General features: G+C 30.0%; 37 protein-coding genes (1 of these 37 running past the window's edge). 25 read left to right on the top strand and 12 right to left on the bottom strand.

The window, feature by feature from the left end; all coding sequences use genetic code 11:
• Positions 1–178: 178 nt before the first annotated feature.
• From BTO16_RS02910 to BTO16_RS02885, 6 genes are all read right to left on the bottom strand, one after another.
• Positions 179–370: a cold-shock protein gene (locus BTO16_RS02910; protein ID WP_018943662.1), complete on the bottom strand. Its 192-nt coding sequence runs from the start codon at positions 368–370 to the stop codon at positions 179–181.
• Positions 371–567: 197 nt separating this feature from the next.
• Positions 568–759, bottom strand: a complete 192-nt coding sequence (locus BTO16_RS02905; protein WP_104808780.1) for a cold-shock protein — start codon at positions 757–759, stop codon at positions 568–570.
• Between the two features lie 117 nt (positions 760–876).
• Positions 877–1,818 (bottom strand): NAD(P)H-dependent flavin oxidoreductase, encoded by a 942-nt coding sequence (locus tag BTO16_RS02900; protein ID WP_105020150.1) that lies wholly within the window; start codon positions 1,816–1,818, stop codon positions 877–879.
• A complete protein-coding gene (locus BTO16_RS02895) occupies positions 1,818–3,470 on the bottom strand; it encodes a S8 family serine peptidase (RefSeq protein ID WP_245891950.1) in 1,653 nt (550 codons plus the stop codon). The genes BTO16_RS02900 and BTO16_RS02895 overlap by 1 nt, the downstream gene beginning before the upstream one ends.
• 41 nt (positions 3,471–3,511) lie before the next feature.
• Entirely contained in the window at positions 3,512–4,699 is a 1,188-nt protein-coding gene (gene mnmA / locus BTO16_RS02890) for a tRNA 2-thiouridine(34) synthase MnmA (protein ID WP_105020149.1), read from the bottom strand.
• A 182-nt stretch (positions 4,700–4,881) separates the two neighbouring features.
• Positions 4,882–5,589: a toxin-antitoxin system YwqK family antitoxin gene (locus tag BTO16_RS02885; protein WP_105020148.1), complete on the bottom strand. Its 708-nt coding sequence runs from the start codon at positions 5,587–5,589 to the stop codon at positions 4,882–4,884.
• Positions 5,590–5,629: 40 nt separating this feature from the next.
• Here BTO16_RS02885 and BTO16_RS02880 point away from each other — a divergent pair, with 40 nt between their 5' ends.
• The 9 genes from BTO16_RS02880 (at position 5,630) to BTO16_RS02845 (ending at position 13,374) form a co-directional block, all read left to right on the top strand.
• A complete protein-coding gene (locus BTO16_RS02880; RefSeq protein ID WP_105020147.1) occupies positions 5,630–5,884 on the top strand; it encodes a hypothetical protein in 255 nt (84 codons plus the stop codon).
• Between the two features lie 156 nt (positions 5,885–6,040).
• The gene (locus BTO16_RS17335) at positions 6,041–6,223 is read left to right on the top strand and encodes a hypothetical protein (protein ID WP_146105332.1); all 183 of its coding nucleotides are present in this window, start codon (positions 6,041–6,043) and stop codon (positions 6,221–6,223) included.
• 223 nt (positions 6,224–6,446) lie between these two features.
• On the top strand, positions 6,447–7,790 hold the full coding sequence (gene purB, locus BTO16_RS02875) for an adenylosuccinate lyase (protein ID WP_105020146.1): 1,344 nt from the start codon (positions 6,447–6,449) through the stop codon (positions 7,788–7,790).
• A 6-nt stretch (positions 7,791–7,796) separates the two neighbouring features.
• Positions 7,797–8,204, top strand: a complete 408-nt coding sequence (locus BTO16_RS02870; RefSeq protein WP_245891948.1) for a hypothetical protein — start codon at positions 7,797–7,799, stop codon at positions 8,202–8,204.
• 1 nt (position 8,205) lies between these two features.
• Positions 8,206–8,976, top strand: coding sequence for a TerC family protein (locus BTO16_RS02865; protein ID WP_105020145.1), 771 nt, complete (start codon positions 8,206–8,208; stop codon positions 8,974–8,976).
• Positions 8,977–9,025: 49 nt separating this feature from the next.
• Positions 9,026–9,289 (top strand): hypothetical protein, encoded by a 264-nt coding sequence (locus BTO16_RS02860; protein WP_105020144.1) that lies wholly within the window; start codon positions 9,026–9,028, stop codon positions 9,287–9,289.
• Between the two features lie 115 nt (positions 9,290–9,404).
• Positions 9,405–11,807, top strand: a complete 2,403-nt coding sequence (locus tag BTO16_RS02855) for a TonB-dependent receptor (protein ID WP_105020143.1) — start codon at positions 9,405–9,407, stop codon at positions 11,805–11,807.
• Between the two features lie 17 nt (positions 11,808–11,824).
• Positions 11,825–12,388, top strand: a complete 564-nt coding sequence (locus BTO16_RS02850) for a type 1 periplasmic binding fold superfamily protein (protein WP_105020142.1) — start codon at positions 11,825–11,827, stop codon at positions 12,386–12,388.
• Positions 12,389–12,609: 221 nt separating this feature from the next.
• Entirely contained in the window at positions 12,610–13,374 is a 765-nt protein-coding gene (locus BTO16_RS02845; protein ID WP_105021491.1) for a CDP-alcohol phosphatidyltransferase family protein, read from the top strand.
• On the opposite strand, the gene BTO16_RS02840 is transcribed toward BTO16_RS02845, so the two are convergent.
• Both BTO16_RS02840 and BTO16_RS02835 read right to left on the bottom strand, forming a co-directional pair.
• Complete coding sequence (locus tag BTO16_RS02840; RefSeq protein WP_105020141.1) at positions 13,371–14,747, bottom strand: MFS transporter; 1,377 nt, start codon at positions 14,745–14,747, stop codon at positions 13,371–13,373. The two genes, BTO16_RS02845 and BTO16_RS02840, sit on opposite strands and share 4 nt — an antisense overlap.
• Positions 14,748–14,819: 72 nt before the next feature.
• Positions 14,820–15,644: a M48 family metallopeptidase gene (locus BTO16_RS02835; RefSeq protein ID WP_105020140.1), complete on the bottom strand. Its 825-nt coding sequence runs from the start codon at positions 15,642–15,644 to the stop codon at positions 14,820–14,822.
• A 278-nt stretch (positions 15,645–15,922) separates the two neighbouring features.
• Here BTO16_RS02835 and msrB point away from each other — a divergent pair, with 278 nt between their 5' ends.
• From msrB to BTO16_RS02760, 13 genes are all read left to right on the top strand, one after another.
• The gene (gene msrB, locus BTO16_RS02830) at positions 15,923–16,402 is read left to right on the top strand and encodes a peptide-methionine (R)-S-oxide reductase MsrB (RefSeq protein WP_105020139.1); all 480 of its coding nucleotides are present in this window, start codon (positions 15,923–15,925) and stop codon (positions 16,400–16,402) included.
• 60 nt (positions 16,403–16,462) lie between these two features.
• Positions 16,463–17,959, top strand: a complete 1,497-nt coding sequence (locus tag BTO16_RS02825) for a YfcC family protein (RefSeq protein WP_105020138.1) — start codon at positions 16,463–16,465, stop codon at positions 17,957–17,959.
• A gap of 236 nt (positions 17,960–18,195) precedes the next feature.
• Entirely contained in the window at positions 18,196–18,720 is a 525-nt protein-coding gene (locus BTO16_RS02820; RefSeq protein ID WP_170064404.1) for a T9SS type A sorting domain-containing protein, read from the top strand.
• A gap of 8 nt (positions 18,721–18,728) precedes the next feature.
• Positions 18,729–19,412, top strand: coding sequence for an outer membrane beta-barrel protein (locus BTO16_RS02815; RefSeq protein WP_105020136.1), 684 nt, complete (start codon positions 18,729–18,731; stop codon positions 19,410–19,412).
• Between the two features lie 13 nt (positions 19,413–19,425).
• Positions 19,426–20,568 carry a hypothetical protein gene (locus BTO16_RS02810; protein ID WP_146105331.1) on the top strand — a complete coding sequence of 381 codons (1,143 nt, stop codon included), beginning with the start codon at positions 19,426–19,428 and terminating at the stop codon, positions 20,566–20,568.
• A gap of 116 nt (positions 20,569–20,684) precedes the next feature.
• A complete protein-coding gene (locus tag BTO16_RS02805) occupies positions 20,685–21,410 on the top strand; it encodes a hypothetical protein (protein WP_105020134.1) in 726 nt (241 codons plus the stop codon).
• A gap of 134 nt (positions 21,411–21,544) precedes the next feature.
• On the top strand, positions 21,545–22,327 hold the full coding sequence (locus BTO16_RS02800) for a hypothetical protein (RefSeq protein ID WP_146105330.1): 783 nt from the start codon (positions 21,545–21,547) through the stop codon (positions 22,325–22,327).
• A 13-nt stretch (positions 22,328–22,340) separates the two neighbouring features.
• On the top strand, positions 22,341–24,353 hold the full coding sequence (locus tag BTO16_RS02795) for a hypothetical protein (protein ID WP_105020132.1): 2,013 nt from the start codon (positions 22,341–22,343) through the stop codon (positions 24,351–24,353).
• A gap of 112 nt (positions 24,354–24,465) precedes the next feature.
• Positions 24,466–24,990, top strand: coding sequence for a DinB family protein (locus BTO16_RS02790; RefSeq protein WP_105020131.1), 525 nt, complete (start codon positions 24,466–24,468; stop codon positions 24,988–24,990).
• A gap of 976 nt (positions 24,991–25,966) precedes the next feature.
• Positions 25,967–27,295 (top strand): signal recognition particle protein, encoded by a 1,329-nt coding sequence (ffh, locus tag BTO16_RS02775; RefSeq protein WP_105020128.1) that lies wholly within the window; start codon positions 25,967–25,969, stop codon positions 27,293–27,295.
• A 36-nt stretch (positions 27,296–27,331) separates the two neighbouring features.
• A complete protein-coding gene (locus BTO16_RS02770) occupies positions 27,332–28,762 on the top strand; it encodes a hypothetical protein (RefSeq protein WP_105020127.1) in 1,431 nt (476 codons plus the stop codon).
• Positions 28,759–29,640, top strand: a complete 882-nt coding sequence (gene folD / locus BTO16_RS02765; RefSeq protein ID WP_105020126.1) for a bifunctional methylenetetrahydrofolate dehydrogenase/methenyltetrahydrofolate cyclohydrolase FolD — start codon at positions 28,759–28,761, stop codon at positions 29,638–29,640. The genes BTO16_RS02770 and folD overlap by 4 nt, the downstream gene beginning before the upstream one ends.
• Before the next feature lie 3 nt (positions 29,641–29,643).
• Positions 29,644–30,558 carry a YitT family protein gene (locus BTO16_RS02760; RefSeq protein ID WP_105020125.1) on the top strand — a complete coding sequence of 305 codons (915 nt, stop codon included), beginning with the start codon at positions 29,644–29,646 and terminating at the stop codon, positions 30,556–30,558.
• Positions 30,559–30,685: 127 nt separating this feature from the next.
• Here BTO16_RS02760 and BTO16_RS02755 read toward each other — a convergent pair whose 3' ends face one another.
• The 3 genes from BTO16_RS02755 to BTO16_RS02745 form a co-directional block, all read right to left on the bottom strand.
• Positions 30,686–31,048 carry a cupin domain-containing protein gene (locus tag BTO16_RS02755; RefSeq protein ID WP_105020124.1) on the bottom strand — a complete coding sequence of 121 codons (363 nt, stop codon included), beginning with the start codon at positions 31,046–31,048 and terminating at the stop codon, positions 30,686–30,688.
• Between the two features lie 99 nt (positions 31,049–31,147).
• Entirely contained in the window at positions 31,148–31,711 is a 564-nt protein-coding gene (locus BTO16_RS02750; RefSeq protein WP_105020123.1) for a hypothetical protein, read from the bottom strand.
• A 46-nt stretch (positions 31,712–31,757) separates the two neighbouring features.
• Positions 31,758–33,296 (bottom strand): helicase HerA-like domain-containing protein, encoded by a 1,539-nt coding sequence (locus BTO16_RS02745; RefSeq protein ID WP_105020122.1) that lies wholly within the window; start codon positions 33,294–33,296, stop codon positions 31,758–31,760.
• A 181-nt stretch (positions 33,297–33,477) separates the two neighbouring features.
• Between BTO16_RS02745 and BTO16_RS02740 the strand changes: the two genes are divergently transcribed.
• The 3 genes from BTO16_RS02740 (at position 33,478) to BTO16_RS02730 (ending at position 38,933) form a co-directional block, all read left to right on the top strand.
• The gene (locus BTO16_RS02740) at positions 33,478–36,741 is read left to right on the top strand and encodes a WD40/YVTN/BNR-like repeat-containing protein (RefSeq protein WP_105020121.1); all 3,264 of its coding nucleotides are present in this window, start codon (positions 33,478–33,480) and stop codon (positions 36,739–36,741) included.
• Between the two features lie 139 nt (positions 36,742–36,880).
• Positions 36,881–38,188, top strand: coding sequence for a DUF819 family protein (locus tag BTO16_RS02735; RefSeq protein WP_211298193.1), 1,308 nt, complete (start codon positions 36,881–36,883; stop codon positions 38,186–38,188).
• Positions 38,189–38,228: 40 nt separating this feature from the next.
• Entirely contained in the window at positions 38,229–38,933 is a 705-nt protein-coding gene (locus tag BTO16_RS02730) for a DUF4369 domain-containing protein (protein WP_105020120.1), read from the top strand.
• A 386-nt stretch (positions 38,934–39,319) separates the two neighbouring features.
• Here the strand turns inward: BTO16_RS02730 and BTO16_RS02725 are convergent, their stop codons facing one another.
• On the bottom strand, positions 39,320–40,811 hold the 3' portion of the coding sequence (locus BTO16_RS02725; RefSeq protein WP_245891947.1) for a thioredoxin domain-containing protein. Its footprint extends 623 nt past the window's final position; only the last 1,492 of its 2,115 coding nucleotides appear in the window; its start codon lies beyond the right edge, outside the window — the gene reads right to left on this strand; the stop codon is at positions 39,320–39,322.

The following is a 40,811-nucleotide window of genomic DNA, read 5'->3' as shown; positions in this document are numbered from 1 at the left end:
TTAGTTCTCCTGTTCGTTGATGTGGTTTTAATACTATTTCCACAAAAATTCCAAGACTAATATTTACTCTTTTTCTAGCATCAATAATCATAACATATTGTTTTTATAAAATTAAAAAAGCCTATCAACATTTGTTGATAGGCTTTTAAATAAAAAATTAACTAGTAATAGATATATATTATAATACTCTTACGTTTACTGCGTTTAATCCTTTTTTACCATCTTGTAAGTCGAATTCAACTTCATCGTTTTCACGAATCTCGTCAATTAATCCTGACACATGTACAAAATGTTCTTTGTTTGATCCTTCTTCAGTGATAAATCCAAATCCTTTAGATTCGTTGAAAAATTTTACGGTACCTTTATTCATTATAAAAATTATTGTGTTGTTAACTTAATTACTAACAACGTTTATTAGTTGCAAATATAACACCAATAAATCAATTACAAAATAAAATATTGTTTTTTTTATATAAAAATCTTATATTATTTTGTAAAACTAAAAAAGCCTATCAAATTATTGATAGGCTTTTAGATAAAAAATTAACTAGTAATAGATATAATATATTATAATACTCTTACGTTTACTGCGTTTAATCCTTTTTTACCATCTTGTAAGTCAAATTCAACTTCATCGTTTTCACGAATTTCATCGATTAATCCTGACACATGTACAAAATGTTCTTTGTTGTTTCCTTCCTCAGTGATGAATCCAAATCCTTTAGATTCATTGAAAAATTTTACGATACCTTTATTCATTATAAAAAAATTTATTGCGTTGCTAGATTAATTCCTATCAACATTATATTAAGTTGCAAAGATAATGCCAAAAAATCATTGAGTACATGAAATATTAAAATTATTTTAAAAAAACTTTTAAAGCCCACCCACAAAGGATTTAACTAAGTTAAATTCAGTAATAATGTCTTCTAAAACATCTTTTGCAGGTTTTATTTCATGAATTAATCCTGCAATTTGACCAATTTCTAGCTCTCCATTCTCTAAATCGCCTTCAAACATTCCTTTTTTTGCTCTTGCTCTGCCTAATAATTCTTTTAATTTTTCTTTGGATGGATTTTGTAAATATAATTCTTGAATTTCATCATAAAATTTATTTTTCACCAAACGTACAGGAGCTAATTCCTTTAATGTTAATTGCGTACCGCCATCTTTTACATCAATTATTGTGTTTTTAAAATTTTGATGCGCAGAAGATTCTACTGTTGCCGCAAACCTACTACCTATTTGAACTCCATCGGCACCCAAAACCATCGCAGCTAACATTCCTCTTCCTGATGCAATTCCTCCCGCAGCAATTACAGGAATTTTTAACAATTCTTTCACCATCGGTATTAACGCAAAAGTTGTGGTTTCTTCACGGCCATTATGTCCACCAGCTTCGAAACCTTCACAAACAACGGCATCAACACCTGCTGCTTCGGCTTTTAAAGCAAACTTTACAGAACTTACAACATGTACTACTGTGATTCCTTTATCCTTTAAAAAAGAGGTCCATGTTTTAGGGTTTCCTGCAGAGGTAAAAACAATCTTCACGCCTTCATCCACAATAATGTCCATAATTTTTTCAATATCTGGGTACAACATTGGTACATTTACACCAAAAGGTTTATTTGTTGCCTTTTTACATTTTTGAATGTGTGCTCTTAAAATTTCTGGATACATTGACCCTGCTCCTATTAAACCCAAACCGCCAGCATTTGAAACTGCCGAAGCTAATTTATAACCAGAAACCCAAATCATTCCTCCCTGTACTACTGGATATTTTATATTAAAAAGTTCTGTTATTTTATTTGTCATTATTTTTTTATCAGTTTAACTGTTTTTTGCTGATTTTCGTATTGAATTTTTAAAATGTAAATTCCGTTTTTTAAATCATTACTATCAATGGTTTTTGATGTCAATCTAGATTTTTCAAAAACCAATTGTCCTAAGGTATTAAATATTTTTATTGACAGACTTTCTGCAGCATACTCATCAACAGAAATAGAAAATATGTCTTTTATAGGATTAGGGAAAATTTTGATTGATGAATCCTTAAAATTATCTAGCATCAATACTTGATGATATGCAGCTTCAAAATCAGGAATTCCGTATCCATATTGATCCGTTGGTGTATTAAATCTATCAGCAGATTTACGAATCACATCCATAATTTCAAAATTCGTTTTATTAGGAAAAGCTTGCCAAAAACAAGCGATAACACCAGCCATTATCGGCGATGAAAAAGAGGTTCCGTTTGATGTTGAAACGTTTCCAGATAAATAATTAATAATTGCAGAACTTTGCCCTTGTGCTAAAACATCTGGTTTTATTCTAGTATCGGCCGTTGGCCCAAAAGAACTAAAAGACGCTATATTTTCTGAAGAGTTTACCGCTCCTATTGAAAAAACAGCCACAGCATCTGCAGGCGCACTAATATATTTCCAAGAATCATTCCCCTCATTTCCGACAGCATTTACCAAAATCATTCCTCTAGACGCACCAATTTCTGCTCCTCTAGAGATAAAAGTTGTTTTTCCGTCCATATCTGCATAGGTGTAACTGTAATTTGGATTGTCAAAAGTGGTGTATCCTAAAGAAGTATTAATCACATTTACGCCTAAACTATCTGCTTTTTCCGCAGCTTCTACCCAAAGCGTTTCTTCTAAAATAGTTTCTGTTTCTGCAATTTCAGAAATAAATAAATAAAACTTTGCATCTGGCGCTGTACCCATAAATTGATTTTCTAAATAACCAGCAATTGTTGATAAAACATGGGTTCCATGATTATTTCTAGTATATAAATCGGTATTTCTGTCCGCGAAATTATAACCTCCTAAAATTTGATTGTTATCTCTTATTCTTTGAAAAGCATCCAGAGAATTTACATTTGGGAAACCCGCATCTATAATAGCAATTATCATTCCTTTGCCTGTAAAATTTTGTTGATGTAAAAAATCTCCTTTCAACATTTTAATCTGACTTTCGGCACTTCCGTACTTAAAGTCGGTTTTAGTTTCAGCGAATTTATTTTTGTGTGAAGCATTTTTTTTCTTGCTCTTATTATTAGCAAGTCCATTTAAACTTTTCTTTTTAGCATTTGCATTTAAACTTTTATCGGCAAAATCGATTGATTCAATAAAAGAATAGGTATTTAAAAGTGCATTAATATTCGTTTCTGTACCCTGAATATGAATGGCATTTAACCATTTAGACTTCCCTAAAACAGTAATATTTACGTCGTTTTTTAATTGATTGTAATAAATAACATCAACAGGAACATCTTTTAAATCTAATGGAATATTTTGTATTGTTCTTCTATCTAAAGAACGTTGCGAAAGCATCTGCAAAGGGTTTTGCAAGAAAGTTGCTGCATTTGGTTTGTCTTTTAAATAAACCCAAGCATCTTCTGCTTGAGAAAAAGAACTCAAAAAGCTAGCAATACCTAAAAAAAGCAGTAATTTCTTCACTTTTCGAAATTACTACTTTTTTACGATTTTAAATATTTTTATTAGGATATTACACCAGAACCTAACAATTCTTCGTTTTGATACCAAGCAACAAATTGACCTTCTTGTATTGCAGATTGTTTATTGATAAACGCTACATACAATCCCTTTTCAACCTTGTGTAAAGTAGCTTTTTCTAAAACTTGTCTATATCTTATTCTTGCATCCACATTCATTGTTTCCCCAACTTTTAAAGCTAAATCTTCACGAATCCAATGCAATTCTTTGTTAGAAACAAACAACACATTTCTATATAAACCTTTATGGCTTTTGCCTTCGCCTGCGTAAATTACATTTTCTATAACATCCGTTTCTATAACGTACAAACCTTCTTTTGTACCGCCAACATTTAATCCTTTACGTTGTCCTTTTGTAAAATAATGTGCTCCTTGGTGTTTACCAACTACTTTTCCGTCTTCTTTTTTGTAGGAGAATTTTGTTGAAAAATAAGCGAGTTCTGCTTCCTTGTTTTCAAACTCAGGATGCGTTTTTGTATACTGCTCAAAATCCGAAGGTATTGTAACAATTATGCCTTCTTTTGGTTGTAATTTTTGCTGTAAAAATTCTGGCAAACGTACTTTACCTATAAAGCATAAACCTTGAGAATCTTTCTTTTCTGCTGTAATTAAATCAGCATTTTTGGCAATTTCTCTAACTTCTGGTTTTGTAAGTTCACCAATCGGGAACAACGCTTTTGTTAATTGTGCTTGCGAAAGTTGACATAAAAAATACGATTGATCCTTATTGTTGTCTTTACCTGCTAATAATTTATAAACCGGTTTTCCATCAATAATTTCCTCTCCTTTTCTGCAATAATGGCCCGTTGCAACATAATCTGCTCCTAATTTTAGAGCAATATCCATAAAGACATCAAACTTTATTTCGCGGTTACAAAGAATATCAGGATTTGGAGTTCTTCCTTTTTCATATTCATTAAACATATAGTCTACAATACGCTCTTTATATTGTTCGCTTAAATCTACCACTTGAAAAGGAATTCCTAATTTTTCGGCAACAATCATTGCATCGTTACTATCTTCTAACCAAGGACATTCGTTTGATATTGTGACAGAATCATCATGCCAATTTTTCATAAAAAGACCAATCACTTCAAAACCTTGTTCTTTTAATAAAAGTGCTGTAACACTAGAGTCTACACCACCAGAAAGACCAACAACTACTCGTTTCATTTTTTAATTTTGAGGTTGCAAAGTTACAAATTTGATTAGGATTTATTGATTGAAAGAATTGATGCAATTATTAGATTCAATTATGAGGTAATTTTTTAAAAAAACTAACCATTTAAAATCATAAAAAAATATAACTTTATACTACTAAAACACTTAAAATCTAGAACGCCACTAGCTTAAACCTAATTCTCTTTTTTCTTAGTGTACGTAGCTTTTTTATTCTTTAGGTTTTCATCGGATGATGTTTCTCCATCAATATAATAGTCCCACTCACCTACTCTTTTTCCGTCTTTATAAAAACCGGCTTCTTTAAGCTTTCCATTTAATTCGAAATACTTTGCAGGTCCATTTGGTTTGTCCTTTTTGTAGGTAATTTCTTCAATTAAAACTCCGTCGCTAGCGTATTTTTGCGAAAGCCCGTCTTTTAATCCTTCTTTATAAAAAGTAATTTCTGTCGCTTTTCCGTTTGGATAATAATTAACCAATTTACCTTCTAATTTTCCTGCTTTATAAACTTCTTCAGACATTGTTTTACCATCCTTAAAATAGTAAACCCAGTTTCCAACTCTATTTTTACCTACAAAAAAACCTTTGCTTTGCAGTTTACCTTTAATCGTATAAAATTCAACTAAAATAGTATCATTATTAGAATAAGTTTTAATAATTATAGGAACAGCAGAATTTGAAATATCATAAAATTTAAAGACGCCAGTTTCTTTTCCGTTTTCAAACTGACCCGTATATCGTATTTTATCATCCGAATAATATTTTACCCAAGTGCCTGTTCGTTGTTTTTTGTCGTTAAATTGATTGATTTTCTGAGCATTTATAGCATTACTTGTAAAAAAACAAGCAATAAATGCAAAAACAAGTTTTTTTATATTTAGCATTATAAAAATTTTAAAGTAAATATACATAAATCAGAATAAAATGAGCATTCTTTATTTAACAGAACAACTCAACAATATAGAAAACCCAACAAGGGAAAACCGAAAAAGAGTCTCAAATATTGTGATAGAAAATCGAATTTTATTTAAAGATTTAGTTTTTATTACTTTTGATATTGACAGTATAACTTCTAATAAAGCTGCCTGGATTTTAGAATGGATTTGCAATCAGCATCAATTAAATTGGATTTTACCTCATTTAGATATTTTTCAAGTAAAATTCGACTCTAAAATTTGACAACGCTATTAAATCTTGTGCCAAAATTTGCGAACTTTTAGCCATTGCTTTTTGTACTAAAAAAATAATGAAGTTCGTAAAAAATTAACAAAAACCTATATTGATAGAATTATTGAAACAGGTTTTGATTGGTTAATTACCCCTCAAAAAATTACTGTGAGCACCTATAAAATGACAACTTTATATCAATTAGGATTAGAAAGAGATTGGGTTCATTCTGAGTTAAGACATCTTATTTTAACTATAATTATTCATCAAAATAAAGGCACAAAAGCCAGAGCAAATCATATTTTAAAATTGATAGAAAAACAGAAATTGCAAAATTTAAGAAATAAATAATACACATTTAAAAGTATAAGAATAGAAAACTAATTTAGGTTTTTGTAGGATTAAAATTTTAAAAATTTTATGAAATATTTTTGTTTTATTAAAATCATAATCTTAAATAAACTATCTACTTTTATTTCTGTTAATTCGTAAAATTCGTCTTTAAAAAACATCAGAAATCTACTTTATAAATCTGTTGAATTCACTATTTTTGTACTTCACAACATAATAAAAGATGAAATTAACACAACTAAATGCAATCTCACCTATTGACGGGCGTTACAGAGGTAAAATATCAAAATTAGCCGATTATTTTTCTGAAGAAGCTTTAATAAAATACAGAGTTCGTGTAGAAATTGAATACTTTATTGCGTTGTGCGAAATTCCGCTGCCACAATTAGCTGATTTTAATAACAACTTATTTACTGATTTGCGTAAAATTTATACTGATTTTACAACTGAAGATGCTCAGAAAATTAAGGATATTGAAAAAATTACCAATCATGATGTTAAGGCGGTTGAGTATTTTATCAAAGAAAAATTTGATGCTTTAGGTTTGCAAAAACATAAAGAATTTATCCACTTTGGATTAACTTCTCAAGACATTAATAATACTGCAATTCCGCTTTCTATTAAAGAAGCGATGAACGACGTTTTTGTGCCTCATTATTTTGAAGTGGTAGCGCGTTTAGAAGAATTAGTGATTGAATGGAAAGATATTTCGATGTTGGCAAGAACGCACGGTCAACCAGCGTCGCCAACCAGATTAGGTAAAGAAATTGACGTTTTTGTAGTTCGTTTAAAAGAGCAATTTAAATTATTAAACGATATACCAAGTGCTGCTAAATTTGGCGGTGCAACTGGTAATTACAACGCACATAAAGTTGCATATCCAACAATTAATTGGAAAGCTTTTGGTGGCGAATTTGTGCAAGAACGTTTAGGTTTACAGCATTCTTTTCCTACTACACAAATAGAACATTATGATCATTTAGCTGCTTTATTTGACAATTTAAAACGAATCAATACAATCATCATAGATTTAGACAGAGATTTCTGGACTTATGTTTCTATGGATTATTTTAAGCAAAAAATTAAGGCTGGTGAAGTAGGAAGTTCTGCAATGCCGCACAAAGTAAATCCCATTGATTTTGAAAACTCTGAAGGAAATTTAGGAATTGCCAATGCAATTTTTGAACATTTATCAGCAAAATTACCAATATCAAGATTACAAAGAGATTTAACAGATAGTACTGTTTTACGTAATGTTGGCGTTCCTTTTGGACATACAATTATTGGTTTTACATCCACCCTAAAGGGATTGAATAAATTGTTGCTAAACAAACAAAAATTTGAGCAAGATTTAGAAAATAATTGGGCTGTTGTTGCAGAAGCTATTCAGACTATTTTAAGACGTGAAGCATATCCAAATCCTTATGAAGCATTAAAAGGCTTGACAAGAACAAACGAGAAAATCAATCAAAAATCTATTGCAGATTTTATTGACACTTTAGAGGTTTCATCAGAAATTAAAAAAGAATTAAAAGCCATTACACCATCAAATTATACAGGAATATAGATAATTATGAACTTAAAATTACAACTTAAAAATTATAGGCTGTTTACTTACTGGGCATTGCTTACTACCTACTGCTTTCTTTTTACCTCTTGTAAATCAGAGTTTAAAGATGAGTCAAACAAATTTAAAATAGGTGTTTTTGAAATTCCTGCTGGTAAAGATTTTGTAAAAGAAACAATTATTAGAAAAGATAGTATACAAATTAGTAAACACGGATTGCATGTAGATACTTTGTCTATTAAATGGAAAAATAATTTCTTTTACACTTTAAAATACATCAATCCAAAAACGGATTTACAAAAAGATCCAATGTTTGTTCAGATTAATGAAATTCATGAGGATTCTTATGATTTTACGGTAAAAATTGGCTTTTCAAACTTCACGAAAAAAGGTACTATTTACAAAACGAAATAATATGGAAATATTTGCGCATGCAGATACTTGGGTTGCATTATTGACACTAACTTTTTTAGAAATTATTTTAGGTATAGATAATATTATTTTTATTTCTATAACTGCCAATAAACTACCAAAAAATCAAATAAGAAAAGCCACACTTTTAGGTTTGGCTTTGGCAATGATTACTAGAATTTTGTTGCTTTTTAGCATTTCGTATTTGATTGCAATGAAAGACCCTTTTTGGGAAGTTGATTTAGGTTGGTTTAAAACTGCATTAACTGGCCAAAGTATTATTCTATTTTTAGGAGGCTTATTTCTATTATATAAAAGTACAAAAGAAATTCGTCAAAAAGTAGAAAACAGTAATGAAGAGCAAGTAATAAAAATACCCAAAGTAATTTCGTTTAAAAGCGTTATTTTTCAAATTATTTTAATAGATATTGTGTTCTCATTTGATAGTATTTTAACAGCTGTTGGAATGACAAATGGTATAGATGGTGCTTTACTTATTATGGTAATTGCTGTTATTGTATCCATCATTATTATGATGATTTTCTCTAACCCTATTAGTGATTTTGTAAATAATAATCCTACAATTCAGATGTTGGCATTGTCGTTTTTAATTTTAATTGGTTTTATGTTAATTACAGAAGGTGCTCATTTATCACACACAGAATTTTTTAACAAAAATGTAGGTGTTATTCCTAAAGGATATTTGTACTTTGCCATTGCATTTTCGCTAGGAGTTGAAATGTTAAATTTAAAATTAAGAAAGAAAAAAAACTAACATCAAACAGTTTAAAAAACATATCGTACTTTTTTTATTGTTTCTATTGATGATTCCTACATCAATAGAAATTTTACATGCTTTAGAAAACCATACTCATTCTGTATGTCATTCTAAAACAGAAAATCATGTGCATGAAAAAATACTAGATTGTAATTTCCATTTTTTAAAAATTAACCAAGGTTATCTAACAAACAACACGTATAAATTAATAATACCCGTTGAAGAAACAATTATTGTTAATATTCCATATAATTTCTTATTAGATTATCAGCCACTATCTTACCAACTTCGTGGTCCACCTGCTTTATAGTAATCACTTTAAACTCTCTTTTTAACGAGAGTATTTCCCTAAACTTTGGGATAAAGAAGACCTCAAGGTAAAGCCTACAGGTAGTCTTTTAGATTATTAATATCAAAGCATTAAAATGACTCAAAAAATCTTTTTATGTGCACTGTTTTGTATTCTCTTTTTTACGGGATACGCACAAAATTGTTCATATACATTTAAAGGCACTGTTACCGACTATCATGACGGAACGTCTATCTTTGGAGCAACCGTATATCTAAAAAATTTAGATAGATATACGACTACAGATTATCAAGGAAAGTTCGAAATTAAAAACTTGTGTAAAGGAGAACTTCAAGTGATTTTCTCTCATGTATCTTGCGAAACAAAAGAGGTTTTAATCAACTTAACAGAAGATACTTTTAAAGAGTTTAATCTAGAACATCATATAGAAGACCTTAAAGAAGTTAGGATTACTTCTGCAACAGGATTAAAAAATAAAACAGCGCAAACTACTGTTTTAAAAACTGATATTATTGATAAATACAGTAGTCAAAATTTAGGTGATGCACTAAAAAACATTTCGGGAGTTTCGTCTGTAAATACTGGTAATACAATTGTAAAACCGATGATAAATGGGTTGCACAGTAGTAGAGTTATTTTAATGACAAATGGTGTTCGTTTACAAGATCAAGAATGGGGAATTGAACATGCACCAAATATAGATATTAATACAGCAGAAAAAATTACAGTAATTAAAGGTGCTAATGCCTTAGAATTTGGAGGTGATGCAATTGGTGGAGTAATTGTTGTAGAGCCAAATAGAATCATTTTAAAAGACAGTCTTTACGGTAAAAGTATTTTAACAGGACAAACAAACGGGCAAGGTTTTAGCCTGCATTCGTCTTTATCAAAATCAACAAAAAAAGGATGGTATCTAAATGCAAAAACTACCCTTAAAAATTATGGCGATTTTGAGAGTCCCGATTATGTTTTAACCAATACAGGCTTAAAGTCTCAAGCTTTTTCTGTACAAACAGGTTTAAAAAAATTTGAGAGTGGCTTTAATGTATATTACACCTATCTTAAAAATGAAATTGGTATTTTAAAATCGTCCCATTTAGGAAATATAGAGGACTTAGTTAATGCTATAAATTCTGATAATCCTCTGGTGGTTGATGATTTTTCATACACTATTAATGCTCCTAGACAAGAAGTAACGCATCAATTAGTAAAAGCAGATTTGTATAAAAGATACAAAAAATTAGGAAAATTAAAAGTACAGTATGATTATCAAAATAACCAACGATTAGAGTTTGACTTGCGTATTGGTGCCGATAAAAATAAACCTGCCATTGATTTAAATTTAAGTTCTCATGCTGTAAATACCAGTTTTGAATTTGATTCTAAATCTAACCAAACCTATAAAGTTGGTTTTATGGGAGCTTATCAAAATAATTTTGCAGATCCCAATACAGGTGTTAAAAGATTGATACCAGATTATGATAAGTATGATCTTGGCGTTTTTACCATTGGTAATTTTCTCTTGAATGATAAAACAAGTTTAGATGTTGGTGTTCGGTATGATTTTAATTACATCAATGCAAAGAAATTCTATTTTAAAAGTAGGTGGAGGGAAAGAAATTATGACAATGAATTCAGTACTCTAATAATTGGCGATTTTAACACGCAATGGTTAGTAAACCCTGAATTTAAATACCATAATTTTTCTTCATCATTAGGAGTTTCTCACGAGTTAAATCCACAAAACTCTTTCATTTTTAATTACGCATTAGCTAGTAGAGCGCCAAATCCTTCAGAATTATTTAGTGATGGTTTACACCATTCTGCGGCAAGAATTGAGTTGGGAGACTTACGGATGAAGCAAGAAACTTCCAATAGACTGTCAACCAGTTATCATTTTAACAATGAAAAAACGGCTTTACTAGTAGAGTTATTTGTTAATCATATTCGTAATTTTATGTACATAGAACCCAACGGAACAGAACAAACTATTCGCGGTGCTTTTCCTGTATGGATATATAAAAGTACAAATGCAAGTTTGTTTGGTATAGACATTAATTGGCTACAAAAAATTACGGATCAAATTAATTTTAACAACAAAACATCTTTTATTAGAGGAAAAGATATTGTCAATAGCACAGATTTAATTGATATTCCAGCAGCCAAAACTCAAAATAGTTTTGGGTACACAAATAAAAAGTGGCATCAATTTAATGCTAATTTTGAAAGCGAATTTGTTTTTAAACAAAACTTATTTCCAGATACTAATTTTGAAGTTTTTATACCCACAACCAATTCAAATGTTTTGGTTGATGTGAGTTCTACTCCAAATAGTTATCATTTATTAAATTTTAATACAGATGCAACCTTTAAGTTATCACAAAAAACAAACGTAACAATAGGAATCACGGTTACAAATATTTTAAACACCAATTACAGAGAGTATTTAAATAGGCTAAGATACTTTGCAGATGATCTAGGAAGAAATTATTTATTACAATTAAACTTTAAATATTAAACATAAAAAACAAAATAATGAAAACAATAAAAAACATAGTAATTTTAGTATATATAGCATCAATTTTCGCAGCATGTTCTAATAATGAGGATCCAATAGTTATTAATGAAGAAGAAGTAATTACAACAGTAAGAGCAACTTTAATTCCGCAAAATGGCGGTGCCACGATTATTTTAGAAAGTAAAGATTTAGATGGCGATGGGCCCAACGAACCCGTAATAACTGTTTCAGGAGCTTTAGATAAAAATAAAACGTTTGCTGCAACTTTAGAGATTTTAAATGAAACAGAAAGTCCAGCTGATAATGTTACCTTAGAAATTTTAGAAGAAGCTGTAGATCATCAATTCTTTTTCTCATTTACAAATAATATAGCAACCGCAACATATACTGATCAAGATAGTAATGGAAACCCAGTTGGTGTTAAATTTAATGTATTAACTGGAAGTGCAGGTGCTGGAACTTTTACAATTATTTTAAGACACGAACCAAACAAGTCAGCAACTGGTGTAATTACTGGTGATATTACAAATGCTGGTGGTGCAACAGATCTACAAGTAACTTTTGATATTACTGTTATATAGATTTAAGATTGTATAAATAATTAAGGCATTGTATAAAAATACAATGCCTTTTTTTTTAGAACTTAATTTAAGTTTAAAAGAATATTTAAATAATTCTTAGTAAAATAATGTAGAAAATTGTTACTTATTAGAAACACTTTTTTTATTTTTGCAAAATATTAAATTGTGCTGTTTTATAGCTTTTAAAAGTCATAAAAATGCTCGTAAAAAAAAGCATTAATTTGTCAAAATTACCTAAAGAACATCAATTTATTGATTTCTCTGATTACGGAAGACCACTAGCAAGAATCATTGCAAACTCTCTTAAAACAACAAAATTTACTCCAGTAGATGTTACCGTCGCATTTGTAATTTCTGGATTAATTGGTGTGTTTTGTATTTTTAAAGGATATTATTTTGCAGCCGCTTTCTTTTTAATTTTAAAGTCTATTTTAGATGCTGCGGATGGTGAATTGGCTAGAATAAAAGAAACCCCGTCTTACACAGGTAGATTTTTAGATTCTGTTTCTGATATTATTTTAAACTTCATCATTTTTATTACGATTTGGTTTTTAACAGATACAAGTTTATTTCTAACATTTTTAGCTTTTTTTGGAATTCAATTACAAGGAACTTTGTACAATTATTACTATGTAATTCTAAGAAATAGATTTGATGGCGATACAACAAGTAGAATTTTTGAAGATAAAACTCCTATTGCTTTACCAGGAGAAAAACAAAAAAATGTAAATATCCTTTTCTTTTTGTACAAAGCTTTTTATGGCGTTTTTGATAAAATAATCTATGCTTTAGATAAAAATGCATCCGAAGGAAAAACACTACCTAATTGGTTAATGTCTTTAATATCGACCTTTGGATTAGGTTTTCAATTATTATTGATAAGTATACTTTTAGTTTTAGATTTAAAAGAAATTATAATTCCCTTTTTTATAGGATATTCTGTATTGATTTTTGTCTTTATAGCTATCAGAAAAATCTTTTATTAGTATACATGTTTCGTTTTCTTTAAAGTACTTAATACGATAAAAGAAGCTAAAAAGAAAATAGCTAAACACAACACAGACCATTGCATGGAATCTGTTATCTCGTATAAAAATCCATATACAAAAGTTCCTAAAACAATTGCTATTTTTTCGGTAACATCATAAAAACTAAAGTAAGTAGCATGATCTTCTGTTTCTGGCAATAATTTAGAATACGTAGATCTTGTTAAAGATTGAATTGCTCCTTGCACAAAACCTAATAAAACTCCTAATGAGTAAAAATGATACGCTACATTTTCTTGATTTTTATCTAACATAAAAGCAGCAAAACAAACAATCATCCAAATGAAGATCGTAACTTTTAGTGCTTTAATATTCCCCCATTTTTCTGAGATTCTAGAAAACACAAATGCACCTAAAATTGCCACAATCTGCACTAATAAAATAGTAACAATTAAGTTCATGGTTGGCAGACCCAACTCTGTCGAACCAAAAATTGCAGCCATTAAAATAGTTGTTTGAACACCAATACTTAATAAGAAGAATGAAATTAAAAAACGCTTTAAAACAGGTAAATTCATTACTTCTTTTGCAACAATTTTTAATTCTCTAAAACCTCTCCAAATATAATCTGCCTGTGGTTTTTTGTTATAAATATCATTGGGTAATCTTTTAAAAGTAATTTGCGCAAAACCAATCCACCAAATACCCACTAAAACAAAAGAAACACGAGAGGCCATTGATGAAGCTGCACTTTCTACCGCCTTTATTGCTTTTGCTATTTCTGCTTCTGTACCGTTTATTCTTATCACTTGGTCAATACTAACATCAAACCCAAATACGCCAGGAAACATTATCATTGCAAGATTTAAAATCAATAAAAGAACAGAACCCGTATACCCATAAATAAACCCTTTTGCACTTGCTCTATCTTGTTGCTCTTGGTGGGCTACTTCGGGTAAATATGCATTGTAGAAAACCAAACTTGCCCAAAAACCAATACTTGCCAAAATTGTAAAAACGATTCCGATCCAAACAGTATCTAAACCTTCAAAAAAAAATAAACTGGCTACGGATAATCCTCCCATCCAACAAAAAAACTTCATAAATTTTTTCTTACTTCCTGTGTAGTCTGCAATTCCGGATAAAATTGGCGAAATAAAAGCAACTACTAAAAAAGAAAAAGAAAGTGCGTAACTGTACAAACTATCTGGATGATCCCATTTCATCCAAAGAAAAGAAACCGTTTTACCGTCTGTAACTGTGCTATAATATAAAGGAAAAACCGCAGTACTAATTACTAGTGAGTAAACAGAATTAGCCCAGTCGTAAAATGCCCAACCATTTATAAGTTTTTTATCTCCTATTTTTAACATACTTATTTTAAATAAAAAAACCGTTCAAAATTAATTTTTGAACGGCTAAATATATGAAAACTAATTGTTATTTTATTTTTTGGTTTGTAAATTACCTTTTACATTATATTCTGCAGCATATTTTTTAGCAGTTGGCAAATAACTTCTTAAATCTTGAATTCTAGATTCATTTGATGGGTGTGTACTTAATATTTCTGGTTGAGAACTTCCTCCTGATTTTTCGCTCATTCTTACCCAAACCTCGGCAGCTTCTTTACCATCATAACCAGCCATAATCATAAAAACTAAGCCTAATCTGTCTGCCTCTTGCTCATGAACTCTGCTAAACTTTAACATTCCTAAACCGGATGTTACACCAAAAGCTGTGTTCCACATTTGTTGAGACTCTGCACTTTTACTAGAAGTACCTAAGGCAACTAATAAACCACCTATTTGTTGACCATAAGAGTTTGTCATTCTTTCTTGACCATGTTTTGCAAATGCATGTGCAACCTCATGCCCCATTACTGCAGCAACACCGTTACTATTAGCGCAAATTGGCATAATACCTGTATAAAAAACAACCTTTCCGCCTGGCATACACCATGCATTTACAGTTTTATCTTCTACTAAATTAAATTCCCACTGGTAAGAATTTGCTTCTTCAACCATATTGTTTGCTCTCATAAAACGATCTACAGCTGCCGAAATATTTTGACCAACCATTTTAACTTGATTCGTTAATTCTTTATTGAAAGAGAGTTTGTTTTCCTCTAAAAAACCCTTGTATTGTGCAAAACTTGCTGGTAAAACTTGAGCATCACTTACAAAATTAATTCGTTTTCTACCAGTAATTGGCACTGTGCTACATTCAGCAAAAAGAAAAACTGCTACTACTAAAACTATTATTTTTTTCATGTTTTTTTTACTTTTAATTCCTAGATATTAAGACACTAAATGTGTATTTTAGTCACTTATAACAAACGTTATAATTTTTAATAAAATTACGTATTCTATTTTTCTAAAACTAAAACTTTACTGTAAATTACAGATTTTAACTATAATTTAATTACACGCTAATTGTAAGGTTTATTATAAATACTAGTCTAAGTTTTAAAAGGGATTCGTTTTTATAGAAAAGTATAAATTCCTAAAATTATTAAGAATAAAAGTATAAATTTTTTAATTAAATATAGATGAAAAAACTAGCAAGTATAGTTGTTTTAATGTTGATGATCAGTTGCTCAGGAAATGCGCAAAACTCATCCAAAGAAAAGAAATCTTATAAAGTTGAAAAAACAGCTACCGAATGGAAAAAACTACTTTCACCTGCGCAATATTATGTATTAAGAGAGGCAGGTACAGAAAGAGCGTATTCAAGCGATTTAAATGATAATCATAAAAAAGGAGTTTTTGTGTGTGCTGCATGCAAAACTGCTTTGTATAAATCTGAAAATAAATTTGATTCGGGTTCTGGTTGGCCTTCTTTTGATAGAGCAGAAAAAGGGAATGTAGAATTGGATGTTGATTACAAAATAGGCTATGCAAGAACTGAGTTAAAGTGTAATACTTGTGGTGGTCATTTAGGGCATTCATTTGATGATGGACCAAGAGAAACTACAGGAAAACGCCATTGTATAAATGGAGCAGCCCTAGAATTTGTTCCTGAAAAATAAAAAAACATTTTAAGTCTTTTTTAAAATAGTATCTTTAAAATCTAGTTTAGCTTTTTAAAGATGAAAAAAATAAAATTTCCAAGCGCACAAACAGTTCTATTAATAATAGCTGCTTTTGTTGCGCTTTTAACTTGGTGCATTCCCGCTGGTCAATATGATAGATTAGCGTATAACAAGGATGATAATTCATTTGTTAAAACTAGCGAAGATGAATCAATTATTTTAGAAGCCTCACAAAAAACATTAGATGATTTAGAAATTAAAATTCCGCTAGAAAAATTTACTTCTGGCGCTATTTATAAAGCAATAAGTATTCCTAGAACGTATCAAAAATTAGAAGCAAGACCTCAAGGTTTGGCCTCATTTATATTGGCGCCCTTAAAAGGGATTATTCAAGTTGCTGATATTATTATTCTAGTACTTTTTATTGGCGGATTAGTAGCTATCGTTAATTACACAGGAGCTTTTGAAGCAGGAATTTCTAGACTTTCGATTCTTTTAAAAGGTAAAGAATACATTCTAATAATTGTTGTAACAACACTAATAGCTTTAGGAGGAACTACTTTTGGTTTGGCAGAAGAAACGATTGCCTTCTACCCTATTTTAATTCCTATTTTTATTGCAGCTAAATATGATGCAATTGTAGCTTTAGCTTGCATTTATATTGGCAGTTCTATTGGTGTTATGGTTTCTATCATTAATCCTTTTAGCACAATTATTGCGTCAAATTCTGCGGGTATTAATTGGACTTCTGGAATTGAAGGACGCGTTTTTTTGCTAATTACTGGGTTAATAATCTGTATTTTATATATTATTAGATATGCCCAAAAAGTAAAAAAGGATCCATCAAAATCAATCATTTTTGATCAAAAAGAAAGTATCGAAAAAAGGTTCTCTTTTCAGAATTCTTCAGAAACTTTTAACTTTACGCTTCAACTAAAATTGGTGCTTGCCATTTTTATTTTGTGCTTTGTAATCATGGTTTATGGCATTAGTAATCTAGATTGGTGGTTTATAGAAATGACAGGGGTCTTTTTTGTTGGCGCACTTTTAATAGGTTTTTTGTGCAGAATAAACGAAACTGTTTTTGTTGATACTTTTATAATAGGTGCTAACGAGTTGTTAAGCGTTGCTTTTATAATTGGTTTGGCAAGAGGTGTAACTATCTTAATGGAAGATGGTTTAATAAGTGATACTTTATTATATTATTCTAGCTCATTTACAAACGGAATGAACAAAGGTTTGTTTATTAACTCGATGCTTTTTGTTTACAGTGGGTTGTCGTTTTTTATTCCTTCATCATCAGGAATGGCCGTTTTAACAATGCCAATAATGTCTCCTTTAGCAGATACGGTTTCTATTGGTAGAGAACATGTAGTAAATACCTATCTTTTAGGTATGGGATTATTTAACTTTATAAATCCAACTGGTTTAATTTTAGCTTCACTTGCTATTGTAAAAGTTGGTTATAACAAATGGCTGAAATTTGTAATTCCGTTAATTCTAATTTTAACTTTGGTTTCAATGATTTTTTTAACTATTTCTGTTTATTTGTAAACCCTGTAAACACATTTTACTGATTCATAATTACATTTTAAATTGTTAAAATATTGATTTATAAACGTTTGATTTATTTAGAAAAAAATAGAGAAAATGTTGCTATAATTCAATAAAAAATTATTTAATTTTACTTATTTTCATATTATAAATTTTAAAATAAAAACATAAGTTTTAGGTGACCTTTTAAATTTATTGGTGTCTTAAATGTATAATCTATCCCCCTAAGGAACGAATTGAAAATAATTATATTTATACTTTTTTTTCTGAATGTATGTATTGCATTTTCCCAGCAATCAACAAAAAAGAAGTACACTGTACTCAAATCTACGTTAACTTCGGTAGGTTCTTCTGCTGTTTATGCTACGGATAACAAATACAGTGTTCAACAAAGTATTGGTCAATCTGGTATTATTGGTAAAGTCGCAGTAAATTCAATTACTGCACAACAAGGTTTTCTTACAAGTACCATTTATTTAAAAGTAGATAATTCTAATAGTACTACTTTTAATGAAACTTTAGACTTTATAATATCTCCAAACCCTTTTGTAGATTATATAAAAGTAACATTTTCTAAAAAAACAGCATTTGATATTTACATAAAAATTTATGATGTAAATGGTAAGGTTTATAATTCACAAAAGTTTTTACCTTCTGATGAGATTGTTATAGAAATGAGAAGATTTAGTATTGGAACTTATCTTATACAGATAAAGAGCGGTAGCAGTATTGCAACCGAAAAAATATTAAAAATAGAATAATTAGACTGATGAAAAACAAAACTAAATTCAGTCTTTTATTGCTATATACACTCCAGTTTTCTGCAGGATACGCGCAGCAAGTTTATGTAGAAACTGGTTTTGAAACTGCCTATTTTAAAGATTACGTAAATAATTTAGGTGAAAACACCTTAGATTTAAAGTCTGCTAAATCACAAAATTTTTTTTTAGAAAGTGGTATCAGATTAAATATATATAAAGATCGATTAAAGTTGAATGCAGGTGCAAGTTATAATAATTATAAAATTAATACTGGTTTTTTTGCAGGTAACACAAGCATTCCGCTTACCTACGATTTAACTTATGTTGGTTTAAAAACAGGGCTAAACTTAGCTATTATTAACGAGCCGTTATTTAAACTACAAGTACATTCACACCTATCTTACGATTTTCTAACCTCTGGAACAAGCAAATATAGAGATGTTGTAAATGATCTTATTAAAGACAATACATTCGATAGAACTTTACTACGTTTTCATAGAGGATTAAGTGCAGAGTTTTTAATTTCTGATACAATATCAACGTATGTTAGTTACAATCTTGCAGATAGTTTTAGAGAAAAAAATCAAGATAGTAACATTGAAGAGATATATACATTCCGTACCAATTCGTTTTCGGTAGGACTACTTTTTAGTATTGTTAACCCAAGAAATAAATGCTACGGAGGATTTTAAAATAATGGATAATATGAAACTTGTAACTAAAATATGGATCTATTTGTTCCTATTGATCAGCACAATTGTGTTTGGTCAAACTCCTGGTTTTAATTATCAAGCATTAATTTTAAATAATGTTGAAATTCAGATTCCTGGAACCAATGTAAAAGAAAATAAAGTTCCTTTAGCATCTGAGGATATTACTATACGATTTACAATAACTAATGAACAAGGAATAGAATATGTAGAAGAACATGATGTTACAACTGATGAAAACGGAATGATTTCTCTTATTGTTGGTGAAGGAACGCCAATAAGTTTCACTTTTGAGAATATTAATTGGGATGGAGAACTTAAATATTTAAATGTAGAACTAGACATTCTTAGTAATAATGAAGGCTTTGTCTTTTTAGATACTCAAAAAATATTATACATCCCGCATCCAACAAACGGAAACGGAACTATAAAAATTGTAAATGCTTTAAATGAATTAACACCACCTTATAAATTAGGAGAATTAATCTGGATTACAAATTATGGACCTAATAAAAATCCTAGTTTAATGATCTGGAATGGCTACAATTGGCTACCTGTAAATGATGATTTTGATCCTACTAATGAATTAGGTCTTGTGGTTGTAGAAAATGATGCTGCTAGAGCTGCTAGATTTGTAAATCCAGAAAATGGAGACCAAGTCTGGAATAAAACCTGTAAATGTATACAAGTATTTGACGCCCCAAATTGGGTATCTATTTCAGGAAATGTAACAAATGTTTTAAATGGTTTAACTAACGAAAGTAATACCATAAAACTAGGAGGCAATTTAACAGAAGCTACACAATTAGTTACAAATGCTGCAAATACATTGGCAATAAAAGGACTACAAGAAAGTACTAATCAAGAAGATGTAATTATTGCAGCTGATAAAGATACTGGAGTTTTAAAAACAAAAAAACTAAACGATTTTTTACAAAAAAAACAAATAGTAATTATTGCTACTGAAGGTCAATTAGAGTTCAAAACTCCACTAAATATAACGAATTCAGACAAGTTAGACGTTTATAGAAATGGTGTTCGTATTGATTTTACAATTTTGAACAGCACAACCATAAAATTAGAACCTGAAGCAATTTGTTACAAAAATGATAAAATAAGAATAGTACAATTAAATTAATAAGAATCAAGACAATAAAATAAGGAATATGTAGAATTAAAGAGCAAGAATTATCAAATTTAACAAAAACGGAAATAAATAGTAAAACAATTATCAAAATTAAAAAAACAAAAACAATGAAAACAAATTATTTAAAATTAGGCGTATTAAGCCTTATGATGTTGGCTGGTACTGCCATTAATGCGCAAACGACAACACAAACAGACACTAAATTAAATAAAAAAACAGATGCTGCTTCAGATGCTGTTGTAAGAGTTATTGACAATAAGGGTACAATTAAGTATCTTCAATCAAGTAACGGTATTACTACAATTACATCAACTACAGCTGGAAACGCAACTACAACTACTTGGCAATTAGGTGGTACCTTAACTGACAGTACTTATATTGATGTTTCAGATAAAATATTTGCTTTAGATGGAATTAAATTAATTACTCCTAGTACTGCAACAGGATCTGAAGCAACTTTAGCTTCAACAAATGCTGTGACATTATCTGATGGTAAAGCTGGTGGAACTGCTGGTGGGACAGGTTGGGCTGTTTTGATTAGAAATGAAGCTACGGGTGAAACTCAAAAGATTTTAGCTTCTGCATTAATTACAGCTGGTCGTCAAGAGTTTCCAATTGCAGCAGATGGTAATGTAGCTGTAACAGCTTCAGGTTTAGCTCTTGGAACAGCAATAAGCAAAGTATCTGTTTATAGAAATGGGGCAAAATTAAGAGCAAGTATAGATTATAACGTAACTGCAGCTGATACTGTTACACTTACTTTGAACTCTACTGCTCCAAATGATTGGACTACTTATGTTGGAGATATTATTGAAGTTCAATGGATTTACTAAAAAGTAAATAAATTAAATTTTCTTGTTTAAGTATATTTATAATACATAAAGAGTTGGTTTTTTAAAAAACCAACTCTTTAAAATAAGTAACATTAAATAAAAATAATAGTATTAAAAGCTTAGCCTATTAGTAAATGTTTTATAAGACAAGTATTAAGTTTCTAATTTTTATGTTTTATGCATTCTGCATACAAATAAGTTATGCCCAAGAAATAAGAGTTATTGATAATAAAGGGACTTTAAAAACTGCTATTAACAATAGAGTAACTTCTTCATCCACTTCTCCTATTTTACCTTTAGAAGGCGATGTTTGGTTTGATAATGCAGATGCAAGCAACATTATTACTAAAATTTACGATGGCACAAGCTGGATTTTAGTAAATACCAAAGTAAATAAATTGCAAGATGCAGATGGTGACACCAAAGTTGAAGTAGAAAAAAATACAGATGAAGACATTATTCGTTTTCAAACTTTAGGCACAGAAAGAATGCTTATAAATTCAACTGGAAACGTTGCTATTGGTAATCCTAACCCTAATGCAAAGGCTATTCTTGACTTAACAAATACTCAAAAATTTGCACTTTTGTTGCCATCAGAATTAATTCCTGTAGATATTATAACGCCAACTGATGGTATGTTGATGTATTCTTCTCAAAATGAAAATGCTTATCTCAGAGCAGGAAGTGCATGGAAACCAATAACATTTAACAACGTAACCAATGAATTAATTTTTGAAGGTACTGCAGCAAATAGTAACTTTTATTATGTTTCAATGTTGATAAATAATGACTGGAAAGTTATAAAATATGATAAAACAGATGTTAATGTAGAAGTTGAGGCAACTGTATTAAACAATCCAGGACAAACTGCACAACCAACAACGTTAGCTCAATGTGAAAGTCTTACTTATAATTAATCCATCGTATTTCATGAAAAAAGCTACATTAATAATTATTACTTTATTTTCTATTGTTTTCAGTTATGGTCAAACCTATACAGTAGATGCTAGTGCTAGCCCATCAACATTAGTTTGTACAGGAACGGGTATTACAAGCGATGGTATTTATAATGCCCTAATATCTAACAACATTGGTACTGGGCATTTTAGGGAAAGTCTAGCTGGTAATAAAAAAACCTATGTTTTTAATGCCCAAATTAGAATAGGAAACGCAACAAGTAGTGGTTCAAGTTCCGTATGGAATTGCTCTAACCAACATATTAAAATAAACGCTGCTAGCTTTCAAATTTATGGCAGTGTTTTGCAAGGAAATATTACTTTAGGACAAAGTGCAGATGGTGGTAGTTTCTCTGTGGTAGGAACTGTAAATGACTCTTTTAAATTATTTGATAACGGAATTTTTAGAGCCTATGGAAGTGCACTATATGCACAGAATAGAATACGATTAAGTAGTAATTGTAAATTTGAGGTAATAGATTGTGACTTTGAACCAGAAGATGGAGTTACTGTATCCGATGGCGGTGGAGCAGCAGGATCTAATTCTACAATTTCTTATGATCGATCTAGAGTTCATCATACCAAGGAGGTTGGTATTAAATTATATGCAGCAAATAACACCAATACTTTTTCATTAAACGCAACAAAAGTAGAAGGCTGTAAGTATGCGTTTCAACTTGGAAATTCGACTAATTTAAGACCAATTTTAAAAGATGTTAAAATAAATAGTTGCGAATTTCATATAGTACCAAATCAAGGAAATGCAAATGTTGTTTTTGTAAACCCAGATTTTACAACGCTAAGAGCAGATATTTTCGATGCAAATGATATTACAACAATTGCCTTTAGGTATTCAGCAAAAGTTTTAGATGCTGCAAACATTCCGATCCAAGATGCACGATGTTATTATTTAGATGGTAATTCAAATATTGTTTTAAATAATACTTTAACAGATGCTAGTGGCAATGTTACTGGCTTGTTTAATTACAATGGAGAAACGTGCCTGCAGAATTCTACATATGTGGGAATTACAAAAACAAATAGACAAAACCACTCAAAATCTTTTGCTAGTTATTTACACAATCTAAAATCAGAAAGTCTTAGTATTTCTAAAGATATTTCAGAAAATATTATTCTATCAAATGATGCACTAATTACAGAGACTTCAAAAGCAATAGTAAATGCATATACAGTAATAGAAACAACAGAAAAATTTTATGATCGTGCAAAAGCATTTCTAGTAGATAATTATAAAGGTGAAACAGCAACCATCATTACTAGAAATGATAATACAATTGATGCAAAAGGACACAATGTAATTATTGATGCAACTGCTGCAACTCCTTTTGCCTTTAATGGCACAACTATTACTATTAAAGCGAACGTTTACACAGGTAATATTATAACATCTTCATCGGCAACTGTTACCACTAAAAATGGAGCCAAATTAGAGGGTGGTTATACTGACATTACAGGAACCAATAAATTTGTTCATCTAGATTGGAATGATAGTAGCCAACTGGAAGTCTCTTTTATTAATAATGATGACAATAGTGTAATATCGTCAACAGGTGCATCACCTACAACTCAAGTATTTAAAGGTTTCTTTTTATTACCAACACCTTCGCCTACCAATGGAATTAGTGTAGAAGTTTCTTTTTCAACAGCTGGTGGTACTCCACTTTACGAATCTATAATACCGTTAAAAGATTTAAGTTTTATAAATTTAAAAGTATTATTAGATAATAGAGGTTCCGAAGAAAATCAACTTAAAATGTTATATCTCTACAAAAAACTTTTAGTTAAAACAGAAGCGATTAAAAATACTTTAAGCACGTCAACTAATACAAATGTCACTTTAACCGAGAATATAACAAACACAAATTCAGCATCAGGAGGTACTTTAGAAAATCAGGAAGCTCTAATACGTCTTTTAAAAAGATTATTAAATAAAGTAAGTGCCAACAGAGAAGCTTTAAATAACTAGTAAAAAAAATAACTTCAATTATTTTATGCACACAAAAAAAACTATTATTTAAGAATACCCTTTAATTATTTTATATTTATTTCTTATTTTTAAGCCGATAAATTATTTTTTGATGGACAAAGTAGAAATTGCAGAATTATTAGATACAAAATATAAAGAATTATTTAAATGGTTAGAACATCAACCAAGAGAAGATTGGGAAAAGGGTCCAGAAACAAAATGGTCTGTAAGTCAACATATACAACACTTAGTCGATAGTCTGCAATTACTAAATAATGCTTTAAGTTATCCAAGATTTATTTTAAAATATAAATTTGGCACTTGTAATAGAGCATTGAGAGATTATGAATCGGTTGCTAAAATTTATCAACAAAAACTTACAGTAAATTTAGAAAAAGCAAAAGTTTATAATCAAAAATTAAAAAAACCTACTTTAGCAGAAAGAGATCGATTGTTAACTAGGATGCAAATTCAACAAAAAAAATTACAATACAAAACGGTTCATATTAGCGAAAGAAATTTAGATACCTTAGTGCTTCCTCATCCTTTAATGGGTAAAATGACGGTTAGAGAAATTATTATGTGGACGGCTTATCATACAGAACATCACACAAAAACTTTGCAAAATTTATATTAAGTGAAAACAATTATTAAAAAACCTCATATTTTCTTTTTTAGTTTAATTCCACTTTTTATACTTATAGGTTTAATTAAAAAAGAAGGTATAATTGATTTAACGATTAATGATACTTTTTTTGCTGTTAAAATAAATTATTGGTGTTATTTTTCAGCAGTGTTTGTAAGTTTAATTGGCTTAAATTACTACATGCTGTTTTGGGTTAAAAAGCCTACTATCCAAATTTTATCATTATTTCATATAATTTTTCAAGTTGCGGCTTTAATTCCTTTCATTTTTTGCCTCTTTTTTTTGAACACAAAAACAGTATTTACTTCAAATTTTATATCCGATTCAATAGATCTTTATCAAATTCTTACTATTTCTTTTACACTTTTTTTAATCTCCTTTTTATTACACATTCTTAACTTCATTTTAACTTTTTTTAGAAAGCCTGCATAAATTTGCTATAAATTTATATGAAAAAATTAATTACCAGACCGCATCTTCTTTTCTTTGCATTCGCTTTCAGTTTCATTATACTCGGATTTTTAAAAAAGAATATGTATGCAGATATAGCTCTATTTGACACTTATTTCGTTTTTTATGCAGATTTATGGTGTTTTATTTCGGCTGTATTTTTTAGTTTAATTGGTTTAAATTATTTCTGTTTAATTTGGGCGAAAAAAGAACCTAACATTTGGTTAACGATTCTGCATTTATTTTTACAAATAGCATCTCTAACACCTTTTATATATGTAATTTTTAGTTTAAAATCTGACAATAAATTGCCTACTAATATTTTTTTGTCCTTCGTAGATTTAGATCAAGCTTTAGTCGTATCCTTTATGATTTTTCTATTCTCAATTTTTATTCATTTAATCAACTTTTTTACAAGCTTGTTTTTAAAGACTAAATAATTAAAAAACTCCTTTTTATCACTTTACTAATCATCTCTAATTCTTATATTTGTGTTTCCTAAAAAAGAAGACAAATTATGTTTAATAATTTAAGCGATAAATTAGATAAAGCCCTACATACCTTAAAAGGTCATGGTAAAATTACAGAAGTTAACGTTGCAGAAACTTTAAAAGAAGTTAGAAGAGCACTTTTAGATGCCGATGTTAACTTTAAAATTGCCAAAGAATTTACCAAAAAAGTACAAACCGAAGCATTAGGACAAGATGTATTAACTACCTTGAACCCTGGTCAATTAATGGTAAAGTTGGTAAAAGATCAACTTACTGAATTAATGGGTGGCGAAACTGTTGGCGTAAATTTAGGAGGCTCACCAACGGTTATTTTAATGTCTGGTTTACAAGGTTCTGGTAAAACTACTTTTTCAGGAAAATTAGCAAACTATTTAAAAACTAAAAAATCAAAACAAGTTCTTTTAGTTGGTTGTGATGTTTACAGACCTGCCGCTATAAATCAACTACAAGTTGTTGGGGAACAAATTGGTGTTGAAGTTTATGCAGAAGTTGGTAACAACAATCCTGTAGAAATTTCTCTAAACGCAATAAAACATGCCAAAGCAAATGGCAAAAATGTTGTTATTATTGATACTGCTGGTCGTTTAGCAGTAGATAAAGCAATGATGACAGAAATTTCTGATATTCATAAAGCTGTAAATCCGCAAGAAACATTATTTGTGGTAGATTCTATGACTGGGCAAGATGCTGTAAATACTGCAAAAGCATTTAATGATATCTTAAATTTTGATGGAGTTGTACTTACAAAGTTAGATGGTGATACACGTGGTGGAGCTGCTTTGTCTATAAAATCTGTTGTAAATAAGCCAATAAAATTTATTGGTACTGGCGAAAAAATGGATGCTATTGATGTATTTCATCCAGATAGAATGGCAGACCGTATTTTAGGTATGGGTGATGTTATTTCTCTTGTTGAGCGTGCTCAAGATCAATATGATGAAGAAGAAGCTAGAAAATTACAAAAGAAGATTGCTAAAAATCAATTTGGTTTTGATGACTTTTTAAGTCAGATTCAACAAATTAAAAAGATGGGAAGCATGAAAGATTTAGTAGGCATGATTCCGGGCGCTGGTAAAGCAATGAAAGATGTTGATATAGATGATGATGCTTTTAAAGGAATTGAGGCAATTATTCATTCTATGACTCCAGATGAAAGAAGTACACCTAATACCATAGATGCAAGTAGAAAAAAGAGAATTGCAAAAGGATCTGGAACTACTATACAAGAAGTAAATCAATTGATGAAGCAATTTCATCAAATGAGTAAGATGATGAAGATGATGCAAGGTGGCGGCGGTAAAAAAATGATGCAAATGATGCAAGGAATGAAATAAAACGAAGCTGCATTGTGCAGCTTTTTTTATGTAAAAATGAAAACACAAATACACTCTTTTTTTTTAAAAATTAAAAAAGAAAATTTCTTCTTCCTAATTCTTGGTGTTTTAATTTTCTTTGTTTCAAAAAGTTTTGGAATGTTTGATGACGACATTCTTTTTGGCTCTAAAATGGGCAATCAATTGTATTATAATTCAATCTTTAATTGGTCGATGCCTGATAGTTTTGATCCTGGTCATCCACCTTTTTTAGGATTTATTTTAGCTGTTTTCTGGCGGATATTTGGCCATGAACTTTGGGTTTCTCATTTAGCCATTCTGCCTTTCATAATTGGTTTTTTTTATCAACTTCATAAATTTATAAGTTACTTTATCTCAAAAAGAGGATTACAATTTTTTGCCTTTCTTTTAATTATAGCTGATCCGTCTGTGTCTACTTGCTTCGTGCTCGTAAACATGGAAATTATAATGCTTTTTTTCTTTTTTTTAGCAGTAAATTCAATTCTTCAAAAAAATAATACTCTAAAATTTATAGGGCTATTGTTCTTAAGTATTGTTTCCTACAGAAGTATGATGCTTTTTGCTGGTATTTTTTTATTCGACTTTCTTAACAAAATTTTTTATCAAAAAGAAAAAATTAAAAAAAGTATCACTTTTAAGTTTTTGTTCTTTTATCTAGTAGCAAGTTTACCCGCTTTTATTTTTGTTGGGTGGCGTCTTTTAACAAAAGGATGGTTGCAAACACATCCAGATTCACCTTGGGTTGGTTTATGGCATGTAGCAGATCTTAATTATTTTATAAGAAATACCATTGTTTTAGTGTGGCGATTTTTAGATTTTGGTAGAGTTTTTATAATGCTTTTTATTATTATCAGCTTTGCTATTCATGGAAAAAAAATAATAGAATCTAAAAAAAACAAACAACTTTTATTATTGGCAGTAAGCGCTGTAATTTTTATTGTTTTAACAATTTTAATTGTAACAAATTCAGTTGGTATTAGATACTTTATCGTTTCATATATCTGCTTTAATTTGTTTGCTTTTAAAATTATAAGTAATTTTTATTCATCAAAAAAGAAATTGTATATTTTACTTTTTGTTGGTTTACTTTCTGGTAATCTATGGGTATATCCAAAATCCTTATCGCAAGGTTGGCGCGCAACGCTAGGTCATATACCTTATCATTCTTTAAGGATACAAGCAATAGATTATTTAGATAAAAATAAAATAAATATAAATGATGTAGGTAGCTTTTTTCCTAATTACACCACTATTGATCTTATTGATTTAAGTGGTGATAAAAGAGCATTTGCAAAGTTTAACGGAAAAAATAAATATGTGTTTTATGCTACTGTTTATAATTTATCCGAAGAAGAAATAAAAGATTTAGCTACTAATTATACTATCTTAAAAAAATTTAATAATTTTAACACAACAATCATAATTTATACATTTAACGAAAAATGATTTTATTAGACGGAAAAAAAACTTCGGCAGATATTAAAGAAGAAATTGCTTTAGAGGTAAGAGAATTAAAAGGCAAAGGATACAAAACTCCGCATTTAGCAGCAGTTATTGTTGGTAATGATGGCGCAAGTATTACCTATGTAAATGCAAAAGTAAAAGCTTGTGAAAGAGTTGGCTTTGAATCTACTTTGATACGATTATCAGATGAAACAACCGAAGAGGATTTGCTAAATGAAATAGCAATTTTAAATGTTGATAAGGATATAGATGGCTTTATTGTTCAACTTCCTTTACCCAAACACATTGACGAACAAAAAATATTAATGGCAATTAATCCTGATAAGGATGTTGATGGCTTTCATCCAACAAATGTTGGAAAAATGGCTTTAAACCTGCCTACATTTATTTCTGCAACTCCGTTCGGGATTTTAGAATTGCTAGACAGATATAATGTAGAAACTTATGGAAAACATGTTGTAGTTTTAGGAAGAAGTCATATAGTTGGCAGTCCAATGAGTATTTTATTATCGCAAAAAAGAAAGGTTGGTAATGCAACTGTAACCATGTGTCATAGTAGAACTAAAAACCTTAAAGATATTACTTTACAAGCTGATATCATTATAGCTGCAATAGGTATTCCTGAGTTTTTAAAAGCAGATATGGTTAAAGATCATGTTACAGTTATAGATGTTGGTATTACACGTTTACCAGACTCTAGTAAGAGAAATGGCTTTAGATTAGTTGGTGATGTTGCTTTTAAAGAAGTTGCAGAAAAAGCAGCTTTTATTACACCTGTTCCTGGTGGCGTTGGACCGATGACAATTGCAATGCTACTAAAAAATACATTATTAGCGTGTAAAAGAAAAAACCAAAATTAAACAATGAATTTTAAAAATAATTTAGAAGCTTTTTTTGAAAATTTTCAAGTATTTATAGGAATTCTACTTGCAAGTATTGGGTTAAAGGCTTTTCTTTTACCCAATGGTTTTTTAGATGGCGGCGTTACGGGCATTGCTTTATTAGTTAAAACACAAGTAGATATTAATATTTCTTATTTGTTAGTACTTTTTAGTATTCCTTTTTTAGTTTTAGGTTTTTTTACAGTTTCAAAAAGAATTGTAGTTAAATCTATCATTAGTATTTTAGGGTTGGCTATATTTATTCATTTCGAAAACTTTCAAACGATTACAGATGATAAGCTTCTTATTTCCATTTTTGGAGGATTATTAGTTGGTGCCGGAATAGGTATTGCCATCAGAAATGGTTCTGTTTTAGATGGATCAGAGATTTTAGGAATTTATTTAAATGATAAATTTGGTATTAGTATTGGTAAAATTGTATTAGTCTTTAATGTTATTTTATTTAGTATAACAGCTTTTGTAATATCAACAGAAATTGCATTATACTCTATACTTACCTACATTATTGCCGCAAAAGTTACGGATACGGTTATTGAGGGTTTTGAAGACTTTATTGGTGTTACCATTGTTTCAAAAAAACATGACCTAATTAAAATTGCCATTATAGAAGAATTGGGCGTTGGACTTACAGTTTACAAAGGTAGTTCTGGGTTTGGAAGTAACGGAACGGCTGAAGATTTTGATATTATCCACTCTGTGGTTAACAGAATAGATATTAAAAAGATGTACAGAATTATACAAAAAATAGATGTAGAAGCTTTTATTATAGAATTTGATGTTAATAATGTAAAAGGTGGTGTTTTAAGACATTATCTAAACAAAAAGAAAAATACTAAGTTTTTAAACTTGCAAAATTCGGTTGCAAATAAAGAATAGTGCTTTTAAAGTTGCTATGAAATTTTAAGAACCCTTAATTTAAGAACGTTTTAATAATTCAATTTTGCAAAAAATTCCTATTTAAAAATAGGTAATGTAATTTTATATATAAAAATAAAGTGTTTCTCTATTCTTCTCTATTCACCAAATCAATAGAAAAAGCAGGCAAACAAACAGCTAAATATTCGCAATCGGTCTCAAATGGATTTGAATATTGAACACGTGTGTTTTTTTCTATTTTGATGGATTGACCCGCTTCTAAAATGATAATTTCGCCGTCTATAATAAACTGTTTTTTACCTTTAATAATATAAGTATATTCATCAAATGCAGGTGTTTGAAATGGTTCTTTCCATTTTGGTGGAGCAACCATATGGGCAATACTTATTTCTGTATTTTTGTCTGTAGCATTACCAAAATGCTCTTCAATTAATTTACCATCTGTTGTTGGCACAACAAATGGTTTATTTTGTATGGTATATTTTTTCATACTGAATCTGCGTAAGCGATTGAAATGGCATCCTTTTTAGTTTTTTAACTAAAAAGATATAATGTAAAGCGCGGTCACGTTTTTATTACGTGATACGCCCTAAATAAACCAAATAATAAATGATTTTATTTTTGCTAAATCTGGTATTTGCTCTAAAGATATTTTTTGAGTAATAAAGTCTTTAATACCTAATTCATCTTTATCTATAGTAATTGTTGCATTTAATTCGTCTAAAAATAATGTAACAGATTGTAAAGTAGATTCTGGCCTTAGTATGTTATTCGCATTTATTTCAGAAAAATTAGAATTTAAACTAATTCCGTTTTTCGTCTTATAGCGAATATCATGAATTTCAATACTTTTTATAGTTGATGTAGAGTCTAATTGTTCTTTTGGTATTATTGTAAGTAGAAGGTTACCGCCTTTTTCGAAAATTAAATATTCGTCATCATCTTGAAAATAATTATCGCCTAAAGCACCTTCACTTAAATTTTTAACAATAGAATCGTTTTTAAATAAGTTTTGTAAATCGGTAATTTTAGTGGTTTCAGTAATTTTACCCACTTTTCCTTTTTCAATTTTAAAATCATTACTTTTATTACAGCTGGTAATTAATAATGAAAGTGCAATTACAAGTATAGATAAGGAGTTTTTTTTATTCATTTTTAGTTGTTTTATTCTTTATTTAAACGTTCAGATTTTAATTTTGTTATTTCATCACTTTTTTTAAGATCCCAAAAAATGCTCTAATAAAAGTGGCACTTGTTAAAACTTTTACAATTGGATTTTGTCTTGTACTACTGGTTGTATAGGTTCTAGATGATGACTTTTTATTTCTTTCTCTTTCTTTCTGATCTTTTAAGTCCTTAATTGCTTTTTCCTCGGCTAAATTAATCTTTTCTATTTTACTATTCAGCATTTCGTAAGCACTTTCTCTATCTAATTCTTGGTTGTATTTATGTATTAATTTAGAGTTATCAATAACAGCCGCCAATTCTTTATCCGTTAAAATATCCATTCTACTCATTGGCGCACGCAACATGGTTCTAGCTAATGGTGTAGGAATTCCTTTTTCGTTTAAAACGGATACAAATGCTTCTCCAATTCCTAATTGCGTCAACACTTCTTTAGTATCATAATAGTCAGAACTTGGGTAATTTTCTGCTGCCAATTTAATTGCTTTTCTATCTTTTGCAGTAAAAGCTCTTAATGCATGCTGAATTTTTAACCCCAATTGTGCTAAAACATCTTCTGGAACATCATTTGGGTTCTGAGTTACAAAATACAACCCAATTCCTTTAGAACGAATTAGTTTTACAATACTTTCTATCTGATTTAACAATGCTTTAGAAGCTTCTTCAAAAACCAAATGTGCTTCGTCTATAAAAATAATCAATTCTGGTCTGCCACTATCTCCTTGTTCTGGAAAAGTTTCATAAATTTCTGCCAACAATTGCATCATAAAGGTAGAAAATAATTTTGGCTTGTCTTGAATGTCTGTTAAGCGTAAAACAGAAATAATTCCTCTTCCGTTTTCATCAATTCTTGTTAAATCTTCCACTTCAAAAGATTTTTCTCCAAAAAATAAATCACCTCCTTGTTGTTCTATTTCTATAATTTTACGCAAAATTGCACCTGTACTTGAAGAAGAAATGCGACCATATTCTTTTTGAATCTCCTCTTTTCCTTCATCAGTAACATATTGCAGCACTTTTTTAAAGTCTTTAATATCTAACAATGGCAATTTATTGTCATCACAATATTTAAAAATGATGGCAACAATTCCTTGTTGCACTTCTGATAAATCTAAAATTCTTGATAACAGAACTGGACCAAATTCTGATACAGTTGCACGCATTCTTGTTCCTTTTTGTTCAGAGATGGTCAATACTTCTATCGGAAATTTCTTGGCCTCAAAAGGGAAACCAATTTTTGCATGCCGCTCGTCTATCTTTGGGTGTCCAGGACTTGGTTGTGCTAAACCAGATAAATCGCCTTTTATATCCATCAGCAAAACAGGAATTCCTTTGTCTGATAAAGTTTCCGCTAAAACTTGTAATGTTTTTGTTTTTCCCGTTCCGGTTGCACCAGCAATTAAACCATGTCTGTTTAGGGTTTTTAAAGGTATTTTTACAATGGCATTTGTAATTGTTTCTTCTCCTAACATGGCTGCTCCCAATTCTATATAATCGCACTTGGTTGCATAACCGTTGTTTATATATTCAAAGAATTCTTCTTGCTGACTCATTTTTTAAATTTCGATAAAAATAATCAAACTTTAAGAGTTTGAAAATAAAAAACAGAATTAGTTAACTTTTTCTTCTATCTAAAAGATTATTTATAGTACAACTCTTTTAAAATTAACTTCTAGCTTTTACAGAGTATTCTATTTTGTATCTTGTTGGCCTTTACTAAAAAAATCAAACCCAATGAAAAAACTATTTACAATCTTATTTATAGGTGCTACTTCCCTACTCTTTTCGCAAGAGTTTTCTATGGACATGCTAAAAAACATGAAACCAAGAAATATTGGTCCTGGCGGAATGTCTGGCCGTGTAACTTCTGTAGATGTTGTTACCTCAAATCCTGAAATTATATACGTTGGTACTGCATCTGGTGGAATCTGGAAATCTACTTCTGGCGGCGTAAAATGGGAACCAATTTTCGAAAAAGAACTAACAGCTTCTATTGGTGCAGTTGCTATTCAGCAATCAAACCCAAGTGTTATTTGGGCAGGAACTGGTGAAGGAAACCCGAGAAATAGTTTAAATGGTGGATTCGGAATTTACAAATCTTTAGACGCTGGTAAATCTTGGAAATCAATGGGTTTAGAAAAAACGAGACATATTCATCGTGTAGTAATCGATCCTACAAATCCTGATGTAGTGTACGTTGGTGCCATTGGTTCGCCTTGGGGAGAACACAAAGAACGTGGCGTTTATAAAACTACGGATGGTGGAAAATCTTGGAAACAAATTTTATTTACAAATACAAAATCGGGTGCTGCAGATTTAATTATGGATCCAAAAAATCCGAATAAATTAATTGCTACCATGTGGGAACACAAACGTGATCCTTGGTTTTTTAAATCCGGCGGAACAGGAAGTGGTGTTTACATTACACACGATGGCGGAGAAAATTGGAAACAAATTACAGAAAAAGAAGGTTTTCCAAAAGGAGAATTAGGCAGAATTGGTGTTGCAATTGCACCAAGTAATCCTGATATTATCTACGCTTTGGTAGAAGCAAAGAAAAATGCTTTGTACAAAAGTGAGGACGGTGGTTTTAAATGGGAAAAAATAAATGATAAAGAAGATATTGGAAACCGCCCTTTTTATTATTCAGAAATTTATGTTGATCCGCAGAATGAAAACAGATTGTATACCGTTTTTACCTATATAAATGTTTCGCAAGATGGTGGTAAAAACTTTAAAGAATTAATGCCTGCTTATGGGGTTGATAATGGTGTGCATCCAGATCATCATGCTTGGTGGATTCATCCAACAAACGGCAAATTTATGATTGATGGTAATGATGGCGGTTTAAATATTACTAAAGATGGTGGAAAATCTTGGCGCTTTATTGGCAATATTCCTGTGGCACAATTTTATCATATTAATGTAGATAATGAGTTCCCTTATAATGTGTATGGCGGCATGCAAGACAATGGTTCTTGGCGAGGTCCTGCCTATGTTTGGAAAGCTCAGGGAATTAGAAATTCTTATTGGCAAGAAATTAGTTTTGGTGATGGTTTTGATGTTGTTCCAGATAAAGACGATTCAAGATATGGCTGGTCTATGAGTCAGCAAGGTTCTGTTGTAAGATATGATTATATTACAGGAAACAATTATTCTGTACAACCAACACATGCTGATGCTGCTATTGAATTGCGTTTTAACTGGAATGCCGCTATAAATATGGATCCTTTTAACAATAATACGTTATACTTCGGAAGTCAGTTTGTACATAAATCTACAGATAAAGGGTTAACTTGGTCTGTTATTTCGCCAGATTTATCCACAAATAACCCAGAGAAATTAAAACAAGGAGAAAGTGGTGGTTTAACAATGGATGCAACGGGTGCAGAAAATCACTGTACAATTTTAGTAATAGAACCATCAGTTTTGGAAAAAAATATGCTTTGGGCAGCTACGGATGATGGTCAAGTACACATTACAAAAAATGGTGGCGAAACTTGGACAAACGTTGCAAAAAACATTAAAGGTTTACCAGAAAATAGTTGGATTGCACAAATAAAAGCATCCAACAAAAATAAAGGTGAAGCCTTATTAATTGCAAATGATTACAGACGTTTTAACTATACGCCGTATGCATACAGAACTAAAAATTACGGTAAAACTTGGGAGCGTATTGTTGATGAAAATGATGTGCAAAGTTACACGCTATGTATTATTGAAGATCCAGAAAATGAAAATTTACTGTTTTTAGGAACGGATGACGGTTTATATATTTCTATAAATACAGGCGAAAAATGGACAAAATGGACGGAAGGTTTCCCAACTGTTCCTGTAAAAGATTTGGTAATACATCCCAGAGAAAACGATTTAATTATAGGAACTTTTGGACGTGCAGCTTGGGTTTTAGATGATATTCGTCCTTTAAGAGCAATTGCAAAAGGAAATGTGATTTCTAAAAAATTAGAATTGTTTGCGCCACCAACTGCCTATCAAGCAGAAACGCAACAACCAACAGGAAGCAGGTTTGGCGCAGATGCAATGTATCAAGGAGAAAATAGGGGTCGCGGTGCACTAATTTCTTATTATATCAATAATCCTAATGCTAAAAAAAGCGAAAACAATACAGATGCTGATAAAGATGAAAAAGCAGATGAAGATAAAGTTGATGATGAAATAGCTTCTGATGAAGATAATGAAACTCTTAAACAAGTTCAAAGTGACAAGCAAAATACTGTAAAAAATGATTCTATAAAATTAGAGATTTTTGACGGAGAAAGGCAAATTAGAACCTTGAAATTTAAGGTTCCTAAAGAAAACGGAATTCATAAAACTACTTGGTATTTAGACGAAAAAGGTGTTGATCGTCCTTCTAGAACTCTTAATAAATCGAAAAGAGAACCAAGTGGAGTTTCTGTAAAACCAGGGATATATCGTTTAAAAATGACTTTTGGTGATGCAGTTTCTGAGCAAAATATCACCGTTGAATTTGATCCAAGGTTACAAATTTCTGAAGAAGCAATTAATCAGAAATACAATGCTAGCAAAGAACTTGAAACGTATCAAGAAAAAACAGCAGCCATTCTAAAACAATTAGTGGAAAGTAAAAATACTGCCGAAGCTATAAAATCTCAATTAACAAAAGAAGATGCTAAAAAGTTTGAAGCAGAAATAAAATCATCTATAGAAATCAGTAAAAAAATTGATAATTTAATTGCGTTGTACTTAGGTAAAATTGATAAAAGACAAGGAATTACAAGAAACCCAGAAGTTACCGTAGCACAGCGTTTTGGGGTTGCAAACTATTATGTTAGTTCGCGTTTTGGAGAGCAAACAGCTACAGAAACACAATTGATAAATCAGTTTAAAGAAACCTATATAAAAGCGGTTTCTGAAACAAATTCGTTTTTTAATACGGATTGGTTAACGTACAAATTGGCAACTGAAAAAATTCAAATTTCAAAATTTAAGGAGACTAAAATTTATTCAACAAATTAAAAAATAAAAACAAAAAATAAGTGTTCTTTTGTGCTTGTGTCTTTTCAATTTTAAAACACAAGCACAAATTTCTCTTAAAATGTTCCCTACGATTATAAATTAACCGCTTACCTTTAAATCATACTAAAAATAAAATTTAATGATCGAACCAATTTTCACAAATGATGCCATCGTTTTTGGCATTTTAATGACTTCTTTAGGATTTGTTTTTTACACAGAAAAAATTAAAACGGGTTTTTGGCATAAATTTTATAAAATTGTACCTGGTTTATTTATGGCCTATTTTATTCCTGCTCTTTTTACAACTTTTAGAATTATATCCCCAGAATGGGAAACTGAAAATGCTGCTGGTGAAGTTGTAAAAAACAGCTCACAATTATATTTTGTTTCTAGCCGATTTTTATTGCCTGCAGCTTTGGTTTTAATGACGTTAAGCATCGATTTAAAAGCTATTTTTAACTTAGGTTCTAAAGCTTTAATTATGTTTTTTACAGGAACTGTTGGTGTTATCATTGGCGGACCTATAGCTATTTTATTAATTTCAATTTTCTCGCCAGAAACTGTTGGTGGATCTGATTTTGACGCAGTTTGGAGAGGACTTTCTACACTTGCAGGAAGCTGGATTGGTGGTGGAGCAAACCAAACAGCCATGTTAGAAATTTACAAATATAACCCCGCAAAATATGGCGGAATGGTAATTGTGGATATTGTTGTAGCTAATATTTGGATGGCAATCTTATTAATAGGAATTGGTAAGAAAAAGAAAATAAATAAATGGCTAAAAGCAGACAATTCTGCTATTGAAGAACTAAAAGAAAAGGTAATTAAATTTACTCAAAAAGTAAAAAGAAATCCGTCTCTTACAGATTTAATGGTAATGTTGGCAATTGCTTTTGGAACGGTTGGTTTTGGGCATTTTTCAGCTAGTTATTTAAGCGCTTTTTTCTCGGATATAGTCTCATCTTTAACATCGCAAACTTGGAGAAATATCTTCTCTTTTTTAGATTCAGAATTTTTCTGGCTAATTAGTATTTCTACTATTATTGCCATTATTTTATCTTTTACAAAAGCAAAAAATTACGAAGGTGCTGGCGCAAGTAAATTAGGAAGCGTTTTTATTTATATTTTAGTAGCTACTATTGGTATGAAAATGGATTTAAATCAGGCTTTTGAAAACCCAGGATTAATGGTTATTGGAATCGTTTGGATGACAATTCATGCATTATTATTAATTATAGTTGCCAAAATTATTAGAGCACCTTATTTCTTTTTAGCAGTAGGAAGTCAAGCAAATGTTGGTGGTGCAGCTTCTGCCCCAATTGTTGCACAAGCTTTTCATCCATCATTGGCAAGTGTTGGTGTTTTATTAGCTGTTTTTGGCTATGCAATTGGTACGGTTGGCGCAATTGCTTGTACTATTTTAATGGAATTAGCATCCACTTTATAAAAAAAATCAGCATATTTGCATTCCAAAATTTTAATCAAAAATGAAAAAAATTACAGCTGTTTTAGCTTTATCAATTATACTTTTTGCGTGTTCTTCTAAAAAAGAAGGAAACATGGTTGTTCAAGGACAAATTAAAGGCCTTAAAAAAGGTACTTTGTACTTACAGAAAATGGTAGATACGTTGTTAGTTTCTGTTGATTCTATTGCGTTAAATGGATCCGACATGTTTACTTTAACAGATAATGTAGATTCGCCAATTATGTATTATTTAACGTTTGATGGAAATACATCGGATAAAAGAATCTTATTTTTTGGAGAACCAGGCGTTATTACAATTAATGATAATGTTGCTGAATTTGGCTATACTCCAAAAATTACAGGCTCTAAAAATCAAGAAATTTTAGACAAATACAATGTTATTAGTAAAAGGTTTCAAAACGAGCGTTTAGATTTTATCAAAAAAGATTTTGAAGCTAAAAAAGCTAAAAACGAAGGTTTAATTATAAAACTAGAAGAAGATTACAAAAGGTTAGTAAGAAGAAGAGTTTTATACACAACTAATTTTGCACTAACAAATGCTGATTTTGAAGCTGCTCCATACATTGCTTTAACAGAACTGTATGATGCTAGTATAAAAATGTTAGATACTGTAAATGTAAGTTTAACGCCAAAAATTAAAAATTCTGTTTACGGTAAACGCTATCAAGAATATTTAGATGCTATAAAAGCAAACGAACAAAAATAATTGAAAAGTTTGTGAAATAAAAAAACCGGGCAATATGCTCGGTTTTTTTTATTTGAAATTTAGAGTGAAATACACCAACTATTAAATAATTATATTAAAAATCTCTTTAAAAATAAAAGAGGACATAAGAAATATAATAAAGTTAGATAAAGTCCTCAAAACCAATTTAAATCGCATTTTAACAGTACTTAATTCGTTTTACGATACTCCTTAAGCTAAAATTAGTTAAGAATCTTATTCTTTAAAGGTTAATACATAATAATTAGTTATAATGGTTGCAATATAAATACTCATTTTAAACCTATCCTTTAATCACTTTGCCAAAATTAAAAAATGTACTAATTTATTAAATACGTTATTAATTCTAAGTTTTTAAAAAAATAAGTTTATTTCTTTATACTTTTTAACGCCTCTAAAAGGTTTGTTTGTGGCAATTTACAAGTACCATTTACACATACATAGATAAAAGTACTGTCTTCATTAAACTTATAAGATAAAAGGGGTAAAGTATTATTTTCTTCGGATGTGCCAGCTATTAAAATATTTGGCAAGTACTTATTTATTAACTTTTTATTTATTGCAGAGGCCTCTTTACCAGCAACAACAACTTCATAAAAAGGTTTTGTGAAATTTGTCATTAAATGTAACCAATTACTATAATTCCCTGGATTCATTTTAATTTCCTCCTTTAAATTATTTAACATTTGTTCTGAAGTTTTTAAATAATTGTTATCAGAAAAATAATGCCCTAATTTAAAAAGGGAATTTGCAATAATAGAATTTGATGCAGGCATTACACCGTCTATAACTTCATATTTTCTAGCTATTAAGTTTTTATCTTGTTTAGTTGTGAAGTAAAACATTTTATTATTTTCATCAAAAAAATTAATAAATAAAGTATCCATCAATTTTTTAGAAGCTAGTAACCATTTTTCATCCAAGGTAACTTCATATAAAGAAATAAACGCATGAATTACAGCTGCGTAATCTTCTGAATAGCCATTTATGGTGCTTTTTCCATTCTTAAAATTCCTGTTTAAACCTTTATCTGATCTTAACTGATTTTCTATTAAAAAATTTGCATTTTTCACAGCTGCATCTAAGTATTCTTTAGTTCCAAAAGCCTTGTAAGCATCTATGTAACCTTGAGTCATTAATGCATTCCAAGACGTTAAAACTTTGTCGTCTAAATTTGGTTTACTTCTTTTACTTCTTGCTTCAAAAAGTATTTTTTTCCATTGCTTAATCTTCTGATTTAAATCATCTAACAGTAAATTATGTGCTTTTGCAAATGCTTCGGTTGATGTATTTCTAATTAAAACATATGTACCATTTTCCCAAAACCCATATTCATTTAAATTATAAAATTCTTTAAAAAGATTAAAATCATTTTTTAACAACTGTTTTAATTCTTCTTCTTTCCAGCTATAAAAAGCACCTTCCTCTTTTTTACCTAATTCGTTTTTACTGTCTGCATCTAAAGAAGAATAGAAAGCACCATTTTTAGCAGTTAATTCTTCTTTGATAAAATCTAAAGATTCTAAAACGACATTTTTATAAAGTTCGTTCTTTTCATTTAAATAGGCTTTTGAATATAAACTTACCAGTTGGGCATTGTCATATAACATTTTTTCAAAATGAGGAATATGCCAATCTTCGTCAACAGCATACCTAGAAAAACCACCACCAATTTGATCGTAAATTCCTCCATAGGCCATTTTAGTTAGTGTAGTTTGTGTATAGTTATCGATTGTTTGATCCTTAAATTGATAATTATACCTTATTAAAAAGTCTAAAGAATTTGGCATTGGAAATTTTGGAGCATTTTTAAATCCGCCTTTAATTGTATCTAGTTGATTTTTTAAAAAGTTAATTGAT

The sequence above is a fragment of the Polaribacter glomeratus genome (assembly GCF_002954665.1).
Taxonomy (GTDB): domain Bacteria; phylum Bacteroidota; class Bacteroidia; order Flavobacteriales; family Flavobacteriaceae; genus Polaribacter; species Polaribacter glomeratus.
Note: the sequence above shows the minus strand (reverse complement) of the source record. Positions and strands in the feature narration are given on the sequence as shown.

Bases quoted from the DNA above. Each gene is read 5' to 3' on its own strand.
- BTO16_RS02760 (WP_105020125.1), top strand. From the start codon at position 29,644: ATGAATTTTAAAAATAATTTAGAAGCTTTTTTTGAAAATTTTCAAGTA.
- BTO16_RS02815 (WP_105020136.1), top strand. From the start codon at position 18,729: ATGAAAAACAAAACTAAATTCAGTCTTTTATTGCTATATACACTCCAG.
- BTO16_RS02885 (WP_105020148.1), bottom strand. From the start codon at position 5,589: ATGCTAAATATAAAAAAACTTGTTTTTGCATTTATTGCTTGTTTTTTT.
- BTO16_RS02805 (WP_105020134.1), top strand. From the start codon at position 20,685: ATGAAAACAAATTATTTAAAATTAGGCGTATTAAGCCTTATGATGTTG.
- BTO16_RS02790 (WP_105020131.1), top strand. From the start codon at position 24,466: ATGGACAAAGTAGAAATTGCAGAATTATTAGATACAAAATATAAAGAA.
- folD (WP_105020126.1), top strand. From the start codon at position 28,759: ATGATTTTATTAGACGGAAAAAAAACTTCGGCAGATATTAAAGAAGAA.
- msrB (WP_105020139.1), top strand. From the start codon at position 15,923: ATGAAAAAACTAGCAAGTATAGTTGTTTTAATGTTGATGATCAGTTGC.
- BTO16_RS02850 (WP_105020142.1), top strand. From the start codon at position 11,825: ATGAAAACAATAAAAAACATAGTAATTTTAGTATATATAGCATCAATT.
- mnmA (WP_105020149.1), bottom strand. From the start codon at position 4,699: ATGAAACGAGTAGTTGTTGGTCTTTCTGGTGGTGTAGACTCTAGTGTT.
- BTO16_RS02880 (WP_105020147.1), top strand. From the start codon at position 5,630: ATGAGCATTCTTTATTTAACAGAACAACTCAACAATATAGAAAACCCA.
- BTO16_RS02770 (WP_105020127.1), top strand. From the start codon at position 27,332: ATGAAAACACAAATACACTCTTTTTTTTTAAAAATTAAAAAAGAAAAT.
- BTO16_RS02840 (WP_105020141.1), bottom strand. From the start codon at position 14,747: ATGTTAAAAATAGGAGATAAAAAACTTATAAATGGTTGGGCATTTTAC.
- ffh (WP_105020128.1), top strand. From the start codon at position 25,967: ATGTTTAATAATTTAAGCGATAAATTAGATAAAGCCCTACATACCTTA.
- BTO16_RS02735 (WP_211298193.1), top strand. From the start codon at position 36,881: ATGATCGAACCAATTTTCACAAATGATGCCATCGTTTTTGGCATTTTA.
- BTO16_RS02730 (WP_105020120.1), top strand. From the start codon at position 38,229: ATGAAAAAAATTACAGCTGTTTTAGCTTTATCAATTATACTTTTTGCG.
- BTO16_RS02825 (WP_105020138.1), top strand. From the start codon at position 16,463: ATGAAAAAAATAAAATTTCCAAGCGCACAAACAGTTCTATTAATAATA.
- BTO16_RS02755 (WP_105020124.1), bottom strand. From the start codon at position 31,048: ATGAAAAAATATACCATACAAAATAAACCATTTGTTGTGCCAACAACA.
- BTO16_RS02905 (WP_104808780.1), bottom strand. From the start codon at position 759: ATGAATAAAGGTATCGTAAAATTTTTCAATGAATCTAAAGGATTTGGA.
- BTO16_RS02835 (WP_105020140.1), bottom strand. From the start codon at position 15,644: ATGAAAAAAATAATAGTTTTAGTAGTAGCAGTTTTTCTTTTTGCTGAA.
- BTO16_RS02810 (WP_146105331.1), top strand. From the start codon at position 19,426: ATGAAACTTGTAACTAAAATATGGATCTATTTGTTCCTATTGATCAGC.
- BTO16_RS02750 (WP_105020123.1), bottom strand. From the start codon at position 31,711: ATGAATAAAAAAAACTCCTTATCTATACTTGTAATTGCACTTTCATTA.
- BTO16_RS02910 (WP_018943662.1), bottom strand. From the start codon at position 370: ATGAATAAAGGTACCGTAAAATTTTTCAACGAATCTAAAGGATTTGGA.
- BTO16_RS02900 (WP_105020150.1), bottom strand. From the start codon at position 1,818: ATGACAAATAAAATAACAGAACTTTTTAATATAAAATATCCAGTAGTA.
- BTO16_RS02795 (WP_105020132.1), top strand. From the start codon at position 22,341: ATGAAAAAAGCTACATTAATAATTATTACTTTATTTTCTATTGTTTTC.
- BTO16_RS02860 (WP_105020144.1), top strand. From the start codon at position 9,026: ATGATTCCTACATCAATAGAAATTTTACATGCTTTAGAAAACCATACT.
- BTO16_RS02745 (WP_105020122.1), bottom strand. From the start codon at position 33,296: ATGAGTCAGCAAGAAGAATTCTTTGAATATATAAACAACGGTTATGCA.
- BTO16_RS02740 (WP_105020121.1), top strand. From the start codon at position 33,478: ATGAAAAAACTATTTACAATCTTATTTATAGGTGCTACTTCCCTACTC.
- BTO16_RS02855 (WP_105020143.1), top strand. From the start codon at position 9,405: ATGACTCAAAAAATCTTTTTATGTGCACTGTTTTGTATTCTCTTTTTT.
- purB (WP_105020146.1), top strand. From the start codon at position 6,447: ATGAAATTAACACAACTAAATGCAATCTCACCTATTGACGGGCGTTAC.
- BTO16_RS02865 (WP_105020145.1), top strand. From the start codon at position 8,206: ATGGAAATATTTGCGCATGCAGATACTTGGGTTGCATTATTGACACTA.
- BTO16_RS02800 (WP_146105330.1), top strand. From the start codon at position 21,545: ATGTTTTATAAGACAAGTATTAAGTTTCTAATTTTTATGTTTTATGCA.
- BTO16_RS02870 (WP_245891948.1), top strand. From the start codon at position 7,797: ATGAACTTAAAATTACAACTTAAAAATTATAGGCTGTTTACTTACTGG.